The organism is Pseudomonas sp. Pseusp11, assembly GCF_047304405.1.
In the GTDB taxonomy this organism is placed as follows: Bacteria; Pseudomonadota; Gammaproteobacteria; order Pseudomonadales; family Pseudomonadaceae; genus Aquipseudomonas.
On sequence record NZ_JBGLZF010000022.1, the window covers coordinates 1 to 55,963 of the forward strand.

Sequence of the window (55,963 nt, forward strand, 5' to 3'; positions counted from 1 at the left end):
CTCCCGCTGGGCTGCGTAGCGGCCCCAAAAAATTTACGGCTGCTGCGCAACCGAGCGGGAGCAAGCTCCCTCGCCACAGAGATTTCTTTTTACTGAAGACAGTGTCAGGCCTTGCGGGCGGCTACCCGCCAAACCCGCGCGATATCACTGGCGCGCTCTCGCAGCAATCGCGGGGCCTCGGCGCAGGCCTGTTCCAGGGTCATCGGCCCGCTCGCCAATGCAAAAGCCGCATCGATGCCATGCTCGTACAGAGCCTGATACCCCTCGCCCAAAGTGCCGGCAACGACGATGACAGGCACACCTTGCTGCCGCGCAATGCGTGCCACGCCAAACGGGGTTTTGCCGCGCAATGTCTGGGCATCGAAACGGCCTTCGCCGGTGATCACCAGATCGGCGCCTTTGACCGCCTCGGCCAGACCAACGAGTTCGGCGACCACTTCCACACCGGCCTGGAATTGCGCGCCGAGAAACGCCTTCGCGGCAAACCCCAAACCACCCGCCGCGCCGCTGCCCGGTTCATCGCGCACGTCTTTGTCCAGGGCTTGCGCGCAGAGCTCGGCAAAGTGCCCGAGAGCGAGGTCCAGTTGCTGGACTTGCTCGGGCGACGCGCCTTTCTGCGGGCCGAAAATCGCTGACGCACCCTGCGGGCCGCACAACGGATTATTGACGTCGGCGGCGATGTCGAAGCGCACTGCGGCCAGACGCGGGTCAATGTCGCTCAGATCGAGACGGGCCAGTTGCGCCAGCGCCAGACCACCCGGCGCCACGGTTTGGCCCTGAGCATCCAGCAGCTTCACCCCCAAGGCCTGCATCGCCCCGGCGCCGCCGTCATTCGTGGCACTGCCACCAATCGCCAGAATCACTCGTTGCGCCCCCGCATCGAGCGCAGCGCGGATCAATTCGCCGGTGCCGAAAGTGCTGCTGGTACAGGCATCGCGCAGGTCAAGCGGCACCAGTTGCAGGCCACTGGCCTCGGCCATTTCGATGATCGCGGTATGACTCTGCGGCAACCAGCCCCAAGCAGCATCGACCGTGGCGCCCAACGGCCCGCGAACAGGGGTGCGGCGCAGTTCTCCGGCGCACGCGGCCAGAATCGACTCGACCGTGCCTTCGCCACCATCAGCCATCGGGTACTTGAGCAATTGTGCGTCTGGCCAGACCTGCGCCAACCCCAGCGCGATGGCGTCGGCCACACCTTGGGCACTGAGGCTGTCCTTGAACGAATCGGGGGCAATGACGATTTTCATGCGAATTCTCCAGTTCCAATGCGTCCATGCTGCCAGCAGGCCTGAACAATAACGCCGGTCCGTTGCACAAGCGGTCGTGAGGATTATTGTTCAATTTCACAAAATCCTTGCCCGCAGTGTTCGTCGTAGCAGCTGCCGAGCCTGCGAGGCTGCGTTCGGCGGCGCAGCCGTCGTGAAATCATGCGGCGCGGTGTGTCAGGTAAACCGTATTGATAGAATTTACGACGGCTTCGCCGCCGAACGCAGCCTCGCTAGCTCGGCAGCTGCTACGGGACGGTGGTCGGCAGTTCGGTTTGGGGCAGGAGCTGGACGCCGAGGTAGAGCGCGAGCATTCCGTCCAGTTTCAGCGGGTCGACGCCGCTGAGTTCGGCGATCCGCTCCATGCGATAACGCAAACTGTTGCGGTGGATGCCCAGGGCATCGGCGCAAGCCTGGCTCTGGCCGTCGTGTTCGCACCAACTGCGCAGGGTCGCCAGCAGTTGGCCGTTGCCATCCTTGGCGATGACTTTGCGCAATGGCCGCAGCAGTTCATCCAGCGCATCGTCGTCGCGGTGCCGCCAGAGCATCACCGGCAGCCGATAACGGTTCAGGATCAACAAGCGCGAATGCGGCAACACATCGCGCCCGTAGGCCAGCAAATCGCCAACCCGCCGATAGCAGCGACGCAACCCCGACAAGCCGTCGGCCTGCCCACCCACGGCGATGCGCAAAATGTTCCAGCCCAGGCCATCGAGCTTTTCCAGCAATCGCTCGTTCTCGACCGCAGGCGTCGCCGGGCGGCACCAGAGCAATGAAGATTTGGCCGAACTCACGCACCAACTGTCCGGATAGCGCGACATCAACCAGGCGCTGAGCGCTTCGACGGTCTGGCTCGGGCCGTGTTCGATGCCCAACTCGAACAGGTACGGCACCCGTGTCAGCTGCGGCTTGAGCCCCAGTTGCTGCGCTTCGTCCAGCAACCGTGGCGAATCCCCCGCTTCGCTCAACAGCAATGCCAGCAGATCGTCGCAACGCTGGCGCCGCCATTGCTGCTCGGCCTGTTGATTGCGCTGGGCCACCAGCATCTCGGCGGTCATGCGCACCAGTTCGGCGTAGGTGCGCAATTGCTCCGGTTCGCCAGTAATGCCCAGCACACCGATCAAACGCTGATCGAGCAACAGTGGCAGATTAATGCCCGGTTGCACGCCTTTGAGATGGATCGCCGTTTGCGCGTCGATCTCCACCACGCGCCCGTTGGCCAGCACCAGTTGCGCGCCTTCGTGACGGGTGTTGATGCGCTCCGGCTCGCCGCTGCCAAGAATCAGCCCCTGACTGTCCATGACATTGACGTTATACGGCAGGATGGCCATCGCCCGGTCGACGATGTCCTGAGCCAGGTCGTGATCGAGTTCGAACATAGCGGGGATCCTTGAAAACGTGATGGGACGGGTTGTTCACCCGCACAGGCCAGGGTCGCAAACCCTGTGCTCAGGCACAAAGACAACCACCCAAAGGGTGGCCGAGACTCACCGGGCGATCAACGTTACCCTTGCGTCGCAAAAAATCATAATAAAGAGAGAGCCCGCCATGTCACAGAGCGCCACCGCTACCCTGGCCAACGCTGACGACAAGAACGCCGTCTACAAACGCATTACCCTGCGTTTGATCCCCTTCATCTTCATCTGCTACCTGTTCAACTACCTCGACCGGGTGAACGTCGGGTTTGCCAAACTGCAGATGCTCGACGCGCTGAAATTCAGCGAAACCGTGTACGGCCTCGGTGCCGGGATTTTCTTCATCGGCTACGTCCTGTGCGGCGTGCCGAGCAACCTGGCCCTGACCAAATTCGGCCCGCGACGCTGGATCGCGTTGATGATGATGACTTGGGGCACGCTCTCGACGTGCCTGCTGTTCGTCACCACCCCGACCGAGTTCTACACCCTGCGCCTGTTCACCGGTGCCGCCGAAGCCGGGTTCTTCCCGGGCGTGGTGCTTTACCTTTCGCAGTGGTTCCCGACCTTCCGCCGCGGCCGCATCATGGCACTGTTCATGTCGGCAATCCCGGTATCGGGCCTGCTGGGCAGCCCGTTTTCCGGCTGGATCCTCAACCATTTCGGCGCAGGCCAGGCCGGTTTAGCCGGCTGGCAGTGGATGTTCCTGCTGCAAGGCATCCCGACCGTGATCCTCGGCGCCCTCGCCTATTTCCTGCTCAGCGACAGTTACGCCAACGCCAAGTGGCTGACCCCGTACGAGCGTTCGGTGCTTGAAGCCGACCACGCAGAAGACCTGGCCAGCAAACCGAAAACCACCACCGACTCCTTGCGCGCGGTGTTCAAGAACCCGGCGATCTGGGCGTTCGGCCTGATTTATTTCTGCATCCAAAGCGGTGTCTATGCGATCAACTTCTGGCTGCCGTCGATCATCAAGAACCTGGGCTTCAGCGATAACCTGGTGATCGGCTGGCTCAGCGCGATTCCGTACTTGCTGGCGGCGGTGTTCATGTTGATGGTCGGTCGCTCGGCGGACCTGCGCAAAGAACGTCGCTTTCACCTGGTGGTGCCGATGCTGATGGGCGCCGTCGGCCTGCTGATCGCGGTCAACTTCGCCACCAACCCGGCCATTGCCATTCTCGGCCTGACCCTCGCCACCATGGGCGCCCTCACCGGTTTGCCGATGTTCTGGCCAGTGCCAACGGCAATGCTCAGCGCCGGTGCGGCGGCGGGTGGTTTGGCGTTGATCAACTCGATGGGGCAGATGGCGGGTTTCCTTAGCCCGTATCTGGTGGGTTGGGTCAAGGACAGCACCGGGTCCACCGATGCGGCGTTATACCTGCTGGCGGGCGTCATTGTGTGCGGCAGTTTGCTGGCGTTGCGCATGACACGGACGTTGCGGGTTTAACAGGGCAAGATCAAAAGATCGCAGGCTTCGCCAGCTCCTACGTTGGAATCGCGTACACCCGAGAGCTATCGGGCGGACGCACATTCTGTAGGAGCTGCCGAAGGCTGCGATCTTTTTGCTTCACATGCTTTTGTGGCGAGGGAGCTTGCTCCCGCTGGGTTGCGTAGCGACCCCAAAATCTTCAACTGCAGGTTTTCAGGCATACCGCATACACCGGTTTTGCGACTGCTGCGCAGCCGAGCGGGAGCAAGCTCCCTCGCCACAATGGATCAATCAGTTCTGAGGATCGAGGTTGTCCAGCACTCGGTTGACGGCCAGTTCCCCAAGCATGACCACCGATTGAATCCCCAACATCATGTTGCGATGCGGCATGTCCATCAATCCGGCGAATTCAGTGAGCATCATGCTCGCTGACGCCAGGGATTCGCAGGCGTTGACCAGCAGGGTTTCGTTATCGACTTTCTCACCCACATGGTAAATGGTGCTGGGTTTGCGCTTGGTGGCTTTGGGGGTGGGTGGTTTGAGGTAATGATCGAGGGCGCGCTCGGCGGCTTCGTTGAGTTTTTTGGAATCGGGGGTTTCGTAGGGGGAAACGTCGTCCGCTTCTGGTGGATTCGGCGTTGGTTTGAACATAGATGAAACCTCTTACGTCATTTAAAAGAAGGCCATCACTTTCGCTACCAAACGAGGGGTGGCGGCCATGCGCAGGTTGGTAGACCGGGACGTAAGAAAACCGGCGCGCCCGAAAGCGCCCTGTGCATGACCACCATAAAGCAGAGTCGAACAAACGCTGCGCATTATGGTGCTTAGCACCTTACGATCACCCGGGGCTACCAAACCCCATCGCTGTTTTTCAGCGACAGGGAAAACGATACAGCCCGGGCTCAAGGCGCACTAGCCGGCGGATTCTGGCGCAGTCGTAGGCAGCGGCGCAAGAATATGTAGCCTGAGTGAGTATCTGGAAATGTCTTTTAAACATCGCCGTTAAACGCTCTCCAGACTTCCTGCCTTGGCATCCAGCTCAATCACCAAATCACCCGGCATCTGCACGAAAATCTGCCAGATCCCGTCCTCCGGCACTTGCGCCACCTGATACGGCAAACCGCTGGCCTGCACCCGTCGCAACACCGTGGCAGCGTCCTCATCGGTGCGAAAGGCAATGTGGCTCAACGCCGTCTCATCGAACGTCGGCTGTTCGATTACATGCACCAGCGCCTGCGCATCCTGATACAACCAGCGTCCGGGGAACGGGAACGGCGGGCGGCGTCCCGGCGCCAATCCCAGCACGGCCTGGAAGGTGTCTTGCAGCGTCTGGCCGTCGGCGGTGTTGAATGCCAGATGATCGAAGGTCCACGTCATGGTCGTCTCCTGCGGCTGTTCATTGATTAGAAGTTCATTGATTAGAGTATCCACGCTTGCCAATCACGAAAAAATCCCGGTATTAAGGAAGGATATTTAAAGGATTTTTACCAATGAGCTCGATTCTCGATCTGGAGATCTTCGTTCGCACCGCCGACTCCGGCAGCATTTCCGCCGCTGCTCGTGCCCTGGAGCTGACCCCGGCGGCGGCCAGCATCGCCCTCAAACGCCTGGAAACCCGCCTCGGCATTCGCTTGCTGGCCCGCTCCACGCGAAGCATGCGCCTGACCGAAGAAGGCCGGCGTTATCTGGAAAGTGTGCGACTGGCGCTTGCCGCGCTGGCCGAAGGTGAGCAGGCGCTCAAGCAACAAACCCAAGGCTTGAGTGGTGTGCTGCAACTGGCCGCGCCATCGGACTTCGGGCGCAACGTGCTGTTGCCGTGGCTCGACGACTTCAAACGCAAGCATCCGCACATTCAATTTCAGTTACTGCTCAACGATCGCCATGCCGACCTGTTCCGCGAGACGGTCGATGTGGCTCTGCGCTTCGGTGTGCCGAGTGACTCGACGTTGGTGGCGCTGCCGATTCTGCCACGGCATCGCCGCGTGGCCTGCGCCAGCCCCGAGTATCTGGCCCGGTGCGGCGTGCCGTTAACCCCGGCGGAACTGAGCGAACACAGCGCCCTGCTCTACCTGCGCGATGGCCGGCCCTACAACCAATGGCGTTTCAGCCGTGGCGATGAAGTGATGGAGGTTCAGGTGCACGGCGACTACCTCAGCGACGATGGCGAAGTTGCCCGCCGCTGGGCCCTGGCCGGGCATGGCATCGCCTATAAGGCTTGGCTCGACGTCGCCGCCGATGTGCTGGCCGGGCGCCTGGTAACGCTGTTCGATGACTGGCAAGGCGAAAGCGTGCCGTTCAATTTGCTGTGCCCGCATCGGGTGCAGGTGTCGGAACGGGTCAAAGTGCTGCAAGCGTTTTTGCAGGAGCGTTGTGAGGCATTGCGCCGATAATTCAGATTGCTCCGCGCTGCGGTTCTTGGTATTTGATTGAAGCTTTCTCACCGGTAAAAGGATTTCGTCATGAGCTATCGCACGCTGGGTCATTCGGGTTTACAGGTGTCGACCCTCACATTGGGCACCATGATGTTCGGCGAACAGACCAGCACCGAAGATTCCCTGCGGATCATCGGCAAGGCCTGGGACCAGGGCATCAACTTCATCGACACCGCGGACGTGTACACCAACGGCCGCTCCGAAGAGATCGTCGGCGAAGCGATCGCCAGCCACCGCCACGAATGGGTGCTCGCCACCAAAGTTGGCTACGGTCCGGTGGACGGTGTGCCGAACCGCAGCGGTTTGAGCCGCAAGCACTTGTTCAATGGCATCGACGCCAGCCTGACGCGCTTGGGCACCGATTATCTGGACATCTATTACCTGCACCGCGAAGACCACAACACGCCGCTGGAAGTCACGATTTCGGCCATCGGCGATCTGATTCGTCAGGGCAAGATCCGCTACTGGGGCCTGTCGAACTACCGTGGCTGGCGTATTGCCGAAGTCATCCGCATCGCCGACCAACTGGGCGTCGACAGACCGGTGATCAGCCAGCCGCTATACAACATCGTCAACCGTCAGGCGGAAACCGAGCAGATCACCGCCGCGCAAAACTATGGCCTCGGCGTGGTGCCTTACAGTCCGCTGGCGCGCGGTGTGCTCAGCGGCAAGTACGCGCCGGACGTGACACCGGACGCCAACAGCCGCGCCGGTCGCCAGGACAAACGTATCCTGGAAACCGAATGGCGGGTCGAGTCTTTGCGCATTGCCCAGCAGATCCAGCAATACACCCGGGACCGTGGCGTGGGCATCGTCGAGTTCGCCATCGCCTGGGTGCTGAACAACAGCGCCGTCACCTCTGCCATCGTCGGCCCGCGCACCGAAGAACAATGGGACGGGTACACCAAGGCGCTGGCGGTGATAATCACGGCGGAAGATGAAGCCTTTATCGACTCGCTGGTGACACCGGGGCATGCGTCGACACCGGGGTTCAATGATGTGAGCCATTTTGTGCCGGGACGCAAACCGCGTTCGGTTTGAGGTTGATCGCGGGCAGGCTCGATTTGTGTCCATTCCGGTCGTGTAGGAGCTGCCGCAGGCTGCGATCTTTTGATTTTTGAAGGGCAAGATCAAAAAATCGCAGCCTGCGGCAGCTCCTACAGGGGTCAGCGATGTTGAAAATATCGATCACTTGGCCAATATTCAGCACAAAAACCACGTATCCTGCGCGCCCCGTTTGACCTTCAACCCGCGAGGACAGTTTGTCTAAAGGTATCGCTCTATCGGTCACAGCCTCGATGCTGTTTGCCGTCATGTATTACTACACCTCACTGCTCTCCCCCTTGAGTGGCGTGGAGATTTTCGGTTGGCGGATGCTGCTGACCGCGCCATGCATGACCGTGTTCATGGTGGTGTCCGGCGAATGGAAACGCGTGGTCGAGATTCTTCGGCGGCTGGCCGCCAAACCGAAGTTGCTCATCGCTCTGATCGGCTCGGCAGTGCTGCTGGGCCTGCAACTCTGGTTGTTCATGTGGGCGCCACTCAACGGCTATAGCCTTGACGTGTCGCTGGGGTATTTCCTGTTGCCGCTGTCCATGGTCCTGACCGGGCGAATCGTCTATGGCGAGCGCCTTTCCTACCTGCAGAAAATAGCCGTGTTCTTCGCCAGCCTCGGCGTGCTCAACGAGTTGTATCAAGTCGGCGGTTTTTCCTGGGCGACTTTGCTGGTGGTGATCGGCTATCCGATCTATTTCATCCTGCGCAAACGCCTGGCCACGGACAACCTTGGCGGGCTCTGGCTGGACATGGCGTTGATGCTGCCGGTGGCGTTCTGGTTCGTGCAGGGAGGTGAACAAGGTTTTGGCGTGTTCGATCAACATCCGTGGCTGTCGCTGTTGATTCCCCTGCTCGGGGTGATCAGCGCTTCGGCGCTGGTGGTCTACATCATTGCCAGCCGGCTGCTGCCGTTCAGCCTGTTCGGGTTGTTGAGTTACGTCGAACCCGTGCTGTTGCTGGGCGTTGCGTTACTGTTGGGGGAAAGCATCAAGGCCGGCGAATGGCTGACTTACATTCCGATCTGGCTGGCGGTGGTGGTGTTGGTATTTGAGGGGTTCAAGCATTTGATGCGTCATCGACGTTCATGACGCAAAAGATCGCAGCCTTCGGCAGCTCCTACAGGTGAGTGTTCATCCACAAATATCGCGGCGAACACAGTCAATGTAGGAGCTGCCGAAGGCTGCGATCTTTTGATCTAAAAAAAGCCCGGTCAACGACCGGGCTTTTCTACAACTGGAACGGCTTAATCGGTAGAGAGCACACCGCGACGAACCTGGTCACGCTCGATGGATTCGAACAGCGCCTTGAAGTTGCCTTCGCCGAAACCGTCGTCGCCTTTACGCTGGATGAACTCGAAGAACACCGGCCCCATCAGGGTTTCCGAGAAAATCTGCAGCAGCAGGCGCTTGTCGCCAGGCTCGGACGAACCGTCCAGCAAGATGCCCCGTGCTTGCAGTTGATCAACCGGCTCGCCGTGGTTCGGCAAACGGCCTTCGAGCATTTCGTAGTAGGTGTCCGGCGGCGGCGTCATGAAGCGCATGCCGATTTTCTTCAGGCGGTCCCAGGTATCGATCAGGTTATCGGTGAGGAACGCCACATGCTGGATGCCCTCGCCGTTGAACTGCATCAGGAACTCTTCGATCTGCCCGGCGCCCTTGGACGATTCTTCGTTCAGCGGAATGCGGATCATGCCGTCCGGCGCGGTCATCGCTTTGGAAGTCAGGCCGGTGTATTCGCCTTTGATGTCGAAGTAACGGATTTCGCGGAAGTTGAACAGCTTCTCGTAGAAGTTGGCCCAGTAGGCCATGCGACCGCGATACACGTTGTGGGTCAGGTGGTCGATGATCTTCAGACCGGCGCCAACCGGGTTGCGGTCCACACCTTCGATGAACACGAAGTCGATGTCGTAGATCGAGCTGCCTTCACCGAAACGGTCGATCAGGTACAGCGGCGCGCCGCCGATGCCTTTGATCGCCGGCAGGTGCAATTCCATCGGACCGGTTTCGATGTGGATCGGCTGGGCGCCGAGTTCCAGGGCACGCTTGTAGGCCTTTTGCGAATCCTTGACCCGGAACGCCATGCCGCACACCGACGGGCCGTGCTCGGCCGCGAAGTACGAGGCCACGCTGTGGGGTTCGTTGTTGAGGATCAGGTTGATCGAGCCCTGGCGATACAGGTGCACGTCTTTGGAACGGTGGGTCGCGACCTTGGTGAAGCCCATGATCTCGAAGATCGGCTCCAGGGTGTTCGGGGTCGGCGATGCGAATTCGATGAACTCAAAGCCCATCAGGCCCATTGGGTTTTCGTATAAATCTGCCATTTTGGCGCCTCATCATGCTTTTAGAATTAACGGATCGTTAGTTGCTAGCAATGCTGAGACCGGCGGGTGGCGCGCAGGAGATGCCCCTCACGCTGCGGGCGAGGAAGTCACCGTAGATCAATTGGAACCCAAATATCTTCATTGTCGACCCAAGGCTCTTGCGGGCGAGGCTTCTGCTGCCAGAAGACGATTATTCTTATATGCGTAACCGGATTCTACACAGCGTAAATCAGTTTGTCCGCCTTCTTATACAATCCCCTTTTTCGTGGCCTGCGCAAGCGGTTTGTTGCACAGGAAAATCCCCGCCAGGATCAGCCCGCCGCCCAGGCACATCGCCAGTGTCAGCTGTTCGCCCAACAACAACGCGCCGAGAAGAACAGCAGTCAAAGGGTTCAAGGCGATGAACACGCCCGAGCGCGTCGCGCCGATTTTGCGGATGCCGTCGTAATAACCAATGTAGGCCAATGCCGAACCCAGCACGCCCAGGTACATCAGGCTCAACCATTGTTGCGCGCCGAGTCCGGTGAGCGCTACGACACTTAGCTCGCCCCGCACGGCGCTGGTCACCCAGAGCATCAGCGTGCCGAGCAAAATCGAGTACGTCACCGTCTGCACCGGGCCCAGTGTTTGATTCAGGCCTTTGGAGAACAGCGAATAAATGCCCCAGCCGAGCACGCAGCCGAAGATCAACAAGTCGCCAATCCAGGCATCGGCGTTGCCGGCCAGTAACTGCGGATTGCGGCTGACGATCACCAGGCTGGCGCCAGCAATGCAGATCGCGATACCGACCACTTTCGCCCGACTCAGCCGCTCCTTGAACAGCAGCCACGACGCCAGGCCGATCACCGCTGGATTCAACGCCACGATCAATGATGCCCGAGACGCGTTGATGTAATGCAGCCCGTAAAAGAAGCACAGGTTGTAGAAGAAAATCCCGAAGAATCCCAACAGCGCCAATTGCAACCATTGCCTGGGGCTGGGCCGCACCAAGGGCACCCGCGCCAGCAGCAGGAACAACAGCAACGCCACGCTCGCCAGCAGGAACCGCAGACTCGCAGCGAATAACGGACTGAGGCTGTCGGCCAGAAACCGCCCGGCGACGAACGTCCCGCCCCAGATCATGGTGACCGCCGCCAGTTTCAGATAAACCGGCACATCCGAAGAGTTCGCAAGGGTCTGTTCACACGCAGTCATAAGTCTCCACCGCCAGAAATCGGGCATGTGGCGTATCATTCGACTAATGATCGATCATCGTAAAATGAGTAAAAGCTCATGACCCTCACTCAACTCGAGATTTTCTCGCTGGTGGCCGAACTGCGCGGCTTCACGGCGGCCGCCCATCGTTTGGAGATTTCCCAGTCTGCGGTCTCCCACGCACTCAAGTCGCTGGAACAGGAATTGGGCGTCGAACTGCTGCGTCGGCATCAGTCCCAGGTCGAGCTCAGTGATATCGGCCAGCAGCTATTACTGCGCGCTCGGGCGATGCTCGGGTTGGCCAACACTTTGCGTCAGGAGGCGGCCGATTCACGCGGGATGAAAACCGGCACTCTGCGTATAGGCTCGTTCGGCCCGACCTCATCGATCAAGCTGCTGCCGAGGATCTTGCAGCACTACCGCGCTGCACACCCGGGCATCGAGGTTCACATCGACGAAGGCCCGGACCGCCAGGTGCTCCAATGGCTGGTAGAGCGGCGTATCGATATTGGTTTCGTGGTGTTACCCCAGGAACGTTTTGACACGATTGCACTGATCGAAGACCAGATGGTCGCGCTGCTGCCTGCCGATCATGCACTGGCCGGTCGCGACAGCGTGAGTTTGAGCGACTTGTGCCACGACACTTTTGTGCTGACCGAGGCCGGGTCTTCGGAGCTGGTGTCGCGCCTGTTCAATGCGGCGCGATTGACGCCGAACATTCGGTATCGCTGCTCGCAGTTGCTCAGCACGCTGGACACGGTAGCTCGTGGCGACGCCCTGACCGTGGTCGCCGAAGGCTCACTGCCCGATGGCGACCACAGCCGCTACGTGAAAAAGCCGCTGTCGCCCCCCATCAGCCGCCAAGTCGGTCTGGCGGTGCTCGATCAGCGTCAGTCATCCCCCGCGACGCTGGCCTTCATTAAACTGGCCTCAAGATTGATTAAAGCTTGAGCGGCATAAGGGCCGATAGCCAACTATCATGGCTGAACTCTTTTGGGAGGCATGTCGACCTGCCAACCTTTGAGAGCCCTCTTTTATCGCGATGGATTTGCGAATGCCACTGAACGTCAAAAGTCGCCGCAAGCGTGGCACCCGGATCACTGTGACTGTTTTGAGCGGATTGCTCCCGGTGTTGCTGGGAGTCGCCATTCTCTATCTGCAGGCTGAACGTACCCTCAAGCAGAGTACTGAACTGACTGGCGAAGAATCCATTCGCCAGTTCGAACTGATGCTCGACAACACCGCCCAAGCGGCGCAGGAGCTCCTGCCGCTGGCTGGCAAAAACTGCAATGACGTCAAACTGGCCTTGCGCGAACAAGTTACGCGCCGGCCCTTCGTGCGCTCGACCAACCTGGTGTGGGACGACAACCTCTATTGCAGTTCGTTGTTCGGTGAATATCAGGAAAAGGTCAATCCCGGCGACTACACCAAAGGCCAGTTATGGCTCATGAACGGCAACCCGGTCACGCCCAATACCGCGCTGTTGGTGTACCGGCTCAGCGAAGGAAATAAAGGGGCATTGACCACGCTGAACGGTTATCACCTGAGCAACGAATTGCGCCTGATCGGCCGCAAGACATTACTGTTGCTACAAGTCGGTCCCAACTGGTTGTCTGCCGACGGCAAAGTTCACGAGGACGCCCCGCCCGCCTTGCCGGTAGCACAAAGTACGCTGACGTCCTCGCGTTATGCCTTTACGGTGGCCGCAGGTTTCCCCGAAGGAGAAACCTGGCGTTACATGCGTAGTGAATACCCGCCACTGTTCAGTCTGTTGATGTTCTTCGGCGTGGTGTCAGGTTCGATCGGGCATGTGCTGCAGAAGCGCTCGATGTCGCCCAGCCGTGAAATGCAGCGCGCGCTGGAGGCAGCAGAATTCATTCCTTACTTTCAGCCCGTGGTGCATGGCGACAATAAACTGTGGTCCGGCACCGAAGTATTGATGCACTGGAAACATCCCAGGGAAGGCCTGGTGCGTCCGGATCTGTTCATCCCGTTTGCCGAACATTCCGGTCTGATCGTGCCGATGACCCGCTCGCTGATGCAACAGACCGCCACATTGCTGGCGCCCTTGTCGGCATCGTTCGAGGGGCCATTCCACATTGGCATCAACATCACCGCCAGTCATTGCCGGGATCTTGCGCTGGTCGAAGACTGCCGTGAATTCCTCAGTGCCTTTGCACCGGGCAGTGTCCATTTAGTGCTGGAGTTGACCGAGCGCGAACTGGTCGAACCGACAGCCATTACCCTGCAGTTGTTCGAACAGCTTCGCGCGCTGGGCGTGATGATCGCCATCGACGACTTTGGCACCGGCCATTCAAGCCTCGGTTACTTGCGTCAGTTCAATGTGGACTTCCTGAAAATCGACCAGAGCTTTGTCGCCATGATCGGTGTTGACGCCCTCTCCCGGCACATTCTGGACAGCATCATCGAACTCTCGGCCAAACTCGATCTGGGTATCGTCGCTGAAGGTGTGGAAACCGAGGAGCAAAGTGACTATTTGACCGCCCATGGCGTGAACTTTCTGCAAGGTTATCTGTTCGGTCGGCCGATGCCCGGAGCAGAATTCATTAGTGCATTAAGTGATCATTAACTAGTCACGTTAAGCGCCGAGACCATGATGATGCGCACCAAATTGAATCAAAAGACTACTCTTGTTACATGAAGAAAAAGTCAGGATTTACTCTTGGCCATTTAACTACTACAATTTTTCATACCTGTGCAAAATCGGCAGGCGTACCATTATCACCGAGTCGCTTCAAGGCTCTTGGCTTATAGCTTTGTTTGCGGTTGGTTTCAGCCAAACACACTATTGGAGTAAAGATATTGTCCAGACTCGCTGAATTCCGTGCAGCTGAAAAGGCCCTTCAAGAACAGCTCAAGCAGTTGGAATCGCTGAAAAACGATGCCGGGCTCAAGAAAGAAATCGAATTCGAAGAAAAGCTCCAGGGGCTGATGAAAACCTACGGTAAGAGCCTGCGCGACATCATCGCCATCCTCGACCCGCACCCGGCGAAATCCGGCCTGCAGCAGGCAACAGCCCCTAAAACCCGCCGCGCTCGCGTGGTCAAGGTTTATCAGAACCCGCACACCGGTGAACTGATTGAAACCAAGGGCGGCAACCACCGCGGCCTGAAAGCCTGGAAGGAACAATACGGTGCAGCCACCGTTGACTCCTGGCTGCGTGCCTAAGCGCTCACGGTAATAAAAAAAGCCCTGCCAATGCAGGGCTTTTTCATGGATGCCGTCTAAAATGCGACGATAGTCGCCGATCAACTCGCTATAGACTTACTAACTTTGTGCTTAATCCGTTTGGCTATCTAAAAATCCGGGCCATGCTCAAAAGCGTGGGCGCAGAAACCTTAAACTAAAGTTTCAAGCTGTTTCGAGCTGCCTCTATGTCGCCCTGACTTGCCTTATAAACCTCAGCCTGCCCCGCGTAGGAAAGAACATAGGCTTTATCGCCGTCCACTGCGGCGACCAATGTTTGAGACAACACATGTCGACCGTTCTGGGTAATGGTGCAGGTAGTTTCCAGCGCCGATAACCGGCTCAAGGCAGTAGGATGAATTTTGTTGCAGACGCTCTGATAGCCGCCCTGAAAAAAGTCCTTCTGCACGGACTTGCGCATTTCCAGTAACACACCTTCCAGATTCACCTGATGACCGCTTTCCACTTGAGTCATGGTCAACTCCATCACCATTACCGGTGTCCCGTCCTGGTCGTTTTTTACCGCGCGCTGCCGGGAAACCTGAGGCTTGGCCTCGTCTTGCGGAACGGTCTCGACAGTCCATCCATTGGGCCAGGTCACGACCGGAGCTTCTGCATCAGCACGGGTAACACCTGAAAGCAGACACATCAGGATGAACATCAATTGACAGGGTCGGATCATTGTAATGAACACTCACGGATTGAGCCGCGAAGTCTGAGCTTCACTCGCCCGGCAGGCAAGCCTGCGGTTTTGGTTTGGCGATGCCTGGGCCCTTGCGTATCATTGTGAACATTCTTGGAATTTCCGGAGGGCCCATGAGCCTGCACGAACTCAATACATTTCCTGGTGTGACCGCCCAACCTGACACCGCCACCCAGAAGTTCGTCTTCAACCACACCATGCTGCGGGTCAAGGACATCACGCGGTCGCTGGATTTCTACACCCGCGTCCTGGGTTTCTCGCTGGTGGAAAAGCGTGATTTCCCGGAAGCCGAGTTCAGCCTGTACTTCCTGGCGCTGGTCGATAAAAACCAGATCCCGGCCGATGCCGCTGCCCGCACCGAGTGGATGAAATCGATCCCCGGCATTCTCGAACTGACCCACAACCACGGCACCGAGAACGACCCGGATTTCGCCTACCACAACGGCAACACCGACCCGCGCGGCTTCGGCCATATCTGCATCTCGGTGCCAGACATTCGTGCCGCGTGCGAACGTTTTGAAGCGCTGGGCTGTGATTTCCAGAAACGCCTGAACGACGGTCGCATGAAGAGCCTGGCGTTCATCAAGGACCCGGATGGCTACTGGGTCGAAATCATTCAGCCGGCACCGTTGTAAGAAGATCGCAGCCTTCGGCAGCTCCTACAAAAGCCAAGCCAGGCTCGATTCTGTAGGAGCTGCCGCAGGCTCGGGCCGCGTTCGGACGATCTTTTGATCCACCCACAAAAAACCCCATGCTCGCTCATGGGGTTTTGTGTTTTCAGGGGCGGTGTTTATGCCGGCGCCGAAGTTCGGATCAAGTGATCGAATGCGCTCAAGGAAGCCTTGGCGCCCTCGCCCACCGCAATCACGATCTGCTTGTACGGCACGGTGGTCACGTCGCCGGCCGCGAACACGCCGGGCATCGACGTTTCACCACGGGCATCGACAATGATCTCGCCGCGCGGTGACAGCTCGATAGTACCTTTGAGCCAATCGGTATTAGGCAACAGACCGATCTGCACAAAGATCCCTTCCAGCTCGACAGTACGCAGCTCGTCCGACTGACGATCCTTGTAGCGCAGGCCGTTGACCTTCTGGCCGTCGCCGGTCACTTCAGTGGTTTGCGCACTGGTGATCACGGTAACGTTCGGCAGGCTGTGCAACTTGCGCTGCAACACCGCATCGGCACGCAGTTGTACGTCGAACTCCAGCAGCGTTACGTGGGACACGATCCCCGCCAGGTCGATGGCTGCTTCGACGCCGGAGTTGCCGCCACCGATCACCGCCACACGCTTGCCTTTGAACAGCGGACCGTCACAGTGCGGGCAGTACGCCACGCCCTTGTTGCGGTATTGCTGCTCACCCGGAACGTTCATTTCACGCCAGCGCGCGCCGGTGGCGAGGATCACAGTCTTGGCTTTCAAGGACGCGCCGCTGGCGAAGTGGATTTCGTGCAGCTCGCCATTTTTGCCCGGCACCAGTTTGTCGGCGCGCTGCAGGTTCATGATGTCCACGTCGTACTGCTTGACGTGTTCTTCCAGGGCCACGGCCAGTTTCGGCCCTTCGGTTTCCTGTACGGAGATGAAGTTCTCGATGGCCATGGTGTCGAGCACCTGGCCACCAAAACGTTCAGCCGCCACGCCGGTGCGAATGCCTTTACGAGCGGCGTAAATTGCCGCTGAAGCACCGGCCGGGCCACCGCCGACGACCAGCACGTCAAAGGCTTGTTTGGCGCTGATCTTCTCGGCCTGACGCTCGATGCCGCTGGTGTCGATCTTGGCGAGGATTTCTTCCAGGCCCATGCGGCCCTGGCCGAAGTTCACGCCGTTCAGGTAAACGCTTGGCACGGCCATGATCTGGCGCTCGTCAACTTCGGCCTGAAACAGCGCGCCGTCGATGGCAACGTGGCGGATGTTCGGGTTCAGCACGGCCATCAGGTTCAGCGCCTGAACCACATCCGGGCAGTTCTGGCAGGACAGCGAGAAGTAAGTCTCGAAGTTGAACTCGCCCTTGAGCGAGCGGATCTGTTCGATCACTTCCGCACTGGCTTTCGATGGGTGGCCGCCGACTTGCAGCAGAGCCAGCACCAAGGATGTAAATTCGTGGCCCATCGGGATGCCGGCGAAACGCAGGCTGATATCGGCTCCCGGGCGATTGATCGAGAACGATGGTTTACGCGCATCGTTACCGTTGTCGAGCAAAGTAATCTGGGTGGAAAGACTGGCAACGTCTTTGAGTAACGCGAGCATTTCCTGGGATTTCGCACCGTCGTCGAGGGATGCAACGATCTCGATCGGCTGGGTGACCCGTTCCAGGTACGATTTCAACTGGGCTTTAAGATTGGCGTCCAACATACGGGCGATTTCCATGTATTTGTTAAAAAGAAGTCGAAAAAAAACGCCCGAGCGAATCTCGCCCGGGCGTTTTTGAGGGCGGTGCAGCTTACTTAGTAGGTGCGGAGTTCCGCCCTGATGAAGCGCGTCACAGACTTAGATCTTGCCGACCAGGTCCAGGGACGGAGCCAGAGTGGCCTCGCCTTCTTTCCACTTGGCTGGGCACACTTCGCCCGGGTGAGCAGCGACGTATTGAGCGGCTTTGATTTTGCGCAGCAGCTCGGAAGCGTCACGGCCTACACCGCCATCGTTGAGTTCAACGATTTTGATCTGGCCTTCAGGGTTGATCACGAAAGTGCCACGGTCAGCCAGGCCAGCTTCTTCGATCAGCACGTCGAAGTTGCGGGAGATGACATGAGTCGGGTCGCCGATCATGGTGTACTGGATTTTGCCGATGGCTGGCGAAGTGTTGTGCCAGGCAGCGTGGGCAAAGTGGGTATCGGTGGAAACGCTGTAGATCTCGACGCCCAGTTTTTGGAACTCGGCGTAGTTGTCAGCCAGGTCTTCCAGTTCGGTCGGGCAAACAAAAGTGAAGTCAGCCGGGTAGAAGAAAACGACCGACCACTTGCCTTTCAGGTCAGCGTCCGACACGTGTACGAAGTCGCCGTTTTTGAAGGCGTTAGCTTTGAACGGTTTAACTTGGCTGTTGATGATAGGCATCGGTGACTCTCCGTCAGGGGTTAAGAAGTTGATGTGGTGAATCCTACCCACCCGATCGCCGGTTGGCTCATTGGCAAACCTGATGCTGCTGATTTGTTTTCGCTATTAGCCGAGCGTATTAATAGAAGAAAACGTGATCTACAGCGCCAACGGCTTTTCAGCGATTCGGGTCATCCCGAGAAACGGGCTGGCTTCAACATAGCGCATGGCTGACTTCACATCCTTCCAGCCCACGTAATTCATCAACGACTTCAAATCCCAACCGCTCTGATGGGCCCAGGTGGCAAAACCACGACGCAAGGAGTGACTGGTGTAGTGCTCAGCCGCAATGCCGGCGCGCTCCAGTGCCTGGCGCAACAACGGGATCACGCTATTGGCGTGCAAGCCCTCCTCGCTCAAATGGCCCCAGCGGTCGATACCCCGAAACACGGGACCACGGACCAGCGCCGCTTCGGTCATCCATTCGATATAGGCCTGCACCGGACACAGGCGCTGCAAGGCCGGCGTCTGGTAGGTCTGGCCTAGGTTCTCGCGATCGCTCTTGCTGCGTGGCAAGTAGAGGGTAATGCCTGAACCAGCGCTGGCTTGTACATGCTCAATCTGCACACGGCACAACTCATCGCTACGAAAACCACGCCAGAAGCCCAGCAGAATCAACGCGGTGTCGCGCCTGGCTCTCAGCAACCCCGCTCGATCGCCCTGTGCCCTGGCGGTTTGCGCTTCCTGCTCCAGCCAGGCAACCACTTGCTCCAGATGCTGCAACTGCAACGGCTCAGCCTGTTTTTCCTGGGCCGGGTGCAATGCGCGAATGCCTTTGAACACCTTGCGCACCACCGGCGCCTTGGTGGGATCGGCGAAACCCTGGCTGTTGTGCCACTGCGCCAACGCGGACAGGCGCAACTTCAAGGTGTTGATCGACAGCACGCCCGCATGCGCAACCAGGTATCGCGCCACGCTATCGCCGGTCGCCGGCAGAAATCCACCCCAGCTGACTTCGAAATGCTCGATGGCCGCCCGATAACTGCGACGGGTGTTGTCGCGAGTGGCGGCTTGCAGGTAGCGATCCAGATCGGTCATGGGCTCAGTGCTCGAAAACGTACCGCGTTGGCGATTGAAAACCCGGTCTACAGCTCATCACACGGGGTAATACCAGTATATCCCGCATGAAATATGACGTGTTTTTAACTTTATCTGTGTCGTGGTACATTGTGAATATTAGTGGTACGTACCACAGTATCAAATCGTAGGAGAACACATGGCACGTGGCGGCGTAAACAAGGCACTGGTGCAAGCGGCACGCTCGGCAATCCTCGCCCGGGGCGAACACCCAAGCATCGACGCAGTGCGGATCGAAATGGGCAATACCGGCTCGAAAACCACGATCCATCGCTATCTGAAAGAGCTCGATGACGGCGCCGAACCCGCGCAAGCACCTTGCGAACCTATCGATGATGAGCTGGCAGCACTGGTGGCGCGTCTCGCGCAACGCCTGAAAGAACAGGCGCAAGAGCCCATCGACCAGGCACGCGCGCAGTTCGAGCAACAACGAAAAGAGCTGGAAACCCAGCTGCACGAGGCCCGCGAGGCCAATACCGAATTGCAGCAGCAATACGAAATTCAAAGCCTGGCGCTGACCCAGGAGTCGGCGGAACTGCACGACACTCGCTCGATGCTGCAAACCGAGCAAACCCGCAACGCCGGGCTGAACCAGGCACTGGCCGATTTCGAATTGCGCTTGCAGGACAAGGACGAGCAGATCCGCTCACTGGAAGAAAAACACCTGCACGCCCGCGAAGCACTGGAGCACTACCGCAACGCCGTCAAAGACCAGCGCGAGCAGGAACAGCGACGCCACGAAGGTCAGGTGCAGCAGATTCAGATGGAATTGCGTCAGGCGCAGCAAAGCGCACTGGTACGCCAGGATGAAATCACCCAGCTGCATCGCGACAACGAGCGTCTGCTGACCGAAAACCGTGGCACGCTGCGGGAGTTGAGCCTGTTGCAGGAGCAACTCAAGCACACCAACAGCCGACAGGATCAGTTACTGGAACAGGTCAACCGCATCGACAGCGAACGCACCCTCCTCCAGGAACGCTTGCGCATCGCCTTGCTGGAAAGCCAGTCACTCAAGCAGAACATCGACGAGCAATCGCACATCAACAAAGCGCTGGAAGTTGAACTGATCAAGTTGCAGGCAAGCCTGGATGAAAGCGTGCGCCTGGCCGCTGTCGTTGCGACAGGACCAGACGCATCAGCACCGCAGAAGGACGATTAACCCGCGACCGGCGTGCGCATGGTGACGAACTCTTCGGCGGCCGTCGGATGCACGCCGATGGTTTCGTCGAAGTCGCGCTTGGTCGCGCCCGCTTTCAGGGCAATTGCCAACCCTTGCACGATCTCGCCGGCGTCCGGGCCGACCATGTGGCAGCCCAGGACCTTATCGGTCTTCGCATCTACCACCAGCTTCATCAAGGTGCGCTCCTGGCATTCGGTCAGGGTCAGCTTCATCGGCCGGAAACGACTTTCGAAGATCACCACATCGTGCCCGGCTTCTCGCGCCTCTTCTTCAGTGAGGCCGACAGTACCGATGTTCGGCAAGCTGAACACGGCGGTCGGGATCATCTTGTAATCCACCGGGCGATACTGCTCAGGCTTGAACAACCGCCGCGCCACGGCCATGCCTTCGGCCAGCGCAACCGGCGTGAGTTGTACCCGACCAATCACATCGCCCAAGGCCAGGATTGACGGTTCAGCGGTTTGATACTGTTCATCGACCTCGACAAAACCTTTCTTGTCGAGTTTGACGCCGGTGTTTTCCAGCCCCAGGTTGTCGAGCATCGGACGCCGACCGGTGGCGTAGAACACGCAGTCCGCCACCAGCTCACGACCATCCTTGAGCGTCGCCTTCAGGCTGCCATCGGCCTGTTTGTCGATACGCTCGATGTCGGCATTGAATTGCAGGTCCATGCCGCGCTTGGTCAGCTCTTCCTGCAAATGTTTGCGCACTGCGCCGTCGAAGCCACGCAGGAATAGATCACCGCGATACAGCAGCGTGGTCTCAGCGCCCAGTCCGTGGAAAATCCCGGCAAACTCCACCGCAATGTAACCACCACCGACCACCAGAACGCGCTTGGGCAGCTCTTTAAGGAAGAATGCCTGGTTGGAACTGATCGCATGCTCGTGCCCCAGTATCTCCGGAATCTGCGGCCAGCCACCGGTGGCAATCAGGATGTTTTTGGCGGTGTAACGCTCGCCATTGATCTCGACCTGATGCGGATCGACGATTTTCGCGTGCCCTTCATGCAAGGTCACACCACTGTTGACCAGCAAATTGCGATAAATGCCGTTCAGGCGATTGATCTCGCGATCCTTGTTGGCGATCAGTGTCGCCCAGTCGAACGTCGCTTCACCCGGAGTCCAGCCAAAACCTTGCGACTGCTCGAAGTCTTCGGCGAAGTGCGCGCCGTAGACCAGCAGCTTTTTCGGCACACAGCCGACGTTCACACACGTACCGCCCAGGTAGCGGCTCTCGGCCACGGCAACTTTCGCACCAAAACCGGCCGCAAACCGCGCAGCCCGCACACCGCCGGAACCGGCACCAATTACATAGAGGTCAAAATCGTAGGCCATTACTATCTCCTCGGCAGGCCACCAGCATACCTGCGGGCGCCCTTTGGGCAAGTGTTGCAAACTATTTGGGGCCGAAAAACGAAAAAGCCACCCGAAGGTGGCTTTTCAGTACAAGCAGGTCAAACGCTATCAGTAAGCCTTGCCAGTCTTGTAGAAGTTCTCGAAGCAGAAGTTGGTCGCGTCGATGTAACCTTCGGCGCCACCGCAGTCGAAACGCTTGCCTTTGAACTTGTAGGCCATGACGCAGCCGTTTTGCGCTTGCTTCATCAGGGCGTCGGTGATCTGGATTTCGCCGCCCTTGCCTGGCTCGGTCTGTTCGATCAGGTCGAAGATGTCCGGGGTCAGGATGTAACGGCCGATGATCGCCAGGTTCGACGGTGCGTCTTCAGGTTTTGGCTTCTCAACCATGCTGTGAACGCGATAGATGTCGTCGCGAATCATTTCGCCGGCAATCACGCCGTACTTGTTGGTTTCTTGAGGATCGACTTCCTGGATGGCCACGATCGAGCAGCGGAACTGCTTGTACAGCTTGACCATCTGGGTCAGTACGCCGTCACCTTCGAGGTTGACGCACAAGTCGTCCGCCAGTACCACGGCGAAAGGTTCGTCGCCGATCAGCGGACGACCAGTCAGGATCGCGTGGCCCAGGCCTTTCATTTCGGTCTGGCGAGTGTAGGAGAACGAGCACTCGTCGAGCAGCTTACGGATGCCGACCAGGTATTTCTCCTTGTCAGTGCCCTTGATCTGGTTTTCCAGCTCGTAGCTGATGTCGAAGTGGTCTTCCAGCGCGCGTTTGCCGCGGCCGGTGACGATGGAGATTTCGGTCAACCCGGCATCCAGTGCTTCTTCGACGCCGTACTGGATCAGTGGCTTGTTTACCACCGGCAGCATTTCTTTGGGCATGGCTTTAGTCGCTGGCAGGAAGCGAGTACCGTAACCGGCTGCTGGGAACAAGCATTTCTTGATCATATAAGTCCTTGAAAGGGCTGTGTGTACGAGTTTCGGCGCAGTCTAATCAGGCGGCGTGCACCTTACAATGCCCCGCACTGGCTAACCGACGCCATCATAGAGAAATATTCTGCTGGATAGTTCCGCAGATAAGCTGCTCAACCTCTTATAGATAGCAGAGATCGACGATCTGCGCGGCCATCAGTCTAGCGACAATCTGCCCCACCCTACACCCATCGGCACCCGTTGAGGGCATTTGGCGCTATCATTGCGCACCTGAACCAGCCAACGAGGCAGATAGATGTCGGCAGCAAAAAGCGTCAACGGGTACCTGATCAATCAGGCAAAAGACGGCCAGTGGTGGATAGACAGCGTCGGCGGCGAGAATATTGCCGGGCCGTTCCCTACAGAAGCGTTGGCGATTGAAGTGGCATCGGTGTTGCAGGATCAACCCGCAGCACCCAAGCGGCGCGGCAAGGACAAGCCTTGAGCTGAACTTGGCGCAACCGCAGCCCTGTCTTTGCACAGGGCTTTTTTGTGAATGCCTGCAACGAAGTGGCCAATCGCTATAACCTTTTGTTGCAGCCGCTGTCATAGCGTTTAGCCCCCATCACTGACGATGACCACGACATGAAAAGATTTTTGCCACTGATTGCGGTACTGGCCCTGAGCGGCTGCGCCACGTCCGAAACAACTTACCTGAAGAATGGCGAGCAAGGCCTGAGCATCGACTGCTCCGGGGAAGCCAACGACTGGGCCAGTTGCTATGAAAAAGCCGATGCCTCTTGCGCCGGCACCGGCTATCGGATTGTCGGTACCGACGGCACACCTTCGACCAAGGAAAGCGACAAAACCCTGGGCGCGGATATCGGCAATTACAAGAACCGCAGTGTGGTGGTGGTCTGCAAGTAGGGCGCCCAATGCCCTACATATGGATTTCGGCGAACTTGATCCCTAGCCCGCGTACGGTCTCGATCAAATCGTCGAGGCGGCTGAAGGACTCGACTTCATCGTTGTCATCCACCAGGAAAAAACTGCGCCCGGCGCTTTTCTTGAAAAATACGATCCACTCCCCCGGATTCGCCGGGTTCTGAATCACATGGGTGGCAGAGATATGACCCTCTGCATGGCGCTCCCGCACCTGCTCTCGTTTCATGCTCGACTCCAGAAATGACAATGCCGTCAAAGTGCAACTTTGACGGCATCGATGCTGACCGGGGGTAGTTTATCAGCCGGAAATGCACGCCGTAGCGGCATTGCGCACATCCCATGGGCGCAACGGCACATTGGAGATGCGTTCATGCAGTTTGATGCTGCTGCCGCCGGAGCGGTCTTCAATGTCAAACACCGCTGCCGGCCCCGAGGAGAACTTCTGCGGCACAATAACCCGCATGCCATCCTTTTGCGGCTCGACTTGCAGGGCTCCACGGCTGCTGGCTAACTTCTCGACCAAGCACTGGGCGTACTCGTGGGGTTTCTTGCCTGAAATCACGTTCATGGTAGGCAGCGAAGCAGTGATGTCCGAGACCGTCGCACATCCACCCACTGCCAATGCCAACGGTACGACCAGAACACCCCATTTCATATGAAACCTCCGATAAAGACCCTCCGACAGCACAGATGCTGTTTTTCTCCAAGGCTCCCTGCTTTTATCGCTCATAGAATTCCAAATAACTGTTTTTAATTGTCAAAGCGGACCCCGACAGCCAGATAATAACCTGTTCGGGCTGATAAACTGCGCCAATCGCCCATGCTATCGTTTTGATTTTGTAGAAAAAGCCCTTCTGGAGGCGCCTCATGAAATTTATCCACCAGCGCGAGCACCTCAACGAAGACGACATCGTCGTCATTCAGTGCTCCCAAATGTGCAACATCCGCTTGATGAACGACGCCAACTTCCGCAGCTTCAAGAACGGCGGCCGTCACACGTATCACGGTGGCGCATTCGACACCTTCCCGGCCCGGATCACTGCGCCGAGCACCGGTTTCTGGAACATCACCATCGACACGGTCAACCGCCGGCCGATCAGCGTGACCCGCAAGCCGACCCTGACGCACTCGATCAAGATCATCCGCCGCTCCAGCTCGAAGCTGAGCTGAACCCACACCAGAACAGGCAGGTATGACCGTGGCCCAGACGACCAAATACGTCATCAAATACAAACTAAACGGCGAGCGTCGGTTCGAATTCGCCCAGCTTGAAAACGGCACCGCAGAAGAAGCCAAGGCTGCGCTGGACAAGCTGCATGGCCAGAGCGAAGACGTCATCAGCGAGATCAGCGTCAGCAAAGCGCTGTAACGCGATCTGGAGCGACAACATGGACGTCTGCTCCCCTCGCGAATTCGACCGCAAGCGCCGGAGTGCCTGCTCTCGCACCGCTCACTAAACTGGCCGCCTCGACCTTTTGGTCAAGGAGTCAGAACCCTTGTTTACCGATCCGATTCACCACGATGCCCTCGACTGGGGCAGGCTTACGCAGCAACTCGACCAGGATGGCTGCGCGATCATCAAATCGCTTTTAAGCCACAAGACCTGCGATGAAATAAGCGCCCTGTACGACCGCCCCGAGCCCTTTCGCTCGAAAGTGGTGATGGCGCGCCACGGTTTTGGCCGTGGCGAGTACAAATACTTCAGGTACCCGCTGCCGGATCCAGTGGCCCGGTTGCGCAGCGCGCTCTACCCCCGACTGGTTCCCATCGCCAATCGCTGGTACGAATGCATGGGTTTGCCGACCCGCTTCCCCGAATCCCACGAAGCGTTTCTGCAACGCTGCCATGCCGCCGGTCAGGAACGCCCGACACCTTTATTGCTGCAATACGGCCCGCAGGACTACAACTGCTTGCATCAGGATCTGTACGGCGAACACGTGTTCCCGCTGCAAGTGGCGATTCTGCTGTCAGAACCGGGAGAGGACTTCACCGGTGGCGAATTTGTGCTGACCGAACAACGCCCACGGATGCAGTCGCGCCCGCAAGTCATCGACCTGAAGAAAGGTGACGCGTTGATTTTTGCCGTGAGCCAGCGCCCGGTTAAAGGTGTTCGCGGCTATTACCGCGTGACCCTGCGTCATGGGGTGAGTCGCCTGCACAGTGGAAAACGGCATACCCTTGGAATCATCTTTCACGATGCGTTATGACCCCATGAGCCCGATCACCCTAGATCTGTTTGCCGACGCCGAACCCGAGCAGCAGCCCAGGCGCGAGCAGATCGGCGAACAATCCTGCGTTCTCAGAGGCTTCGCCCTGCCCTGGCTCGACCGGTTGCTGCCGGCACTGGAGGCAGTTTTGGCAGCGGCGCCGTTTCGGCAGATGGTCACGCCCGGCGGCTTTACCATGTCGGTGACCTTGAGCAGTTGCGGCACCTGGGGCTGGACCACCGACCGCAGCGGCTACCAATACACCCGCAACGATCCGCAGACCGGCGCGCCCTGGCCGGAAATGCCCGAGGTGTTTTTCGAACTGGCCCAGGCGGCCGCGCGAGAGGCAGGGTTTATGGCGTTCGTACCGGATTCCTGCCTGATCAACCGCTATGTTCCCGGGGCCAGGATGTCGTTGCATCAAGACAAAAACGAAAAGGCCTACACAGCCCCCATCGTGTCGGTGTCTTTGGGATTGCCGGCGACGTTCCTGTTCGGCGGCTTCGAACGCAGCGCGAAAAGCCAGCGGGTGCCGCTGTTTCACGGTGATATCGTGGTCTGGGGCGGCGTGGACCGTTTGCGTTACCACGGCGTATTGCCGATCAAGGACGGCCAGCACCCGCGGCTGGGCGAACAACGGATTAATTTCACCTTTCGTACTGCGCGATGATGCAGTCGAATTCGACCGCAAGACCCGGAGTGTGGCGTCTCTACCGGCTGGTTAATCTGCATGAAACGGGTCAACGGACATGAAGCCATGACAACTCAATCGCCAACAATCGCCACCGAAAACGATCCTCGCTGGGCCGCCGTGGTCGCGCGCGATCCACGTGCCGACGGGCAGTTTGTGTATGCAGTGAAAACCACCGGTGTCTACTGCCGCCCCAGCAGCCTGGCACGCCTGCCGAAACCGCAGAACGTCGAATTCTTCGACACGGCCGAGCAAGCTCAGGCAGCAGGTTATCGCCCCAGCAAACGGGCCGCGAAAGATCACAGCGACGTCGCCGCCCAACATGCCGCGACCGTGGCCGCCGCGTGCCGTCAAATCGAATCCGCCGAAACATTGCCGGCGTTGAATGAGCTGGCGGATGCAGCCGGTTTGAGCAGCTTCCACTTCCATCGCGTGTTCAAGGCCATCACCGGCCTGACGCCCAAGGGCTACGCCACCGCCCACCGCTCACGCAAGGTTCGCGAGCGCCTGACCGACGGCGGCACGGTTACCGACGCGTTGTATGACGCCGGATTCAACTCCAACAGCCGTTTCTATGAGGCAGCGGATCAATTGCTTGGCATGACCCCCGGCGACTACCGCGCGGCCGGGCAGAACAACGACATTCGCTTTGCCGTCGGCCAGTGCTCTCTGGGAGCGATTCTGGTGGCACAAAGTGAACGCGGTGTCTGCGCGATTCTGCTGGGGGACGATCCGCATCAACTGGTCTGCGACCTGCAGGACAAGTTTCGCCGCGCCAACCTGATTGGCGCCGATCATGAGTTCGAACAGTTGATCGCCAAGGTCGTCGGCTTTATCGAAGCCCCGGCCCTCGGCCTGGACTTGCCGCTGGATGTACGCGGCACGGCGTTTCAAGAACGGGTGTGGCAAGCCCTGCGGGAGATTCCCGCCGGCAGCACCGCCAGTTATGCCGACATCGCTCAGCGCATCGGCGCACCGAAAGCCATGCGCGCCGTGGCCCAGGCCTGTGGCGCGAACAGCCTCGCGGTGGCGATTCCTTGCCATCGCGTGGTGCGCAGCGACGGCAACCTGTCGGGCTATCGCTGGGGCGTGGAGCGCAAGCGTCAGTTGCTGGAGCGTGAAAACGCGTCCGGGTCCTGAATGCCGATATAGACCGCCACGGACTCCGGCCCGGTGTAGACCTCGAAGTCCGTGGCGAACTTGCGGCGAATCTGTGGGTTGTCCTCGAAGTAGGCCCAGATAAAGCCCCAGGCCTGAATGACGCTATCGGGCATCGCCCCTTTGGCGCTGAACATCAGATAATCGCCGCCCTCAACCTGAATCTGCGCAAAGCCCTCGGAAGGTGCGGTGACCGCCACTCCCGCGGTCACATCGAAGTGGCCCGACGCGTCAGACTCGTAGTTGGAATACACGCCGTACATAAAGGAGTCCGGTTGTTTGTGGGTGATCTTGTCGTAAATATCCTCGACGAAAAACCGTTCCCACATAGGGCCGATACGCGCGGTATCCGGCTGCTGCTCTGCGGCATTGAGGGTTCGCACCTGCAAACCCGAGACGCTAAAGGGCTGCACTTCACGCAGTTTTACATCCATTGCTCGATATTTCCTTGTCGCTTCAGTTTGTCTGTTTGATAGGCGCCGAGACGCTCAACGATTAACGTTTACTACCACCCGACCACGCAACTGGCCAGCGAGCAAGCGCGGCGCAGCGTCGATGGCTTCGCTCAAGCCGATTTCGTGGCTGATCAACGGCAGCAAGGCGAAATCCAGGTCTTTAGCCAAGCGATTCCACGCCAGTATCCGCTTGGCTTTGGGTTGGGTCACGCTGTTGATCCCGGCCAGGGTCACGCCGCGCAATATGAACGGTGCGACGGACGCCGGGAAGTCCATGCCCTGGGCCAGGCCGCAGGCGGCGACGGTGCCGTTAGCCCGGGTGCTGGCGCAAGCGTTGGCCAGTGTGTGACTGCCGACCGAGTCGATCACCGCCGCCCAACGCTCCTTGGCCAACGGTTTGCCCGGCTCCGACAACGTGGCGCGATCGATGATTTCACTGGCGCCCAAGTGCTTGAGGTAGTCGTGTTCGGAGGTGCGGCCAGTGGATGCCACCACGCGGTAGCCGAGTTTGCTCAGCAGCGCGATGGCGAAACTGCCTACGCCACCGTTGGCGCCCGTCACCAACACCTCCCCCTGCTCGGGACTCACGCCGTTGTGTTCCAGTGCCAGGATGCTCAGCATCGCCGTGTAGCCGGCCGTGCCAATGGCCATCGCTTGCGCGGCGGTGAATGCCTTGGGCAGCGGGATCAGCCAATCACCATTCAGGCGAGCCTTCTGCGCCAGCCCGCCCCAGTGTCCTTCACCCACGCCCCAGCCATTGAGCAAGACTTGATCACCGACCTTGTAGTCTGGATGACTGCTGACTTCGACAGTGCCCGCCAGATCAATCCCCGGCACCATCGGGAATTTGCGCACCACCGGGCTGCTGCCGGTGATCGCCAAACCATCCTTGAAATTCAATGTGCTGTACGCCACACGCACCGTCACATCGCCCTCGGGCAATTGATCGTCAGCGATCTCTTGCAGTGTGGCCCGGTAACCGCTGTCGTCTTTGTCGATCAAAATGCCTTTGAACATCACTGCCTCCTGGTGGAATCGCTCAGTTGTCGTGCTGTTGAAATAACACAGGGAACCCCATCACCGTACCCGACTTTAAGCCAATCCCCATCGGCTGGCGCCTTGCGGATCATCCCGTACGCATTAAAAACTCGACTGGCCTTGCGCCAGGCATTACTGATACAAACTTGCTTCTACCGTCCCTGCCCTGTTTCGACGTCGGAGAACACTGCACATGAGCCAATGGCCAGACACCCGCATTCTTGACCTGCTCGGAATCGAACTACCGATCATTCAGGCCCCTTTGGCCGGTGCGACGACTTCGGCCATGGTGATTGCGGCAAGCAATGCTGGCGGCCTGGGCTCGATGCCTGCCGCGATGCTGAGCATCGAGCAGTTGCGCGAAGAACTGAAGACGATTCGCCAACACACCCAACGTCCGTTCAACGTCAATTTCTTCTGCCATCAACCTCCGCCGCCCGATGAGCAACGTGCCCGGGACTGGAAGAATCTGCTGGAACCGTACTACCGGGAATTGGGCGTCGACTTCGACGCACCGACGCCGGTGTCCAATCGCGCGCCGTTCGATAACGCGGCCTGCGAAGTGATCGAAGAGTTTCGCCCCGCAGTGGTGAGTTTTCACTTCGGCCTGCCGGAAAAATCGCTGCTGGATCGGGTAAAAGCCACCGGAGCGAAAGTTCTCTCCTCGGCGACTACGGTCGAAGAAGCCGTCTGGCTGGAGCAGCATGGCTGCGATGCGATCATTGCGATGGGTTACGAGGCTGGCGGTCACCGGGGAATGTTTCTCAGCGACGACTTGAGCAGCCAGGTGGGCACTTTCGCGCTGGTGCCACAGATCGTCGATGCGGTGAAAGTGCCGGTCATTGCGGCGGGCGGGATCGGCGATGCGCGGGGCGTCGCGGCGGCTTTCATGCTGGGCGCATCGGCGGTTCAGGTAGGTACGGCTTATTTGTTCACGCCGGAGGCCAAGGTCAGCGCGTCCCACCACAAGGCGTTGCGCACGGCCAAGGAAAGCGAGACAGCGGTCACCAACATTTTCACCGGGCGCCCGGCGCGCGGGATTCTCAATCGGGTGATGCGTGAGCTGGGGCCGATGAGCGCCAAAACACCGGCCTTCCCCTTGGCGGGCGGTGCGCTGATGCCATTGCGGGCTAAAGGGGAAGCGGATTTCAGCAACCTTTGGGCCGGGCAGGCGTTCACCCTGGGCGTTGAACTGAGCACGGCAGAGCTGACCCGGCGATTGGCTGAGGAAGGATTGGCCAAATTGATTCACCGCTAATCAAGCTGCGACTAACCACAACCTGTGGCGAGGGAGCTTACCTGTGGCGAGGGAGCTTGCTCCCGTTGGGTCGCGAAGCGGCCCCAAAAGCTCGCGACTGCTTCGCAGCCGAACGGGAGCAAGCTCCCTCGCCACAGGCAAATCGCCTTGCCACAAGTAAGCTCCCTCGCCACAGTTCGGTGCCAACCTTGCACTTTGCATCCGGCAAGTTCCGTTTACAGGCATTTCGCTATATATTCTGATATATAGCGTTTCACTCGCCTACCACGGAGCCGTTTCATGATCATTCGTGCCTCACGTTTTGCCCCTGTGTGCCTGTTCAGCGTGTTCGCTTTCGGGTCCGCCCGCGCGGATGAAGTCCAGGTCGCCGTTGCCGCCAACTTCACCGCGCCGATCCAGGCCATCGCTGCCGATTTCGAGAAAGACACCGGGCACAAACTGGTCACCTCGTATGGTGCAACCGGCCAGTTCTATACCCAGATCAAGAACGGCGCGCCGTTCGAAGTGTTGCTCTCGGCGGATGACACCACTCCACAGAAACTCGAGACCGAAGGCGACACCGTCAAGGGTTCGCGCTTCACCTACGCCATCGGCACGCTGGCGCTGTGGTCGGCCAAGGAAGGTTATGTCGACGCCAAGGGCAAGGTTCTGAGCGACAACCAGTATCAGCATCTTTCCATCGCCAACCCGAAAGCCGCCCCGTATGGCCTGGCTGCCACTCAGGTGCTAGCCAGGCAAGGCCTGACCGAGAAGGTCAAAGACAAGATTGTTGAAGGCCAGAACATCACCCAGGCTTACCAATTCGTGTCCACCGGCAACGCCGAACTCGGTTTTGTGGCCTTGTCGCAGATCTACAAAGACGGCAAAGTGACCAGCGGTTCGGCCTGGATCGTTCCGGCCAACCTGCATGATCCGATCAAACAAGACGCGGTGATCCTCAACAAGGGCAAGGACAACCCGGCCGCCAAGGCGCTGGTTGACTACCTCAAGGGGCCGAAAGCCGCCGCCGTCATCAAGTCCTACGGTTACCAACTCTAAATGACCCTATCGAGTGCCGATTACTCCGCGATCTGGCTGACCCTGAAACTGGCGTCCCTGACCACGATCATCCTGCTGATCATTGGCACTCCGATTGCGTTATGGCTGTCGCGCACCCAATCCTGGTTACGCGGTCCGGTCGGGGCGATCGTCGCCCTGCCCCTGGTGCTGCCACCCACGGTGATTGGCTTTTATTTACTGTTGGCTCTCGGCCCGAACGGGTGGATCGGCCACTTCACCCAATCGTTGGGGCTCGGCACCCTGACTTTCAGTTTTGCGGGGCTCTTGATCGGCTCGGTGCTGTACTCGATGCCGTTCGTGGTCCAGCCGCTGCAAAACGCATTTTCCGCCATCGGCACTCGCCCTCTGGAAGTGGCCGCCACCTTGCGCGCCAACCCCTGGGACACGTTCTTCAGCGTGATTGTGCCGCTGGCCCGTCCCGGTTTCATCACCGCGGCCATTCTCGGTTTCGCCCACACCGTCGGCGAGTTCGGCGTGGTGCTGATGATCGGCGGCAATATTCCCGACAAGACCCGCGTGGTCTCGGTGCAGATCTACGATCACGTCGAAGCCATGGAATATGCCCAGGCCCATTGGCTGGCCGGGGCAATGCTGGTGTTCTCCTTTGCAGTGTTGCTGGCGCTCTACTCCAGCCGTAAAACCAAAGCGGCCTGGAGCTGACCCATGATTCAAACGCGCTTGAAACTGAGCTATTCGGGATTTGCCCTGGATGTCGATCTTCAATTGCCCGGCCGCGGGGTGACTGCGCTTTATGGTCATTCCGGTTCGGGCAAAACCACCTGCCTGCGCTGTATCGCCGGCCTGGAGCAGGCTGAGCAGGGTTTTATCCAGGTCAACGATGAAGTCTGGCAGGACAGCGACAAGCGGATTTTCGTCCCGCCGCATAAACGTGCACTGGGTTATGTTTTCCAGGAAGCCAGCCTGTTCCCCCATCTGTCGGTGCAGGCCAATCTTGAATTCGGCCTCAAGCGCATCCCTCGCCAACAGCGGCGGGTCGACATGGCGCATGCCACTGAACTGCTAGGGATTGGCCATTTACTCGAGCGCAATCCGCAGAGTCTTTCCGGCGGCGAGCGCCAGCGTATCGGCATCGCCCGTGCCCTGCTCACCAGCCCCAAACTGTTGTTGATGGACGAGCCACTGGCGGCGCTCGATACCCAGCGTAAAAACGAAATCCTGCCGTACCTGCAACGGCTGCACGATGAGCTCGACATCCCAGTACTGTACGTCAGCCATTCCCAGGATGAAGTCGCGCGGCTCGCCGACCATCTCGTCCTGCTCAGCGACGGCAAGGCTTTGGCCAGCGGCGCCATCGGCGAAACCCTGGCCCGGCTCGATCTGCCGCTGGCGCTGGGCGATGACGCCGGCGTGGTGATCGAAGGGCACGTCAGCGCCTATGACGCCGACTACCAGCTGTTGACCTTGCAACTGCCCGACACCGACCTGAGCATTCGGGTCACCCACGCGCCGATGACCAAGGGCCAGGCATTACGCTGCAAGGTTCAGGCGCGGGATGTCAGCCTGAGCCTGCAAGGCGTCGAACAGAGCAGCATCCTCAATCGCCTGCCGGTCACGGTGATCAGTGAGATCGGCGCCGACAATGCCGCTCACGTACTGATCCGCCTGAATGCCGCCGGCACACCGCTGCTGGCGCGAATCACCCGCTACTCCCGGGATCAACTGGGCGTGCACCCCGGCCAGCAACTCTGGGCGCAGATCAAAGCGGTGGCGGTGCTGGCCTGAATCCGTCGCCGAGGCGTACTCAAAGGGGCACCGAACCGACGAACGACCCACCAGTTTTTTGCATGATTGCAACGGGCTTCTATGCTTGATCTGAACACGAATAGCTTCGGTGACGCCATGGAAGACATTTTCGTTGTGAAACGCTGCAACAAGATCATCGTTCATGGCCGCCGGGCCGGAGAAGTCGGTCATCCCCCGCCCGACGCCGCCGTCTGGTATCGCATCGTCGATACCCGCACTCGCGGCTTCATCGGTGACGGTTACGATCTTGAAGAGGACGCCAGGCGCGAATGTCGCAGGCTTAACGAGGCCAGTTCGCCGGTGTCGCACGGGTTGGCTTGACGCCGGCCACTTTCATTTTCCGGGTCTATACTTGAAGGAGCTGAAGGACCAGCGACCCATCGGCAGAAAGCTCGCTCCCCCGCGGGCTTTTTGTTGCCCTTTAGCCGATTTCCTTGAACGGAGGTGATTGTCATGTCCGAGAAAGAGTCTATTGCCACCCTGCTCACCCTGCTTGACTCCCGTCAGGCCCGCCTTGCTGCTGCGTGCAAGGAAATCGCCGACTGGGTCGATCATCAAGGGGGGCATCCGACAGCGCTCAGGATTCGTGACCGCTTGAACGACATAGAGAAGGACACGCCGCAGATTCGCAGCGCATTGTCTGCACTCAAACATGTCGAGCCGCCACTGCCTCGGTTCAAATCAGGCGACCGCGTTATTTGAGCCAGGGACAGAGTCCAATTCAGCACACCTGAGCGGTGACCTCTTCGTCACCGTGGTTATGCCTGCCTGCCGGACTCGCGCTACATCCCAACCCGGCCCAGTTTGCCGGGCTTTTTTTATTCGTGCCTTCGGCCATTTCACACCGTCTTCACAACCGAACTCCTACAGTTCACTTGCTCCTTTGAATAAATCCCCTGGCCCGCCCGCATGCGGGCCATTTTTTTGCCTGCCGTAACGCGAACGAACGCCCTCACCTGCCAGGTGTCGAACGCTTACACATCACGAAGGAGAATGTCCCATGGTCACTCACTTCAAAGTCGGCGGGCACCTGGCCTGCGGGCACAAAGGCAGCAACCTGACTTCCAGCAGCATATTGAACCGGGTGAAATGCAGAAGCTGCCGCAACACCGATGCGTACAAGGAAGCGCGCAAAGCCGAACGCAACGCCGCACGTCGGGCCGCACGCAAAGCCAAAGCCACCCATGCTGCCAATGACTGGCGCGCATCCTGGGTACAACGGCTGATCGAGATGCCCGGACTGCAACGGCTACCGCGTGGCTTTACTGGCCAGCCATTTGTATAGCTGACACGCCAGGCGTGAGGATTTCCTCTAGAAAATCGATAAACACATTGATCCGGCTGGATCCCCGGTGGTTGGGCAAGTACAGCGCGTTGATGCAGCTGCTCGCACTGCCGGGATTGACTTCGTAGTGTTCCAGCAATCGCGTCAGCCGGCCTGCGGCGACATCGTCGCGCACCAGCCAGTCGGCCAACAGGGTCACCCCGCCGCCGGCGATTGCCGCTTCGCGCAGGATGTCGGCGTTGTTGCTTTGCAGGCGGCCGTGCACATTGAGCTGGATGGTTTCCTTATCGCCCTGGAACGTCCAGCACTGGTGCGAACCAGCGTAATCAAAGCGCAGGCATTGGTGCTCGAGCAAGTCGCGAGGATGACACGGCGCCGTGTGGCGGCTCAGGTAATCCGGGCTGGCCACCACCCAGCGCTGGAAGGCCCCTACCCGTTTACTGACGATGTCTTCACTGACCACCGACGATCCCAGACGCACCGACACATCGATCTGTTCGCTCAGCAGGTCGCTGACCTGATCGCTCAACGACACGCTTATTTCCAGTCCCGGATGGCGCTCGAGCAATCGGCCCAGATGCGGCGCGATGATCCGCCGACCAAACTCGACGGGGACGCTGATCCGCAGGCGTCCTTGCGCCTCGCTGCCACGGTCGGCAACCACGGCATCGGCTTCGTCGATGGCGTCAAGAATCGCCACAGCCTTTTCGAAATAGGTTTGCCCGGCGACGGTCACGCTGGTGTTGCGTGTCGTGCGGTTAAGCAGACTGGCGCCCAGCTCGTTTTCCAGCCCCGCCACCTGGCGAGTGACCGAAGACGTCGAGATGCCGAGTTTGCGCGCCGCGGAGGAATAACCGCCGCAACGCACGGTTTCAACAAACATCTTCAATGCCAGCAACTTGTCCATAAGCGGAATCCGGTCAAAAGGGAACGGTGGTGATTGTGCATCACCGTTCGCCAACCGTCTTGTATGACGGTGCTTCACCGGATTCCCCGGCGCCTGGCGCTCAGGCATTGGCCTTGCGACCGAGGAACATCACCAAAGCCAGGGTCGGGAGCAATGCCACCGATGCGGCAGACAGGTTCCAGCCGAAGTGTTCGTAGAGCGGGCTCGCCACCAGCGATCCCAAGGCACCGCCAACGAAGATGCTGGTCATGTACACGGCGTTGAGTCGTGCCCGGCTGTGCGGGTCGATGGCGTACACCTCGCGCTGGCCCAGCACCATGTTCAGTTGCACGGCGAAATCCAGCAGCACCGCACACACCACCAGCCACAGGTAGCTGCTAGCGGGCAGCGCAGCGATCAACAATGAAGCCGGTGCCAGCAGCAGTGCGACCAGTGTTCCGCGGTGGCCGTGACCAGCATCGGCCAAGCGCCCGGCAATCGGCGCAGCAACTGCACCCACCGCTCCGACCAGGGCAAAAATCGCCACCTGCGCCTGGCTGAAACCGTGGTGACGCATCAGCTCAATCGGCGCAAGCGTCCAGAACAGGCTGAAGCTTGCGAACAACAACCCCTGATACAACGAACGTTGACGCAGCACCGGATGGCGACGAGCCAGGGTAAACACCGAGCCGATCAGCGCGGCATAAGTCGCCTGATGCGTCGGCACACGGCGCGGCAGCGCAGCCGCGGTGATCAGGGCCATGACGGCCATCAGTGCCGCCGCGCTGTAAAACACCCCGCGCCAGCCGAACACTTCCACCAGCAGGCTGGACAGCGGACGCGACAACAGAATGCCCAGCAGCAGCCCGCTCATGATATTTCCCACCACACGACCGCGCGTGGCTTCGGGTGCCAGATGCGCCGCCAGTGGCACCAGAATCTGCACCGCAACCGAAGTAAGGCCGATCAGCAATGAAAACACGAGGAACATCGACGGCGAGTGCGTCAGCCCGGCACACAACAGCGTAACGCTCGCCGCGAGGGTGAAACCCACGACCAGACGCCGGTTTTCCATCAGGTCGGCCAGCGGCACCAGCAACAGCAGACCCAGCGCATAACCAAACTGTGTGAGTGAAACGATCAGGCTGGCATTGGCGCTGGACAGGCCGATCTGCGGCGCGATCAATTCGACAATCGGCTGGGCGTAATAGAGGTTGGCCACGACCGCGCCGCAGCAAAATGCCAGGAACGCGACCATCAGGCCGGAGAGTGAAGCAGGCTGTTCGGCCTTGGCCGCTGCTGCGGGGTTACCCGTGAGCATGATGACACCTCGTTGAGTTCGGGAAAGTGATGCCAAGGCTAAGGGCACGGGTCGATGCAGAGAATCCATGCCACCGGCAATGCAGTGATGCGCCATCCGCAACGACCCCGGCGTTGCCGTTGGCGCAATGCGCTATTGCGCGAACTGGCAATACTCCGGCGCTTACGCCTTCTCTACCCTTGGGCACTTGGCGCAGGGCACTCCATCAGCGCCATTCCCCGGTTGCTCAAGGAGCTGTTCATGACCCCGAATCCATCCTCGATGCGCACTGCGCGTCTCTCGCGTTGCAAATCCTCATGAAGGGCAACTTCCTGAGATCCAGTCCCCTCTGGATCAGCGCAGCCGTCCACGCTTCGATAGGCGCAATCGGCGCGGCGATGCTGATGTGGCGCCCGGCGATAGCACCGATTGAGCGCCCGCGAACGTTCGATGCCGCGCAATTGCAGCGCGGTGCGCGGGTGGTCGAAGCAGGCGATTGTGCGGTGTGCCATACGCGTCCGGGCGGTCAATACATGGCAGGCGGGCTGCCGCTGGTGACGCCGTTCGGTACGCTCTACAGCACCAACATCACACCCGACCCGCAGACCGGTATCGGCCAATGGTCACTGCCGGCGTTCGAGCGGGCGATGCGTGAAGGGATCGCCCGCGATGGCCACTTCCTGTACCCCGCCTTCCCGTACGCGCACTACCGGCGCATGAGCGAAGGCGACATTGCCGACGCGTATGCGTACTTGATGAGCGGCCCTGCCGTGAACTCACCGGCCATGCAAAACCACATGAATTTCCCGATGAACCTCCGGCCACTGGTGTCGTTCTGGAATCTGCTGTTCCTGCACGCAGAGCCGCTGACACCTGTGGCGCAGCAATCTGAAGCGTGGAATCGCGGACGTTATCTGGTTGAAGGCCCCGGCCACTGTGCGGGCTGCCATTCACCGTTGAACCTGATCGGTGCCGAGCAGTCCGGCGCAAGCCTCGCGGGCGGTGAGGTGGATGGCTGGGAGGCGCCTTCGCTGCTCGGCATGGCCCGTCGCGCAAACCCGTGGAGCACCGAGCAATTGGTCCACTATCTGCGGGCAGAAGTGGTAAACGGGCACGGCACCGCCGCGGGCCCGATGCGCCCGGTCAGCCTCAGTCTTACTCGCTTGCCGGTCAGTGACGCAGAGGCGATTGCCGAGTATTTGCTGAGCCTGCAAACCAAGGCTGCGATCACCGAAATCCAACCCGGCGCCGGGAACGTTGAGACCTTGGACCAGACCAGCGGCGCCCTGCTGTTCGCCAGTGCCTGCGCCGGTTGTCATGCCCCTGCGGCACCGATGCGCGAGATCGACGGGCGTCCGGCGCTGGATCGCACCTCGGCACTGCAAGCCCCGAGCGCGCGCAATTTCCTGAAAACCGTGCTCGAAGGCGTACCGGCAACTCCGGGCGTGCCCGGACCGGTCATGCCGCCGTTTGCCGCCAGCCTGGACAACATTCAACTCACCGCCCTGGCGTCATACCTGCGCCAGCAAGCCAGGCCTGACCAACCCTGGACAGAGCTTTCTTCCACTATTGAAGCGATCCGTCAGGAGACGAAATGACCCAAGTCACGCTCAACGTCAACGGCTCGGCCCACGCCTTGGAGCTGGAACCTGACATGCCGCTGCTCTATGCGCTACGCAATCATCTGGGGCTGAACGGCGCCAAGTACGGGTGTGGTTTGGGCCAGTGCGGCGCCTGTACCGTCATCGTCGATGACAAACCGGTTTTTTCTTGCGTGACGCCCTGCGCGGGCCTTGAAGGCAAGAAGGTTCGAACGGTTGAAAGCCTCGGTACCGCCGAACGTCCCGGTCCTTTGCAAAAAGCCTTTATCGATAAACAGGCGGCCCAATGCGGCTACTGCATCGCCGGCATGCTGATGCGCGCGCAGTCATTGCTGGAAAGTAATCCGCACCCGGACGAGCAAACCATTCGCGAGCACATGGCAGGCAACCTGTGTCGTTGCGGCACCCACCTGCGGATTATCGAGGCAATCAGCCTGGTGGCCGGGCAAAACGGGAGCGCGAGATGACGATGGAGAACAAAGTTGACCACAGTCGCCGGGCTTTCTTGCGTGGGGGTGCCTTGCTGGTGGCGTTTACCCTGGTGCCGGCGGCGCGTCGTGCATGGGCCGACACCGAAGTGGATACGCTCGGCACGGTGGTGCTGGCGCCTGATCTGCCCGGCAGCCTGCGCACCAATCCCTACCTCGATGCGTGGATTCGCGTGGGCCCTGAAGGCATCACCGTCTACACCGGCAAGGTCGAATTGGGCACTGGCGTCAAAACAGCCTTGCTGCAAATTGCCGCCGAACGTCTGGAGGTTTCCCCGACGACGATCAACCTGCTGACTGCCGACACCGCTCTGACGCCCAACGAAGGCTATACCGCCGGCAGCCACAGCATTTTCGACAGCGGCACCGCTTTGTTCAACGCGGCGGCGCAGGTGCGTGAGTTATTGCTGCAGTCGGCCGGGCGCAGCTGGGAGGTGGCACCGCCACTGTTGACGACGCAGGAAGGAATCATTCACGGCCCTGCCGGACAACGAATGTCCTACGCTGACGCCGTCAAAAACGTCGATCTGCACCTCTATGCCAAGTCCGAATCGCCGGCAATGCCAGCGACGGGCTTCAAGCTGATCGGTCATTCGCTGCAACGACTGGACATTCCGGCAAAAGTCAGCGGCGGCCCTGCATTTGTTCAGGACATTCGTTTGCCGGGCATGCTGCACGCTCGGGTCATTCGCCCTCCTCGTCCCGGCTGCACGCTGGAAGCCTTCGACGCGGAGGCGATCAAAACGTTGGCCGGGGTTGTGCAGGTGATTCGCGATGGCAATTACCTTGCCGTGGTGGCGCGTGATGAATGGCAAGCGATCAAGGCCATGCGCCGCGGATATGAATCGGCGCACTGGAGCGGCGGACAAACGATACCCGAGTCACGGGACATCCACGCATTGCTCGAACGCCTGCCTTCACGCCGCTATCCGATCAGCCATGAGGGCACGCCACAGGAAGCGACCGACAACCGCTACCGAGCGCGCGTGACCAAGCAATACCTGATGCACGGATCCATCGGCCCATCCTGCGCCGTGGCCTGGTTCAAGGACGGCACCCTCACCGTCTGGACCCACACCCAAGGCGTGTATCCGCTGCGCGCCGGGATCGCCGAAATGCTGCGGCTACCTCCCGACCGCGTTCGCTGTATCCACACCGAAGGGTCCGGTTGTTACGGCCACAACGGCGCAGACGATGCGGCGGCCGACGCGGCGTTGATTGCCATGCGAATACCGGGCACGCCGGTGCGGGTGCAGTGGATGCGCGAGCAGGAAAATCTCTGGGAACCCTACAGCTCGGCGATGGTGACTGAAGTGCAGGCCAATCTTGATGCGCAAGGTCGACTGCAGGACTGGAACTATGAACTGTGGACCACGCCGCATAACGAACGCATCGTCAACGCGGGCCGGTTGCTGCCGGCGCGACTGCTGGCCCGGCCGTTCATCTCTGCGCCCTCGGTGCCCATCGCTCAACCTGAAGGCGACGGCGATCGCAATGCCGTGCCGCTGTACACGCTGGCATCCACGCGCATCAACATGAACTTCGTCACCGAGATGCCGTTTCGCACCTCTGCCATGCGCTCGCTGGGCGCGCACATCAACATCTTCGCGATCGAGGCGTGCATCGATGAGCTTGCCGCCAGGGCCGGGAGCGATCCGGTGGCCTTGCGCCTTGCCCATCTGGCGGATCCCCGGGCGCGGGCCGTGGTGGAGCGCGTGCGCGACGCCATCGACTGGTCGCAAAAGAACAGCGAGCCGGGTGCGGGCATCGGCTTCGCGTTTGCCCGCTACAAAAACATCATGGGCTATTGCGCGATCGCGGTGCGCTTGCAGGTGCATCCGCAGACAGGCGAGGTGCAGGTCGATCACGTCGTCACGGCGGTAGACGTCGGGCAAATCGTCAATCCCGATGGCCTGCGCAACCAGGTGGAAGGCGGGATCGTACAGTCCACCAGTTGGACGCTGTATGAAAAAGTCGCCTATGACGCCGGGGGAATTCGCAGCTACGACTGGAGTGGCTACCCGATCCTGCGCTTTTCGCAGCTACCCAGAAAGGTCGACGTTCATCTGCTCGACCAGCCGGGACAACCGTTTCTCGGCGCCGCCGAAATCGTCCAGGGACCGATGGCCGCCGCCCTCGGCAATGCCGTGGCGAACGCTACCGGCCGACGCTGGCTGAACCTTCCTCTGACCCGTTCAGAGCAACCGTCCTGACCCTGCGCAGCGTTGCGTTTCACGCAATGCAGCGTAGAGGCTTTTGCGGATTATCAAGCGGCATGCAGCGGATTAACTTACGGCCATACGGTGCCTGGCCGAGCGTCCATCGCCGCCCTGCCCCCTCTTTTCGAAACCTGGAGAAATTCTATGACGCAGCAACTGTTCCAACCCATCGCATTGGGGCCATACACACTCCCGCACCGAGTGGCGATGGCGCCGTTGACACGCTCTCGTGCCGGGCAACCGGGCGATGTCCCGACGGCCATGAACGCCGAATATTACCGTCAGCGTGCGAGCGCCGCATTGATCATCACCGAGGCGACGCAAATCTCCCGACAGGGCCAGGGCTATGCCTGGACCCCGGGAATCTACAGCGATGAGCAGGTACAGGCCTGGCGCGAAGTCAGCAGCCAGGTGCACGAGGCCGGCGGTTTGATCTTCATGCAACTCTGGCACGTGGGCCGCGTGTCGCACCCAAGTTTCCAGCCTGACAATGCCCTTCCAGTGGCCCCGAGCGCATTACCCGTGCCGGGCAAGACGTTCATCGTCGACGCGGATGGCAACGGTGTGTGGGGCGATGTGCCGGTTCCGCGGGCACTGGAAACCTCGGAGATCGCTGACATCATCAACGACTACCGCCGGGCCGCGCGCAATGCGCTGAGTGCCGGAATGGATGGCGTGGAAATTCACGCCGGCAACGGCTATCTGTTGGATCAGTTCATCAACAGCAACAGTAACCAGCGCGAGGATAGCTATGGCGGCAGCCTGGAAAACCGTGCGCGCCTGTTATTGGAAGTGGTTGCTGCCGTCGTCGACGAAGTCGGTGCGCAGCGCGTGGGGGTACGCCTCACGCCGATGGGACGCTTCATGGGCATGGGCGATGAGACGCCGCAAGCTACGTTCGGCCACATCGTACGTTCGTTGAACCAGTGGAATCTGGCCTACCTGCACCTCGTCGAGCCTGCCGTCGTCGGCACCGTCAAGGACGAGAACTTCGATCCGCGCTGGGATGCAATCATCGGCCAACTGCGTGCAGCGTGGGACGGCGTGCTGATGATCGCCGGTGGCTACGACCCCGAGACGGCGGAACAGGCCTTGATCGACGGCCGCGCGGACATCATCGCGTTCGGCAGACCGTTTCTGGCCAACCCTGATCTGCCACGACGAATTCGCGACGGGTTGTCGCTCAATGCGCCGGATCCGAGCACCTTCTTCGGTGGCGATCAGCGTGGATACGTGGATTACCCGGCTCACTCCTGACAGGTGAATCCAGACCATCAATGCACCTTGGCGCGCCCGTGGGCGCCTCGTCCGACGGGCAAGAGCGCCGCGCCAAGGAACTGATGCTGCGTGCAATCAGCCGCAGCGTTTGCATCAGCGAACTGGCTGAACAATGCGCTCCAGCACAACCTCCAGTGGATGGCGCAATTGCGTGTTGGCGAAGCGCTTCACCTGACTGCGGCAGGAGTATCCCGTCGCCAGCGCCTCACCCTTTTTGTCCAGCTTGCCGGCCCATGACTGCTCGAAAATGGTCCGCGAGGTGTCCTGGTTCCGGGCTTCATGACCGTAGGTTCCAGACATGCCGCAGCAGCCGGTCGCCTCAGTCGTCAGCTTGAGCCCGAGCCGGGCAAAAACGATCTCCCATTGCGAAGTGCTGGCCGGGACATTGGTTTTCTCGGTGCAGTGCGCCAACAAGCGGAATGTATCAGTCGCTGGATGCGGATTTTCCGGCAACGCATCGCAGAGCCATTCCTGGGGTAGCAGGACCTTTGGGCAATCGTTGAGCCCCGGTACTTTCTGATATTCCTGGCGGTAGACCAGGGTCATCGCCGGGTCCAGCCCCACCAGCGGCACTCCGCAGTCGGCGAGCGTCTTGAGCTGATGGGCGTTGCGGATCGCCGCCTTGGCGAACGCACCGAGGAAACCCTGCACATGCAAAGGCTTGCCGTTGGCGCTATAGGGCGCCAGAAACACCCGATAACCCAGCTGATGCGCCAACTGGATGAAGCTCGCCAGCAACGGGGTTTCGAAGTACCGGGTGAAGGCGTCCTGCACCAGCACCACGCTGCGCTCACGTTGCGCGACAGTGAGCTCGCGCAAGGCTGGCACACTGGCGACAGCGACCTTGCAGCGGGTCAACGTGGCCTGCAAGTTATGGCGGTTGATCAACGGACTGTCGAGCATACCGACCTGTCGCTCAAGCAGACGGCTCACCCATTTCGAGCTCATCACCGCGTTGTACACACCTGGCGCGTAGGCCATGTAAGGCAGGGTGAACTCCAGAGAGCCAATCAGATAGTCGCGCAGCGGGCGTTGATAACGACCGTGGTACAGCTCCAGAAATCGCGAACGGAATTCCGGCACATTGACCTTGACCGGGCATTGTCCCGCACAGGATTTACAGGCCAGACACCCCGCCATCGCGTCGTAGACCTCATGGGAGAAATCCGCCTCGCCGCGCGAGCGCGCAAGGTTATTGCGCAACCGCGTTGGCAACCCGCTCAGCCACGACAACTTGCCTCGGGCCGCTTGCAGCACATCGATATTCGCCGCGCCTTGCAGACGCAACCACTCGCGAATCAATGAGGCCCTGCCCTTTGGTGAATGCTGGCGTTCACGGGTGGCTTTCCACGACGGGCACATCGCATCGTTGGGATCGTAGTTGTAGCAGGCGCCGTTACCGTTGCAGTGCACGGCGGTGCCGAAGCTTTGCCAGACGCGCTCGTCGATTTGCCGATCCAGATCACCGCGCAGCGTGACTTCGTTGACCTTGAGCAAGCCTTGGGCGGCGTCCGGCGGAGTGCAGATTTTGCCGGGATTGAGCTGATTGTGCGGGTCGAACGCTCCCTTGAGCGATTGCAGCGCCGGGTACAGCTCGCCAAAAAAATCGGGGACATATTCCGAACGCAAACCTTTGCCGTGCTCACCCCACAGCAGCCCCCCATAACGCCGGGTCAGCTCCGCCACTGCATCGGAAATCGGCTTGACCAGAGCGGCCTGGGCCGGATCTTTCATATCCAGCGCCGGACGTACATGCAACACACCGGCATCGACGTGACCGAACATGCCATAGGCCAGGCCATGGCTATCCAGCAAGGCGCGGAACTCAGCGATGTAGTCAGCCAGTTTCTCCGGCGGCACGGCGGTGTCTTCGACGAAAGGCTGCGGGCGAACCTCACCGTCGACGTTACCCAGCAGCCCGACCGAGCGTTTGCGCATGGTGTATACGCGGGTCACGGCTTCGGCCCCCTCGGCCAGGGTGTGGCCCAGTCGCTCAATCGTCGTGTCGGCCTGCAGATGCTCCACGAACGACGCCACGCGAGCATTCACCTCCGCCAGGTCTTCCCCGCTGAACTCCACCAGATTGATGCCCAGCGTCGCGCGCCCGGCGTCCGTCGGGAAGTACTCGGCGACGCTGTGCCAGACGATGTCTTTCATCGCCAGCATCAACACTTTGGAGTCCACGGTTTCGATGGACAACGGCTTGTGCGCCAACAACGCATTAGCGTCGCGCAACGCATCCATGAAGCTGCTGTAGCGCACGTTCACCAACACCGAATACTTGGGAATCGGCAGCACGTTGAGCTTGGCTTCGACGATGTAACCCAACGAACCTTCCGCACCGCACAGCACACTGTTGAGGTTGAAACGCCCGTGCTCGTCGCGCAGATGCGCCAGGTCGTAACCGGTCAGGCAGCGGTTGAGTTTGGGGAACACCGACTCGATCAGGTCGGCCTGGGTTTCCTGAATGTGCCGCGCCGTCCGGTACACCTCGCCGATGCGGCCGGGTTGCGTGCAGGCCACTTCCAGCTCCGCGTCGGACAGAGGCCGGCTGTGCAGGCGCTCGCCACCGAGCAGCACACTGTGCAGTTCCAGCACGTGATCGCGGGTCTTGCCGTAGGTGCAACTCCCCTGGCCGCTGGCATCGGTGTTGATCATGCCGCCGACGGTGGCGCGGTTGGACGTCGACAGCTCCGGGGCGAAGAACAGCCCATGGGGTTTGAGCGCGGCATTCAGCTGGTCCTTGACCACGCCCGCCTGCACCCGCACCCAACGCTCGGCGACGTTGATTTCGAGGATGGTGTTCATGTGCCGCGACAAGTCGACCACGATGCCATCGGTCAATGACTGGCCGTTGGTGCCCGTGCCGCCACCTCGCGGGGTCAGCTTGATCTGGCGAAAGCGTGGTTCGGCCATCAAGGTCGCGATGCGTGCGATGTCGTCCGCGTCCATGGGGAACACCGCCGCTTGCGGCAGGCGCTGGTAAATCGAGTTGTCGGTCGCCAGCACGGTGCGAGTGGCGTAGTCGGCGCTGAGCTGGCCACGAAAGCCGCTGGCGCGCAGGGCCTGAAGAAATTCCGGGTAGTCTGCCGCGAGTGCAACGGTGGGTAACTGAGCGATCATCGCAGGCTGTTCTCTTGTCGGTCTAATCATGGGAAAAAATCAAAACACTTGTCGCCTGAGCATTAATGGGTCAGCCTCAGGTCGTCGGCTACGCCAATGATCCTGTAGGCTCTGGCGCCGGACAAACGGATAATCCTGCCGCTATCGATGACTTTTACGAATGAATTACCGTCACCTCACGCCCTCGATGTCGTTGCTGCTGGCCTTTGAGGCCGCGGCCCGCCATGAAAGCTACACCCGCGCCGCGATGGAACTGTCTCTGACCCAAAGCGCCGTGAGCCGGCAAGTCCAGGCACTGGAACAGCAACTGGGCCTGACGCTGTTTCGCCGTGAAGGCCGGCAAGTGCAGTTGACCGATGTCGGTCGTCTCTACCAGCGGGAAATGAGCGAAGCGCTCGGACGCATCCGCAGCGCCACGCTGCAAGCCATGGCTTATCAATCCGGCAGCGGCACCTTGCGCCTGGCCACCTTGCCGACCTTTGGCTCGAAGTGGTTATTGCCGCGCCTACATGACTTCTACAAAACCCATCCCGGCATGCTGGTGCACATCAATTCACGGATCGATGCCATCGACTTCGAAACCAGCGGTATCGATGCCGCGATCGTCGTCGGCAATGCCGATTTGCCGGGCCTGATCAGCCATCGCCTGCACACCGAAGAACTGATGGTGGTCATTTCTCCAGAAGCGGCCGAGCTCCACGACGCCTGGACGCCGGAGCGCATTGGCGCACAGACACTGCTCAACGTCGCAAACAACGCCAACGTCTGGGGCGAGTGGTTCAGCCACCACGGCCTGCCCCATCGAATGATGCGGCTGGGACCGAGTTTCGAACTCACCTCGCACTTGATCCAGGCCGTCAGGGCCGGCATCGGCATCGGTTTGGTGCCACGTATTCTAGTGGCCGACGAGCTGGCCAACGCAGAGCTGATCAGCCTCGACCAGCCGTTCGCCAGCCAGCGCAGCTACTACCTGACCTACCCGCCGCGCAACGAAATGCTGCCATCGCTTATCGCGTTCCGTACCTGGTTGCTGGAACAGATCTGAACGAGCGCAAAGAACAGGCTGTCCACTTTGTTCTTCTATGATGTCCATCAGTTGCGCGCGCAACTGCAGGACTTTTGATGCGTTGGTGGCAAGGGAATTGAGGAATCCATGACTGACCGCGAACAACTCCATCGAGATGGCTTTGCGCTGCTCCGTCGAGCGATCCCGGCCGAGTGGCTGGGTGACCTTCGTGCCGTGTTCGATGCGGGCGTGAAGCCGGCGGACCAATGGCCAGTGCCGCGTGGCATGGATTGGCGCCATTCGCTGCTGGATTCTGATTCGAAGATTCAGGCGGTGTGTCGTCTGCCGGAACTGCTGATGGTGGTTGGTGAGCTGATCGGAGAACGGTTTTTCCTCTCGCAGGTGGAGGGTCGCGAGCCCCTTGCTGGTGGCGGTCATCAGCTGCTGCACCGCGACTTGTCGGCCCAACGGCCAGGCGACATTGTGAACGCCATTGCTTACTTCGACGATTATGGCCCCGAGAACGGCGCAACACGTATCGTCCCCGGCAGCCATCGCCCTGACCAGGAAGCGCCGCCATTCGACTTCAATGACGAGTCCCGGTCAGTGCAGCTTTCAGGCTCCGCGGGTGACATCCTGGTGTTTGATGCCGATTTAGTGCATGCGGGCAGTCTGAACTCGATCGGCGCGCGCCGTCGCTCCATCCTGATCAGCTATTTTTCGGAGCCTTTATACGCGTCACACCTGGAAACGGTGGGCCTGCGAAGTATCCGGATGGACACGACCGATCGGTTCGACCCTTCGGATTTTGCCTGCTCACAGAACGGAGGCTGATATGAGAGATGGCACGGACAAAAGAGTTGTTGTCATTGGCGCGGGCATCGTGGGTGCGTCCCTCGCGTATCACCTGACCAGCAAGGGCGCGAATGTCATTCTGGTCGAGGCTGGAGGCATAGCGTGCGGCGTGACTGGAAGCTCATTCGCATGGATCAATACTTCACACAACGGGCCCGATCCCATTGCACAGTTGCGTGATGCAGCAATCGAAGAGTATCGCCGACTCGAAACGGAGCTGCCTGGCCTGAAGATACGCTGGACAGGCTCCCTGTCTTATGGCGCGGACTCAGATGGCATGCAGCAAGCCTCAGGCAGCCAGCCCTCGGCAATACCGGTATCGCGCTCGCGGATTTCCACCCTTGAGCCCAACCTCAAGAATCCCCCTCAGCATGCCTTGTATGCAGCGCAAGAAGGCGCGCTGGATGCTGTAGCGGCCACCCATGCCTTGATCGCAGCTGCCCAGGCTCATGGGGCAAAGGTTCTCACGCAGACTCGGGTGCTCGGCTTTACCACTCGGAATGCGAAGGTGACGGGAGTCGAAACCGCAACGGGCATCATCGAAGCCGACATTGTCGTACTGGCCGCAGGGGCTGGCATCACCAAACTGACACAGATGCTAAACGCGCCCGTTCCAATAGAAGCCTCTCCTGCCATATTCATCCGCTACAAGACACAACCCAATCTCGTGAACACCATCATCTCCAGCCCTGAAATGGAGGTGAGGCAAAGCACGGAGGGTACGTTGCTGGCAGCGGAAGATTATTTGGGCGCCGCTTTGGAAAACCAGCCGACAGCAATAGCGCAAAGAACCGCCAAGGCCATCCAGAACGAACTTCACGGCGTTGTTTCCATTGAGCCGGAATTGGCTTGCGTCGGACTCAGGCCGATGGCTGTCGACGGCATCCCTATCATCGGGTATTTACCCACTATCGGCGGGGTGTACGTCTGCACCATGCATCCCGGAGTCGCCCTGGCTGCGATAGTGGGCCGCCTTGCCAGCGAGGAGATCATCGACGACAAGGCCTTTGCTGCCCTTGGCCCATGTCGACCCGACCGATTCTTTGCGGAAAAGATTTTTTGATTGCGGAAAAAACTAAGGGCCTGCATGAGAAACCTCATGCAAGCCCTTGATATTCATGGTGCCCGGCTGTTCTGGGATGACCGGTACTTGCTCAGTTACTGGTCGCCGCCAAGTTCACGCACACAGCGGAACTGGCCGCTCTCATGCCCCACCTGGGCAATTAAGGCCGCCATCCGCAGCCGGGTATTGATCTGGTATCGGTCCATCGCCAAATTCAACACAGACGCAAAAACGCCGGCTTGTTTGCCGGCGTTCGGGAGGATCTGCAGCAGTTGCTGCGCGGTGATGGACATACGCTTTCTCCGAAATAAATAAACGTAGTGCGGCAAGGTGTCGCCGGTAATTCTTCGATCGGGTAGGATGTGCGCGCCCAGGAGACAGACCTGAACACATGGAATTTCCAACGATGACATCTATTGCCAGCTCAAAACTAAGCTCGCTAAAACAAACGCCTCATCACTTAAAGTACCGATCAGACATTGACGGTCTGCGCGCCATTGCAGTTTTGAGCGTTGTGATTTTTCATCTTGGGCTTGGCTTATTCCCCGGCGGTTTCGTCGGCGTGGATGTGTTTTTTGTGATATCTGGCTTCTTAATCAGCAAGATCATCTACACGGAAACATTCGCAGGGTCTTTTTCGATAACTAATTTCTATGTACGGCGCGCTCGTCGAATTTTGCCGGGACTGTTATCGGTACTTGTGGCTTGCTCAATTTGCGCAGGATATCTTCTTTACCCGAGTGAGCTTGTGAGCTATGCGAAGTCTGTAATTTCAACCGCATTGTTTTCGGCAAATATATATTTCTATGCGACATTGAATTATTTCGGCCCTTCGGCCACAGAGATCCCGCTGCTGCATCTTTGGTCGCTCGGCGTGGAAGAGCAGTTTTATATCCTGTTTCCTTTGCTCGCCATCGCCATGGCCGCATCGTCGCGAAACCTTCGAGTCGTTATTTTCTCGCTCCTGCTTGCATCCATGGCGTCGTCAGCATGGCTTCTGACGACAGACCCGTCCGCAGCGTTCTACCTTCTGCCATTCAGGGCTTTTGAGATGCTGATTGGTAGCGCACTTGCACTGCCAGGACGCCGTAGTACGCCGAGCAAGACCATCTCAGTTTTGGCTTGTGCTTTCGGCTTGATCTGCATTTGCGTTGCAGTTTTTGGCTATGACAAGGCAACCCTATTCCCAGGCCTTGCCGCGCTCCTCCCATGCATCGGGGCAGCGCTGATAATCTATGCCGGCGAGCAGAAAAACACCCTGTCCCAAAGGGTCCTGGGGAATGAAGTTCTTGCGTCCATAGGCAGAATTTCCTATTCGCTTTATTTGGTCCATTGGCCTGTTATCGTTTTCGGCAAAAGGGCATTCCCGTATGCTGATCAGTACACATTCGCGGCGGCAGCATTTGCTGTCTCGGTGCTCCTTGCTTACCTAAATTTCCGATACATCGAGCGGCCGTTTAGAGGTCGTAGCTCGATACAGCGCCCGAAAAAAGTCCTTGGCGTATCTTTTGTGGCGCTTGCTTCTGTAGTGTTTATCTCAGGGCTGACCGTTTACAAGGGAGGGTTTGCTGGAGGGGCTGACCACCGCGTCAAAAAGGCACTCTCATATCTTAATTACAACACAAAGATCCTATATAAGTCCGGCACTTGCTTTCAAACCGCAGATCAAGCTCCAGGAATTGTTGATATAAGCTCTTGCCTACCTAGCGGCAACACTAAAAAGGTAATGCTATGGGGCGATAGTCACGCAGCACAGTATATTTCTGGACTATCAAAAACTTTAAAACAGCAAGGTTATTCTCTTGGCTTTCTTACGGCCCAATCATGCCCGCCAATCATGGGCGTCACGGTTCTATCAAACCCAAGATGCGGTGCTTTTAATGAAATGGCTTTGCCGGTTATCCTCAAGGAGAAACCGGAAATAATCATTATGGCTGCAAACTGGGTAGCCAATGACGTGACCATGGATCTATTGGAGCTAACCATTCGCAGGCTGTCAGACACCGGCATAAAGCTGGTAATCCTTGGCGAGGCTCCGCTTTACAAGCTCAACGTGCCAGCAATGGTTGCAGAAAGAATCAAGGCAGGCCGTGAGGACTTTCTTTCGAGCGAAGAACTCGAGCACGCCTTTCTCGACAACTCCAATAACGTGATGCGTCCACGCTTCTCAAATCGACAGGACGTCAAATTTATATCGGTCATGGACATCAGTGCCCGGGGTACAAGTGCCCGCTGACAACACCTGACGGCACTCCGGCAGCCTTCGACATAGCCCACCTTACCGAAGAAGGCTCCGCGATGTTTGCCGAGAAGCTGACGCCAGCCATCCTGAATTAACGGCGCAAGCCACTACAAGGATTCGGCTGATCGAGACTCAGGGCCCGCAACAATCACCGGTACGGCTGGAACAATCGGCCAAACCGGCGAGGCATTCCAGCCTGGCTTCGTGGTTACCTTGCCCACGGCGAACTTATAGGCCTTCCAGGCTTTAAGGTTCACCAGTAGCCTCGTCCTCTTCGGTCGCCTCGCCGGCGTCGATGCCGTAACCAGGCGTGTCGATGCGATCTTGAACTCGCGTGATCTGCGTTACCGCGACAGCGTTCTTTGCAGCCAATTCGGCCTTGGCTTCCACCAGGTGCAGCGCGGCGGCAGCAGCCTTCATCTCGACGGCAATCAGTTGGGACCAGTCGATATTACTCATGGCCAGCTCCTTGTGAGGCCGGATCGGGATCTGTCAATGCCTGATTGAGGAGCGCTTCGACGAGGGTGCACCGCTCCAGGCCCCCACAAAAGAATGGCCCGGCGCGCTGCTCATTAACGCCAAGCTGCACACGGTGAAGATTGAGCGTTGGTATATGGGCAAAGAGGGCAAGCTCACCGACCGGATGGCCGAACTTCAAGCCATGGCCGACACCGACGACGAGGGCCTGAAAGAGGCCTTGCAAGACACCGTAGATGCAATCCTGGGTGAGTTCGAGATGAAGGCCGACAACATCGTCATGCTGCGCCGCAATATCGAAAGCGATATCGATGCCATCAACAAAGAGGTCGAGCGGCTCAACGAGCTGAAACGCGTGAAGAAGAACAGCATAAGCCAGGCATGCAGGAGGACCTGCCGCCCCACCTGATGCGCGAGAACAGTCTTCCTCTTGGCTGGCCAGCATGACAACCGCCTTCTGCCGCCACGCGCGGTACGGAGCAGCTCATGAACATCCAGTTTCTATCCCACGAGGAGGTTTGCGAGCTTACCGGCGCGCGGACGAAGGCAGGTCAGATCCTCAACTTGAAGAAGAATGACGTCCAACACACGACCAAAGTGAACGGCTGGCCAAGTGTTACCGCGATGGCAGTGACCGCAGTCGGTACGCTTGAAGCGGAAAAAACCGTATGAAACACGTAAGGCCAGCTGACATGGGACGACGACCAAGTAAATCCGGCTCAAGCCCGGCTGCGAGAGCGTAAGAAAGCCAGCGGGCGGGTCTTCTATTATTACGACACTGACGAAAGGACCGAAAAGAAATCCCTCTGGCAGCGATTACGGTGATCATGGAGTACGCCAAGCTCGAGCGTGATCGCACCACAACTGAATTGGTCGTCAAGGCCATCACTTTTAGTGAATTGCGGACCAGAAACAAACAAGGGTTTGCATTAGCTTTCGCCCGCAAACCCTTGATTTTAGATGGTGCCCGAAGCCGGAATCGAACCGGCACGCCCTTACGAGCGGGGGATTTTAAGTCCCATGCGTCTACCAGTTTCGCCATTCGGGCGGTAGCGCTTGTGCAACAGAGGGGGAAATATATACATCCCGCCCCGGTGAAGCAAGTTCACAACCCCCTTTTCAAGACTAAATCTTGCAGGACTGCGAAAATAAAAAAGCTCCGTAGATCATGGACCTACGGAGCTCGTTTAAAGTGGAGGTCGAAGTCGGAATCGAACCGATGTAGGTGGATCTTCAATCGATCAACAAAACAAGCTATTTCAATAGGTTAGCATCATTATCGTTCCGCAAGCTACTGATTTTCAAGGTTCTGTAAGCCGCGCGGCACACGGGACTGCTCCATGGCTGCGGAGCTACCCGGCGCCTGATTTTGTGACTCATCGCGCCAACCTCGTCCGAAAATAGACCTGATGCCGAGTTACCAATTGATACCAAAAACGACAAGCAAAGACGCTTTAATCGACTAGCCTTGCCGTACTAAACGCCAACGGAAGGGCAACCTGGATGATCAAGTTTGGAGCCGAGCGACCGGCAGAAACGCTGTACCCCAGTCTTTACGATGAGTTCGAGATCAGCAAAAAACCCTATTGGTCATCTCCCAGGGTGCAGGAAAAGGCCATGATCACGGCTCGCGCCAGCGCCATATTTAAACTGCTCAGGTTGGGTACTCGGTCCAACCCTCAGTGAGCATTTCGGCGCGATATGTGTCCTCATCGATTGCTTGCGGAAATGCTCGTTAGCGGTCGATCTGGAACCGCCTCATCGCCACGTTAAGGGCAGGTGCAAAAACGCCGACGCTGGTGCCGGCGTCGGAGAGGATCTTCAATAATTGTTGCACAGCAACAATAATGGCATTTTGCCAAGATGCGTCCAGTGATTTGGTGTAGAATCCGCATCGATCGGCGCGACTCACCAATTTAGCGCTCAAAAAAACAAATAACATTCTCGGTTTTATATGCCTAATCAAATCATGGATAGAATTGTATTTTTGGATTGCATGCGAATATTTGCCTTTATTGGCGTGCTCGTCGGCCACCGAATGTTCCCAGACGTCTACTATGCATCTATCGATGAATCACTACATATCTCTTTACGGTATGTTTTATCGGCAATCTCTCCATTAGTTTGGTCTGGTGCTGCAGGGGTAATCGTTTTTTTCATTACATCTGGCTACGTCATAACGCATGTACTCCAGTCCGAGAACACAACAGAGTTTCTCATAAAACGTTTTTTCAGAATTTATCCATTATTTATTTTCGCCGTCATCTGCGAGGCGCTGGTAAATAAATTCGTTAATGGAATCCCGCTCCCTCCAGCCTGGCAATGGATTCCACACCTCCTTCTTTTAGGTGACCTGTTTGCAATTCCAACCTCACTATCTGGTGTTGAATGGACGTTGCGGATTGAGGTTGCTTTTTATGTGTTGATGGCGCTATTCAAGGCGTCCGGCCTGATGCGCAAGCAGCAGTACCTTCCAATGATATTTGGCGCTATTGCTGCAACCTTGTATTTCTCTTCGCCATTCCCTAACTCACCAGGGCTCACCCTCGGATACACCACGCTTTATGCTCCGTTCCTCTTTTTAGGATCGTGTATTTATCTGCTGGAAACCGGCAAAGCCAATAAGAATGCCTGCATCGCATTAATGATATGCATCGTCTTGGCATTCTGGACTATGACGACCAAAATCCAGCCATCATTCAATAACAATAATCACTCGATGTATGCACTGGCTATTTTCTTCTCTGCATGGCTGATTCGAGACAGAATACAAGATGGCCCACTTATCAGGCTCACCTCAAACCTGACGTACTCAGTCTATTTATTCCATAACTGGGCATGGCCTTATTTGGCAGAAGTCGTGAGCAACTTGGGAATCACCTATATCCCGCAAAAAATACAAATAGTCATGATCCTTGTAGTCATTTGCTATGTACTACATAAAACAGTAGAAACGTACGGCCTTCGCGCCGGGAGAATTGTAGTAGCCCGCTACCGCACTGCAAAGACCATCAACAGAATCAAACAAGTAGAAACTGCCAGCTCTTAACCCCCCCTATAACGATTACTCCAATACACTCAACTATCACGCAGGGATTGGAACCCCTGCCCTTGCCATACTGGCAAAGTGGTGAAGTAGCTTCTGTACCTATCTTCAGATGCCACGAAGGCTGCCGCGGATGGTGACCTTGAGCTTTCAGCGACGATTAGCAAATTTCAGTTCCGTGAAACCGACCGAAGACGGCTAGTGAAATTGACGATATCACTGACGCAAGTGCCCCGCTCGGTCACTCAGCTCGAGGGATAAAAAAGGTTTATCACCGCGTGTGGGCCCATCGTAAAGCCAACAACGCAATCCATTCATGCGGAACACTTCACTTTCCTGAAGGCATAAAAAAACCCCGTAGATCATTGATCTACGGGGTTTTTAATAGTGGAGGCCGAAGTCGGAATCGAACCGGCGTAGGTGGATTTGCAATCCACTGCATAACCATTTTGCTATTCGGCCTCAAACATCTGATGTTGAGTAGCACAACACCAAACGTGTAAACTCGCATCTGGAAACAAGATTCTAATCTAGCTTCCAACCCTTTGAAATCTAAGGGGTTTTCGTGTTCCTGAATCAGGAATGGACGCAATTCTGGACTGGTTCGAAAGGCATGTCAAGAACTGGAAGAAAATAATTCCAGATGCGCTAACGCCACTACCCGGTTGCTTTCGAGACTAACACTTCAGCGCCACAGAAAGCGCTACCCACCGCAAGATGCACGCTGCAACCGCTGTCGATACTCGCTGGGCGTCTCGTGCATTTCATGGCGAAAGTGCCGATTGAAATTCGACAAGTTGGCGTACCCCACTTCAAAGCAGATATCGGCAACGCTGAAACTGCTTTGCGCCAGCAAACGGCAGGCGCGCTGGACTCGTAGTTTGCGCGTCAGGTCGACGAAGGTATGGCCGGTGGCGCGCTTGAAGAATTTGGAGAAGGCCGGCTCGTTCATGTCCAGGCGCTGGGCGATGACCGACATCCGCAGCTCGTCAGCGAGGTCGTTCAGGATGTAGTCGAAGACAATGCTCATGCGCTGAGCCGTCAATGCGTCGAGCATGGGCGCGTACTGCAGGCTGGCAAGCGTCTGTCTCTCGCTGTCGGGGGCCGATGCCAGCAGTTGCAGCAACGACAGGAACAGGCACAGTCGCTGCAAGCCATGGCACTGGCCGATTTCTTCCAGCAGTCGGGCCGCCTTCTTGCGGGTGTTGCCTTGAAATTCGATGCCCTGCGCCGCCTGGCGAAACAGGCTTTGTAACTCGCTGAGTTCCGGGACCTTGTCACGCAGTTGCATCAGCATCTGGCCATCGAACTGCAACACCACGTCACGGCCGGTAATCACCTCACCTTTGCCCAGATCGCTGATCCAGTCGTGAGGCAGGCCCGGGCCGATGAGGGCGACATGCCCGGCTTCGAATACGCCGATGTAGTCACCAGCCAGAAGCCGACCGCTGCCTTCGCGGATCAGGTGGATCTCGAACTCCGGATGATGGTTCCAGCGCGCCAGGTCGAAGGGATAGTCGTGTTCGTACCAACGAAAGCTGTGCTGGGGCTCGTTGAGGATGACTTCAAGCGCTGGTGGCTTGTCTGCGGTTACGTGATGGTTCATCACCCTGGCGATTCCGTTTTTGTTGGTTTTATCAAGGTACCGCGAAGCCCGGGACGAGTCGAAGTCTCGGGACGCTGACATGAGACTCGCATTAACGACGCCCAGTGCCTAGCGCGCTACATGGCGCCCACTGATACTTTTTTCCACGGTCAAAAAAGTATCAGCGGCGCGTATGCCATTCATTTGTTCGCTGCTTGGGTAGCTGCAATTCTGTGGTCATCCCGGTGCGGCTATGACCCGCCTCGTGGATTACAACAACAATAAAGCTTCTGCCGCCCAA

The 55,963-nt window shown here is 58.6% G+C and carries 55 protein-coding genes, 2 tRNA genes and 3 pseudogenes; 35 read left to right on the top strand and 25 right to left on the bottom strand.

Features of this window, described 5'->3' with window-relative positions:
* Positions 1–104: 104 nt before the first annotated feature.
* Both ACCC96_RS18645 and ACCC96_RS18650 read right to left on the bottom strand, forming a co-directional pair.
* On the bottom strand, positions 105–1,247 hold the full coding sequence (locus tag ACCC96_RS18645) for a glycerate kinase (protein ID WP_413696564.1): 1,143 nt from the start codon (positions 1,245–1,247) through the stop codon (positions 105–107).
* A 266-nt stretch (positions 1,248–1,513) separates the two neighbouring features.
* Entirely contained in the window at positions 1,514–2,644 is a 1,131-nt protein-coding gene (locus ACCC96_RS18650; RefSeq protein ID WP_413696565.1) for a sugar diacid recognition domain-containing protein, read from the bottom strand.
* Between the two features lie 169 nt (positions 2,645–2,813).
* Between ACCC96_RS18650 and ACCC96_RS18655 the strand changes: the two genes are divergently transcribed.
* Positions 2,814–4,124, top strand: a complete 1,311-nt coding sequence (locus ACCC96_RS18655; protein ID WP_413696566.1) for an MFS transporter — start codon at positions 2,814–2,816, stop codon at positions 4,122–4,124.
* Positions 4,125–4,397: 273 nt separating this feature from the next.
* On the opposite strand, the gene ACCC96_RS18660 is transcribed toward ACCC96_RS18655, so the two are convergent.
* A complete protein-coding gene (locus ACCC96_RS18660; protein ID WP_028940658.1) occupies positions 4,398–4,757 on the bottom strand; it encodes a DUF6124 family protein in 360 nt (119 codons plus the stop codon).
* A gap of 351 nt (positions 4,758–5,108) precedes the next feature.
* Positions 5,109–5,483 carry a hypothetical protein gene (locus tag ACCC96_RS18665; RefSeq protein ID WP_413696567.1) on the bottom strand — a complete coding sequence of 125 codons (375 nt, stop codon included), beginning with the start codon at positions 5,481–5,483 and terminating at the stop codon, positions 5,109–5,111.
* A 113-nt stretch (positions 5,484–5,596) separates the two neighbouring features.
* Between ACCC96_RS18665 and ACCC96_RS18670 the strand changes: the two genes are divergently transcribed.
* From ACCC96_RS18670 to rarD, 3 genes are all read left to right on the top strand, one after another.
* The gene (locus tag ACCC96_RS18670; protein WP_413696568.1) at positions 5,597–6,496 is read left to right on the top strand and encodes a LysR family transcriptional regulator; all 900 of its coding nucleotides are present in this window, start codon (positions 5,597–5,599) and stop codon (positions 6,494–6,496) included.
* 69 nt (positions 6,497–6,565) lie between these two features.
* Entirely contained in the window at positions 6,566–7,579 is a 1,014-nt protein-coding gene (locus ACCC96_RS18675) for an aldo/keto reductase (protein WP_413696569.1), read from the top strand.
* 221 nt (positions 7,580–7,800) lie between these two features.
* Positions 7,801–8,682: an EamA family transporter RarD gene (rarD, locus tag ACCC96_RS18680; protein WP_026345864.1), complete on the top strand. Its 882-nt coding sequence runs from the start codon at positions 7,801–7,803 to the stop codon at positions 8,680–8,682.
* A 155-nt stretch (positions 8,683–8,837) separates the two neighbouring features.
* Here rarD and hppD read toward each other — a convergent pair whose 3' ends face one another.
* Together hppD and ACCC96_RS18690 are read right to left on the bottom strand one after the other, a co-directional pair.
* The gene (gene hppD / locus ACCC96_RS18685; RefSeq protein ID WP_007935668.1) at positions 8,838–9,914 is read right to left on the bottom strand and encodes a 4-hydroxyphenylpyruvate dioxygenase; all 1,077 of its coding nucleotides are present in this window, start codon (positions 9,912–9,914) and stop codon (positions 8,838–8,840) included.
* A 246-nt stretch (positions 9,915–10,160) separates the two neighbouring features.
* Complete coding sequence (locus tag ACCC96_RS18690) at positions 10,161–11,108, bottom strand: DMT family transporter (protein WP_413696570.1); 948 nt, start codon at positions 11,106–11,108, stop codon at positions 10,161–10,163.
* Positions 11,109–11,186: 78 nt separating this feature from the next.
* On the opposite strand from ACCC96_RS18690, the gene ACCC96_RS18695 reads away from it, so the two are divergent.
* The 3 genes from ACCC96_RS18695 to ACCC96_RS18705 all read left to right on the top strand — a co-directional run bounded on the left by ACCC96_RS18695 (position 11,187) and on the right by ACCC96_RS18705 (position 14,297).
* Positions 11,187–12,059, top strand: a complete 873-nt coding sequence (locus ACCC96_RS18695) for a LysR family transcriptional regulator (protein ID WP_413696571.1) — start codon at positions 11,187–11,189, stop codon at positions 12,057–12,059.
* Between the two features lie 103 nt (positions 12,060–12,162).
* Entirely contained in the window at positions 12,163–13,698 is a 1,536-nt protein-coding gene (locus ACCC96_RS18700; protein WP_413696572.1) for an EAL domain-containing protein, read from the top strand.
* 233 nt (positions 13,699–13,931) lie between these two features.
* A complete protein-coding gene (locus tag ACCC96_RS18705) occupies positions 13,932–14,297 on the top strand; it encodes a histone-like nucleoid-structuring protein, MvaT/MvaU family (protein ID WP_007935661.1) in 366 nt (121 codons plus the stop codon).
* 175 nt (positions 14,298–14,472) lie between these two features.
* On the opposite strand, the gene ACCC96_RS18710 is transcribed toward ACCC96_RS18705, so the two are convergent.
* On the bottom strand, positions 14,473–14,997 hold the full coding sequence (locus ACCC96_RS18710) for a DUF4946 domain-containing protein (protein WP_413696573.1): 525 nt from the start codon (positions 14,995–14,997) through the stop codon (positions 14,473–14,475).
* A gap of 134 nt (positions 14,998–15,131) precedes the next feature.
* Between ACCC96_RS18710 and gloA the strand changes: the two genes are divergently transcribed.
* On the top strand, positions 15,132–15,653 hold the full coding sequence (gene gloA / locus ACCC96_RS18715; protein WP_413696574.1) for a lactoylglutathione lyase: 522 nt from the start codon (positions 15,132–15,134) through the stop codon (positions 15,651–15,653).
* Positions 15,654–15,808: 155 nt separating this feature from the next.
* On the opposite strand, the gene ahpF is transcribed toward gloA, so the two are convergent.
* The 3 genes from ahpF to ACCC96_RS18730 form a co-directional block, all read right to left on the bottom strand.
* Complete coding sequence (gene ahpF / locus ACCC96_RS18720) at positions 15,809–17,371, bottom strand: alkyl hydroperoxide reductase subunit F (RefSeq protein ID WP_413696575.1); 1,563 nt, start codon at positions 17,369–17,371, stop codon at positions 15,809–15,811.
* A 135-nt stretch (positions 17,372–17,506) separates the two neighbouring features.
* Complete coding sequence (gene ahpC, locus ACCC96_RS18725; RefSeq protein WP_007935654.1) at positions 17,507–18,070, bottom strand: alkyl hydroperoxide reductase subunit C; 564 nt, start codon at positions 18,068–18,070, stop codon at positions 17,507–17,509.
* 138 nt (positions 18,071–18,208) lie between these two features.
* Entirely contained in the window at positions 18,209–19,147 is a 939-nt protein-coding gene (locus tag ACCC96_RS18730; protein ID WP_413696576.1) for a site-specific integrase, read from the bottom strand.
* 178 nt (positions 19,148–19,325) lie between these two features.
* On the opposite strand from ACCC96_RS18730, the gene ACCC96_RS18735 reads away from it, so the two are divergent.
* Positions 19,326–20,345 (top strand): DNA-binding protein, encoded by a 1,020-nt coding sequence (locus ACCC96_RS18735; protein WP_413696577.1) that lies wholly within the window; start codon positions 19,326–19,328, stop codon positions 20,343–20,345.
* On the opposite strand, the gene gorA is transcribed toward ACCC96_RS18735, so the two are convergent.
* Positions 20,342–21,700 (bottom strand): glutathione-disulfide reductase, encoded by a 1,359-nt coding sequence (gene gorA, locus ACCC96_RS18740; protein WP_413696578.1) that lies wholly within the window; start codon positions 21,698–21,700, stop codon positions 20,342–20,344. The genes ACCC96_RS18735 and gorA overlap by 4 nt on opposite strands.
* 129 nt (positions 21,701–21,829) lie before the next feature.
* Positions 21,830–22,669 (bottom strand): UTP--glucose-1-phosphate uridylyltransferase GalU, encoded by an 840-nt coding sequence (galU, locus tag ACCC96_RS18745; RefSeq protein ID WP_003182953.1) that lies wholly within the window; start codon positions 22,667–22,669, stop codon positions 21,830–21,832.
* A gap of 280 nt (positions 22,670–22,949) precedes the next feature.
* On the opposite strand from galU, the gene ACCC96_RS18750 reads away from it, so the two are divergent.
* On the top strand, positions 22,950–23,138 hold the full coding sequence (locus ACCC96_RS18750; protein WP_007935646.1) for a hypothetical protein: 189 nt from the start codon (positions 22,950–22,952) through the stop codon (positions 23,136–23,138).
* Positions 23,139–23,278: 140 nt separating this feature from the next.
* Positions 23,279–23,560 carry a hypothetical protein gene (locus ACCC96_RS18755; protein ID WP_413696579.1) on the top strand — a complete coding sequence of 94 codons (282 nt, stop codon included), beginning with the start codon at positions 23,279–23,281 and terminating at the stop codon, positions 23,558–23,560.
* A gap of 13 nt (positions 23,561–23,573) precedes the next feature.
* Here ACCC96_RS18755 and ACCC96_RS18760 read toward each other — a convergent pair whose 3' ends face one another.
* Positions 23,574–23,804, bottom strand: coding sequence for a hypothetical protein (locus ACCC96_RS18760; protein WP_007935641.1), 231 nt, complete (start codon positions 23,802–23,804; stop codon positions 23,574–23,576).
* A gap of 72 nt (positions 23,805–23,876) precedes the next feature.
* The gene (locus ACCC96_RS18765; RefSeq protein ID WP_413696580.1) at positions 23,877–24,233 is read right to left on the bottom strand and encodes a hypothetical protein; all 357 of its coding nucleotides are present in this window, start codon (positions 24,231–24,233) and stop codon (positions 23,877–23,879) included.
* Between the two features lie 212 nt (positions 24,234–24,445).
* Here ACCC96_RS18765 and ACCC96_RS18770 point away from each other — a divergent pair, with 212 nt between their 5' ends.
* The 5 genes from ACCC96_RS18770 to ada all read left to right on the top strand — a co-directional run bounded on the left by ACCC96_RS18770 (position 24,446) and on the right by ada (position 27,616).
* On the top strand, positions 24,446–24,748 hold the full coding sequence (locus ACCC96_RS18770; RefSeq protein WP_007900033.1) for a DUF1883 domain-containing protein: 303 nt from the start codon (positions 24,446–24,448) through the stop codon (positions 24,746–24,748).
* A gap of 28 nt (positions 24,749–24,776) precedes the next feature.
* Positions 24,777–24,947, top strand: coding sequence for a hypothetical protein (locus tag ACCC96_RS18775; RefSeq protein WP_086945763.1), 171 nt, complete (start codon positions 24,777–24,779; stop codon positions 24,945–24,947).
* Positions 24,948–25,074: 127 nt separating this feature from the next.
* Positions 25,075–25,785 (top strand): 2OG-Fe(II) oxygenase, encoded by a 711-nt coding sequence (locus ACCC96_RS18780; RefSeq protein ID WP_413696581.1) that lies wholly within the window; start codon positions 25,075–25,077, stop codon positions 25,783–25,785.
* Positions 25,775–26,455, top strand: coding sequence for a DNA oxidative demethylase AlkB (gene alkB / locus ACCC96_RS18785; protein WP_413696582.1), 681 nt, complete (start codon positions 25,775–25,777; stop codon positions 26,453–26,455). Before ACCC96_RS18780 ends, alkB begins: the two co-directional genes overlap by 11 nt.
* Positions 26,456–26,542: 87 nt before the next feature.
* Complete coding sequence (gene ada, locus ACCC96_RS18790; RefSeq protein WP_413696583.1) at positions 26,543–27,616, top strand: bifunctional DNA-binding transcriptional regulator/O6-methylguanine-DNA methyltransferase Ada; 1,074 nt, start codon at positions 26,543–26,545, stop codon at positions 27,614–27,616.
* On the opposite strand, the gene ACCC96_RS18795 is transcribed toward ada, so the two are convergent.
* Entirely contained in the window at positions 27,580–28,068 is a 489-nt protein-coding gene (locus tag ACCC96_RS18795) for a GyrI-like domain-containing protein (protein ID WP_413696584.1), read from the bottom strand. The two genes, ada and ACCC96_RS18795, sit on opposite strands and share 37 nt — an antisense overlap.
* 54 nt (positions 28,069–28,122) lie before the next feature.
* Positions 28,123–29,106 carry an MDR family oxidoreductase gene (locus ACCC96_RS18800; RefSeq protein ID WP_413696585.1) on the bottom strand — a complete coding sequence of 328 codons (984 nt, stop codon included), beginning with the start codon at positions 29,104–29,106 and terminating at the stop codon, positions 28,123–28,125.
* 214 nt (positions 29,107–29,320) lie between these two features.
* On the opposite strand from ACCC96_RS18800, the gene ACCC96_RS18805 reads away from it, so the two are divergent.
* From ACCC96_RS18805 to ACCC96_RS18835, 7 genes are all read left to right on the top strand, one after another.
* Complete coding sequence (locus ACCC96_RS18805; RefSeq protein WP_413696586.1) at positions 29,321–30,385, top strand: NAD(P)H-dependent flavin oxidoreductase; 1,065 nt, start codon at positions 29,321–29,323, stop codon at positions 30,383–30,385.
* A gap of 279 nt (positions 30,386–30,664) precedes the next feature.
* Positions 30,665–31,423, top strand: coding sequence for a molybdate ABC transporter substrate-binding protein (gene modA / locus ACCC96_RS18810; protein WP_413696587.1), 759 nt, complete (start codon positions 30,665–30,667; stop codon positions 31,421–31,423).
* On the top strand, positions 31,424–32,104 hold the full coding sequence (modB, locus tag ACCC96_RS18815; protein WP_413696588.1) for a molybdate ABC transporter permease subunit: 681 nt from the start codon (positions 31,424–31,426) through the stop codon (positions 32,102–32,104).
* Positions 32,105–32,107: 3 nt separating this feature from the next.
* A complete protein-coding gene (modC, locus tag ACCC96_RS18820; protein ID WP_413696589.1) occupies positions 32,108–33,187 on the top strand; it encodes a molybdenum ABC transporter ATP-binding protein in 1,080 nt (359 codons plus the stop codon).
* Positions 33,188–33,268: 81 nt separating this feature from the next.
* On the top strand, positions 33,269–33,529 hold the full coding sequence (locus ACCC96_RS18825; RefSeq protein WP_258673959.1) for a hypothetical protein: 261 nt from the start codon (positions 33,269–33,271) through the stop codon (positions 33,527–33,529).
* 132 nt (positions 33,530–33,661) lie between these two features.
* Positions 33,662–33,910, top strand: a complete 249-nt coding sequence (locus ACCC96_RS18830; protein WP_018929055.1) for a hypothetical protein — start codon at positions 33,662–33,664, stop codon at positions 33,908–33,910.
* A 298-nt stretch (positions 33,911–34,208) separates the two neighbouring features.
* Entirely contained in the window at positions 34,209–34,493 is a 285-nt protein-coding gene (locus ACCC96_RS18835; protein ID WP_019578779.1) for a hypothetical protein, read from the top strand.
* Here the strand turns inward: ACCC96_RS18835 and ACCC96_RS18840 are convergent.
* Complete coding sequence (locus tag ACCC96_RS18840; protein ID WP_018929053.1) at positions 34,471–35,400, bottom strand: LysR family transcriptional regulator; 930 nt, start codon at positions 35,398–35,400, stop codon at positions 34,471–34,473. The two genes, ACCC96_RS18835 and ACCC96_RS18840, sit on opposite strands and share 23 nt — an antisense overlap.
* Before the next feature lie 100 nt (positions 35,401–35,500).
* Positions 35,501–36,700: an MFS transporter gene (locus ACCC96_RS18845; protein ID WP_413696590.1), complete on the bottom strand. Its 1,200-nt coding sequence runs from the start codon at positions 36,698–36,700 to the stop codon at positions 35,501–35,503.
* 54 nt (positions 36,701–36,754) lie between these two features.
* Here ACCC96_RS18845 and ACCC96_RS18850 point away from each other — a divergent pair, with 54 nt between their 5' ends.
* The 5 genes from ACCC96_RS18850 to ACCC96_RS18870 all read left to right on the top strand — a co-directional run bounded on the left by ACCC96_RS18850 (position 36,755) and on the right by ACCC96_RS18870 (position 42,244).
* Complete coding sequence (locus tag ACCC96_RS18850) at positions 36,755–37,000, top strand: hypothetical protein (RefSeq protein WP_413696591.1); 246 nt, start codon at positions 36,755–36,757, stop codon at positions 36,998–37,000.
* A 77-nt stretch (positions 37,001–37,077) separates the two neighbouring features.
* Entirely contained in the window at positions 37,078–38,277 is a 1,200-nt protein-coding gene (locus ACCC96_RS18855; protein WP_413696592.1) for a c-type cytochrome, read from the top strand.
* A complete protein-coding gene (locus ACCC96_RS18860; RefSeq protein ID WP_413696593.1) occupies positions 38,274–38,747 on the top strand; it encodes a (2Fe-2S)-binding protein in 474 nt (157 codons plus the stop codon). The genes ACCC96_RS18855 and ACCC96_RS18860 overlap by 4 nt, the downstream gene beginning before the upstream one ends.
* A complete protein-coding gene (locus ACCC96_RS18865; RefSeq protein ID WP_413696594.1) occupies positions 38,744–40,981 on the top strand; it encodes a molybdopterin cofactor-binding domain-containing protein in 2,238 nt (745 codons plus the stop codon). Before ACCC96_RS18860 ends, ACCC96_RS18865 begins: the two co-directional genes overlap by 4 nt.
* Positions 40,982–41,131: 150 nt before the next feature.
* Positions 41,132–42,244, top strand: coding sequence for an alkene reductase (locus ACCC96_RS18870; RefSeq protein WP_413696595.1), 1,113 nt, complete (start codon positions 41,132–41,134; stop codon positions 42,242–42,244).
* A gap of 114 nt (positions 42,245–42,358) precedes the next feature.
* Here ACCC96_RS18870 and ACCC96_RS18875 read toward each other — a convergent pair whose 3' ends face one another.
* A complete protein-coding gene (locus tag ACCC96_RS18875) occupies positions 42,359–45,388 on the bottom strand; it encodes an FAD-binding and (Fe-S)-binding domain-containing protein (RefSeq protein ID WP_413696596.1) in 3,030 nt (1,009 codons plus the stop codon).
* 160 nt (positions 45,389–45,548) lie between these two features.
* Here ACCC96_RS18875 and ACCC96_RS18880 point away from each other — a divergent pair, with 160 nt between their 5' ends.
* From ACCC96_RS18880 to ACCC96_RS18890, 3 genes are all read left to right on the top strand, one after another.
* Positions 45,549–46,433: a LysR substrate-binding domain-containing protein gene (locus ACCC96_RS18880; protein ID WP_413696597.1), complete on the top strand. Its 885-nt coding sequence runs from the start codon at positions 45,549–45,551 to the stop codon at positions 46,431–46,433.
* Positions 46,434–46,541: 108 nt separating this feature from the next.
* The gene (locus ACCC96_RS18885; protein WP_413696598.1) at positions 46,542–47,228 is read left to right on the top strand and encodes a phytanoyl-CoA dioxygenase family protein; all 687 of its coding nucleotides are present in this window, start codon (positions 46,542–46,544) and stop codon (positions 47,226–47,228) included.
* 1 nt (position 47,229) lies between these two features.
* Entirely contained in the window at positions 47,230–48,312 is a 1,083-nt protein-coding gene (locus ACCC96_RS18890) for an NAD(P)/FAD-dependent oxidoreductase (protein WP_413696599.1), read from the top strand.
* Positions 48,313–48,410: 98 nt separating this feature from the next.
* On the opposite strand, the pseudogene ACCC96_RS18895 reads toward ACCC96_RS18890, so the two are convergent.
* A pseudogene (locus ACCC96_RS18895) lies at positions 48,411–48,605 on the bottom strand (glycoside hydrolase family 19 protein); the annotation flags it as partial.
* A 98-nt stretch (positions 48,606–48,703) separates the two neighbouring features.
* Here ACCC96_RS18895 and ACCC96_RS18900 point away from each other — a divergent pair.
* Positions 48,704–50,548 carry an acyltransferase family protein gene (locus ACCC96_RS18900; protein WP_413696600.1) on the top strand — a complete coding sequence of 615 codons (1,845 nt, stop codon included), beginning with the start codon at positions 48,704–48,706 and terminating at the stop codon, positions 50,546–50,548.
* A gap of 113 nt (positions 50,549–50,661) precedes the next feature.
* On the opposite strand, the pseudogene ACCC96_RS18905 reads toward ACCC96_RS18900, so the two are convergent.
* A pseudogene (locus ACCC96_RS18905) lies at positions 50,662–51,013 on the bottom strand (phage tail protein).
* 154 nt (positions 51,014–51,167) lie between these two features.
* Between ACCC96_RS18905 and ACCC96_RS18910 the strand changes: the two are divergent.
* Positions 51,168–51,407 (top strand): annotated as a pseudogene (locus ACCC96_RS18910) (siphovirus Gp157 family protein); the annotation flags it as partial.
* A gap of 110 nt (positions 51,408–51,517) precedes the next feature.
* The gene (locus ACCC96_RS18915) at positions 51,518–51,703 is read left to right on the top strand and encodes a DUF4224 domain-containing protein (RefSeq protein ID WP_258673940.1); all 186 of its coding nucleotides are present in this window, start codon (positions 51,518–51,520) and stop codon (positions 51,701–51,703) included.
* Positions 51,704–51,992: 289 nt separating this feature from the next.
* Here ACCC96_RS18915 and ACCC96_RS18920 read toward each other — a convergent pair.
* Together ACCC96_RS18920 and ACCC96_RS18925 are read right to left on the bottom strand one after the other, a co-directional pair.
* Positions 51,993–52,079, bottom strand: a tRNA-Leu gene (locus ACCC96_RS18920).
* A gap of 687 nt (positions 52,080–52,766) precedes the next feature.
* Positions 52,767–53,066: a hypothetical protein gene (locus ACCC96_RS18925; RefSeq protein ID WP_413696601.1), complete on the bottom strand. Its 300-nt coding sequence runs from the start codon at positions 53,064–53,066 to the stop codon at positions 52,767–52,769.
* A 3-nt stretch (positions 53,067–53,069) separates the two neighbouring features.
* Here ACCC96_RS18925 and ACCC96_RS18930 point away from each other — a divergent pair, with 3 nt between their 5' ends.
* Positions 53,070–54,080, top strand: a complete 1,011-nt coding sequence (locus tag ACCC96_RS18930; RefSeq protein ID WP_413696602.1) for an acyltransferase family protein — start codon at positions 53,070–53,072, stop codon at positions 54,078–54,080.
* Between the two features lie 385 nt (positions 54,081–54,465).
* Here the strand turns inward: ACCC96_RS18930 and ACCC96_RS18935 are convergent.
* Both ACCC96_RS18935 and ACCC96_RS18940 read right to left on the bottom strand, forming a co-directional pair.
* Positions 54,466–54,539 (bottom strand) — tRNA-Cys (locus ACCC96_RS18935).
* Between the two features lie 241 nt (positions 54,540–54,780).
* The gene (locus ACCC96_RS18940) at positions 54,781–55,683 is read right to left on the bottom strand and encodes an AraC family transcriptional regulator (RefSeq protein ID WP_019651616.1); all 903 of its coding nucleotides are present in this window, start codon (positions 55,681–55,683) and stop codon (positions 54,781–54,783) included.
* Positions 55,684–55,963: the final 280 nt, after the last annotated feature.

Bases quoted from the DNA above. Each gene is read 5' to 3' on its own strand.
- ACCC96_RS18645 (WP_413696564.1), bottom strand. From the start codon at position 1,247: ATGAAAATCGTCATTGCCCCCGATTCGTTCAAGGACAGCCTCAGTGCC.
- ACCC96_RS18650 (WP_413696565.1), bottom strand. From the start codon at position 2,644: ATGTTCGAACTCGATCACGACCTGGCTCAGGACATCGTCGACCGGGCG.
- ACCC96_RS18655 (WP_413696566.1), top strand. From the start codon at position 2,814: ATGTCACAGAGCGCCACCGCTACCCTGGCCAACGCTGACGACAAGAAC.
- ACCC96_RS18660 (WP_028940658.1), bottom strand. From the start codon at position 4,757: ATGTTCAAACCAACGCCGAATCCACCAGAAGCGGACGACGTTTCCCCC.
- ACCC96_RS18665 (WP_413696567.1), bottom strand. From the start codon at position 5,483: ATGACGTGGACCTTCGATCATCTGGCATTCAACACCGCCGACGGCCAG.
- ACCC96_RS18670 (WP_413696568.1), top strand. From the start codon at position 5,597: ATGAGCTCGATTCTCGATCTGGAGATCTTCGTTCGCACCGCCGACTCC.
- ACCC96_RS18675 (WP_413696569.1), top strand. From the start codon at position 6,566: ATGAGCTATCGCACGCTGGGTCATTCGGGTTTACAGGTGTCGACCCTC.
- hppD (WP_007935668.1), bottom strand. From the start codon at position 9,914: ATGGCAGATTTATACGAAAACCCAATGGGCCTGATGGGCTTTGAGTTC.
- ACCC96_RS18690 (WP_413696570.1), bottom strand. From the start codon at position 11,108: ATGACTGCGTGTGAACAGACCCTTGCGAACTCTTCGGATGTGCCGGTT.
- ACCC96_RS18695 (WP_413696571.1), top strand. From the start codon at position 11,187: ATGACCCTCACTCAACTCGAGATTTTCTCGCTGGTGGCCGAACTGCGC.
- ACCC96_RS18700 (WP_413696572.1), top strand. From the start codon at position 12,163: ATGCCACTGAACGTCAAAAGTCGCCGCAAGCGTGGCACCCGGATCACT.
- ACCC96_RS18710 (WP_413696573.1), bottom strand. From the start codon at position 14,997: ATGATCCGACCCTGTCAATTGATGTTCATCCTGATGTGTCTGCTTTCA.
- gloA (WP_413696574.1), top strand. From the start codon at position 15,132: ATGAGCCTGCACGAACTCAATACATTTCCTGGTGTGACCGCCCAACCT.
- ahpF (WP_413696575.1), bottom strand. From the start codon at position 17,371: ATGTTGGACGCCAATCTTAAAGCCCAGTTGAAATCGTACCTGGAACGG.
- ahpC (WP_007935654.1), bottom strand. From the start codon at position 18,070: ATGCCTATCATCAACAGCCAAGTTAAACCGTTCAAAGCTAACGCCTTC.
- ACCC96_RS18730 (WP_413696576.1), bottom strand. From the start codon at position 19,147: ATGACCGATCTGGATCGCTACCTGCAAGCCGCCACTCGCGACAACACC.
- ACCC96_RS18735 (WP_413696577.1), top strand. From the start codon at position 19,326: ATGGCACGTGGCGGCGTAAACAAGGCACTGGTGCAAGCGGCACGCTCG.
- gorA (WP_413696578.1), bottom strand. From the start codon at position 21,700: ATGGCCTACGATTTTGACCTCTATGTAATTGGTGCCGGTTCCGGCGGT.
- galU (WP_003182953.1), bottom strand. From the start codon at position 22,669: ATGATCAAGAAATGCTTGTTCCCAGCAGCCGGTTACGGTACTCGCTTC.
- ACCC96_RS18750 (WP_007935646.1), top strand. From the start codon at position 22,950: ATGTCGGCAGCAAAAAGCGTCAACGGGTACCTGATCAATCAGGCAAAA.
- ACCC96_RS18755 (WP_413696579.1), top strand. From the start codon at position 23,279: ATGAAAAGATTTTTGCCACTGATTGCGGTACTGGCCCTGAGCGGCTGC.
- ACCC96_RS18760 (WP_007935641.1), bottom strand. From the start codon at position 23,804: ATGAAACGAGAGCAGGTGCGGGAGCGCCATGCAGAGGGTCATATCTCT.
- ACCC96_RS18765 (WP_413696580.1), bottom strand. From the start codon at position 24,233: ATGAAATGGGGTGTTCTGGTCGTACCGTTGGCATTGGCAGTGGGTGGA.
- ACCC96_RS18770 (WP_007900033.1), top strand. From the start codon at position 24,446: ATGAAATTTATCCACCAGCGCGAGCACCTCAACGAAGACGACATCGTC.
- alkB (WP_413696582.1), top strand. From the start codon at position 25,775: ATGCGTTATGACCCCATGAGCCCGATCACCCTAGATCTGTTTGCCGAC.
- ada (WP_413696583.1), top strand. From the start codon at position 26,543: ATGACAACTCAATCGCCAACAATCGCCACCGAAAACGATCCTCGCTGG.
- ACCC96_RS18795 (WP_413696584.1), bottom strand. From the start codon at position 28,068: ATGGATGTAAAACTGCGTGAAGTGCAGCCCTTTAGCGTCTCGGGTTTG.
- ACCC96_RS18800 (WP_413696585.1), bottom strand. From the start codon at position 29,106: ATGTTCAAAGGCATTTTGATCGACAAAGACGACAGCGGTTACCGGGCC.
- ACCC96_RS18805 (WP_413696586.1), top strand. From the start codon at position 29,321: ATGAGCCAATGGCCAGACACCCGCATTCTTGACCTGCTCGGAATCGAA.
- modA (WP_413696587.1), top strand. From the start codon at position 30,665: ATGATCATTCGTGCCTCACGTTTTGCCCCTGTGTGCCTGTTCAGCGTG.
- modB (WP_413696588.1), top strand. From the start codon at position 31,424: ATGACCCTATCGAGTGCCGATTACTCCGCGATCTGGCTGACCCTGAAA.
- modC (WP_413696589.1), top strand. From the start codon at position 32,108: ATGATTCAAACGCGCTTGAAACTGAGCTATTCGGGATTTGCCCTGGAT.
- ACCC96_RS18825 (WP_258673959.1), top strand. From the start codon at position 33,269: ATGCTTGATCTGAACACGAATAGCTTCGGTGACGCCATGGAAGACATT.
- ACCC96_RS18830 (WP_018929055.1), top strand. From the start codon at position 33,662: ATGTCCGAGAAAGAGTCTATTGCCACCCTGCTCACCCTGCTTGACTCC.
- ACCC96_RS18835 (WP_019578779.1), top strand. From the start codon at position 34,209: ATGGTCACTCACTTCAAAGTCGGCGGGCACCTGGCCTGCGGGCACAAA.
- ACCC96_RS18840 (WP_018929053.1), bottom strand. From the start codon at position 35,400: ATGGACAAGTTGCTGGCATTGAAGATGTTTGTTGAAACCGTGCGTTGC.
- ACCC96_RS18845 (WP_413696590.1), bottom strand. From the start codon at position 36,700: ATGCTCACGGGTAACCCCGCAGCAGCGGCCAAGGCCGAACAGCCTGCT.
- ACCC96_RS18850 (WP_413696591.1), top strand. From the start codon at position 36,755: ATGCAGAGAATCCATGCCACCGGCAATGCAGTGATGCGCCATCCGCAA.
- ACCC96_RS18855 (WP_413696592.1), top strand. From the start codon at position 37,078: ATGCTGATGTGGCGCCCGGCGATAGCACCGATTGAGCGCCCGCGAACG.
- ACCC96_RS18860 (WP_413696593.1), top strand. From the start codon at position 38,274: ATGACCCAAGTCACGCTCAACGTCAACGGCTCGGCCCACGCCTTGGAG.
- ACCC96_RS18865 (WP_413696594.1), top strand. From the start codon at position 38,744: ATGACGATGGAGAACAAAGTTGACCACAGTCGCCGGGCTTTCTTGCGT.
- ACCC96_RS18870 (WP_413696595.1), top strand. From the start codon at position 41,132: ATGACGCAGCAACTGTTCCAACCCATCGCATTGGGGCCATACACACTC.
- ACCC96_RS18875 (WP_413696596.1), bottom strand. From the start codon at position 45,388: ATGATCGCTCAGTTACCCACCGTTGCACTCGCGGCAGACTACCCGGAA.
- ACCC96_RS18880 (WP_413696597.1), top strand. From the start codon at position 45,549: ATGAATTACCGTCACCTCACGCCCTCGATGTCGTTGCTGCTGGCCTTT.
- ACCC96_RS18885 (WP_413696598.1), top strand. From the start codon at position 46,542: ATGACTGACCGCGAACAACTCCATCGAGATGGCTTTGCGCTGCTCCGT.
- ACCC96_RS18890 (WP_413696599.1), top strand. From the start codon at position 47,230: ATGAGAGATGGCACGGACAAAAGAGTTGTTGTCATTGGCGCGGGCATC.
- ACCC96_RS18900 (WP_413696600.1), top strand. From the start codon at position 48,704: ATGGAATTTCCAACGATGACATCTATTGCCAGCTCAAAACTAAGCTCG.
- ACCC96_RS18915 (WP_258673940.1), top strand. From the start codon at position 51,518: ATGAACATCCAGTTTCTATCCCACGAGGAGGTTTGCGAGCTTACCGGC.
- ACCC96_RS18930 (WP_413696602.1), top strand. From the start codon at position 53,070: ATGTTCCCAGACGTCTACTATGCATCTATCGATGAATCACTACATATC.
- ACCC96_RS18940 (WP_019651616.1), bottom strand. From the start codon at position 55,683: ATGAACCATCACGTAACCGCAGACAAGCCACCAGCGCTTGAAGTCATC.